Below are 57,671 nucleotides of genomic sequence, written 5' to 3' on the forward strand. Positions count from 1 at the left end.
ATCGCCAGCTTTGAACAGACTAGCATGTCGGTGATCTCTTTTTTTTCTAGTACCTTATTAGCTGTAGAGATAAAGCCATGCATTCCCATACCACCGCGACTAGCGATAATACTCTGTAAGGTGATGTAGGCTAGACTTGTGCCTAATAGCAATCCAAAGATGAAGAGAGTGATATAACTGAGTTTGCGCATGATATTACCGGGGTTTAGTGTCGGGCTAATAATATATTAACCCAGAGGCTTACAAAGCGGGGCGCTGATGTGTATTTTTGTGGTGTTTGTTGGCAAGACATTCAGGTATTAAGCGTAAATCGTTACTCTATTGCGGTCGTTTCTAGGGCAATTTGTTGTTTGCGATCATCTAACAGAATAATCGTGGTCGTGTTACTGGCAATGAGGTTGTCGAAGTGCGAATTCATCTCTTGAATTGATTCCATATATTCAGGATCGGTGGTTTTCTTTTTCTGCCAATAGCGATTACGTTCCAGTTTTTGCAGTTCACTGGCTCTTAATATTTCAAAATAGCTATTCTCTTGTTTTAAGCGGTACATCTCACTGTCTAACAACTGTAGTAGGCGCTCTTTTGAAATAGTCTTTTTTTGTAATAATGCCTGCAGAGGATCGAGAGTTGTGATGGGTTTATCTGAATCTGTCTCGGTGGTAATGCCGAGTTCATACTCGATTTTATGCTGGCGAAACTCTTTTGGGCAGGAGTGTTGGCTAAAGACGATCTTGTCACCTTTAATACATTTAAAAATACTGTTGGCTGCTACGTATCCGCTAAAGACTAAGCAAAGTATTGATAATATGACTTTCGCCATTGGGCTAAACATCCTTTTCAACTCAAGCGCTATTATTTATCGACAATTACAATAAGCGTGTGTATTCCGTACCTTGCTTTCCATATTGATACAGGGCGACTCATTTGTGACTAACATACTATGGCTGAACTTAGAGCATAACACCAGTTTTTTGACGCTCGATTACTATGAATAGATGTGTAGTAAAAAGGATAAACGTATTTTGCTGGAGCTAGAATACAAATGTTGACGGAGCCAAGCTGTGGGACTGTATGACTTGAATGGGTGGCTTACTAATTGCTGTAATGAAATATTGAATTGTAGGCTTATTTGGCTCAAAACAGAGGTTTTGAGCCAAATATAACTAGGGCAATTTTACGATGAGGTTATCAATTAAGCGTGTATCACCCATATAAGCGGCCACCAAAATGACTAATTCTCGATCACTACTTTGTGCCTTGCTGAAGGTCTTAGCATGACGAATATCAAGATAATCATTTTTAAACCCAGCTGCAGTAATTGCTGTCTCAGCAGCTTCAATAACCTCACCAAGCTGTTTGCCTCTGCTTAGCTCCGCAGCCATGTTATCTAAGGTTTGTTTCAACACCGCCGCTTGTTGCTTTTGCGCTGCAGTTAAGTATCCATTGCGTGAGCTCATCGCAAGGCCTGAGGTTTCACGGATGGTTTCAACACCGACAATCTCAATCGGCATCGACAGATCTTCAACCATGGTTTTTATCACCAGCAGTTGCTGGAAGTCTTTTTGGCCAAAAACCGCTATATCGGGTTGTACGATATTAAACAGCTTACACACAATTGTGGCAACACCGCGGAAATGTCCTGGGCGGCTTTCACCACACAATTGATCAGAGATCAGCGGTACTTCTACAAGCGTTTGTGCGTCCAAACCCTTAGGGTAGATGATGGCGGGGGTTGGCGTGAATAATAGCTCAGCACCAGCTTCGATTAAAGCGGTTTGATCGTCCGCTAAGGTTCTTGGATAGGCATCTAGATCTTCATTCTGACCAAACTGCATTGGATTGACGAAGATAGAAGCGATCACATGATCTGCACGCAATCTGGCTTCTTTAATTAAGGTTAGGTGCCCAAGATGTAAGTTGCCCATCGTGGGCACGAAGGCAACAGTTTCGCCTTTAATGCGCCATGCACGGACTTGCTCGCGAATAGCGCTAATTGATTTTGTGGTGATCATTATACGACTGCTCTAACACTGACAAAAATTAATACTGAAAGGCTGATAACAAAAATACTTAACTAAAAGTATGTTCTTCAGCCGGAAAAATACCTTGAGCCACTTCGTCAATATAGGCACGAACAGCGCTGCGGATCTCGCCCGTTTGCTTGAGGTAGTTTTTCGAAAAACGTGGAATATAGCCACTTGAAATGCCTAAAACGTCATGCATAACCAAGATTTGTCCGTCAGTGTCTGCACCAGCGCCGATACCGATAACCGGGATCGTTAATGCATCTGTAATGGTTTTGGCTAAAGGAGCGGGGATACACTCAACGACAAGCAGTTGTGCTCCAGCGGCTTCCAGGGCCTTTGCTTCATCGAGAATGCGCTGGGCATTATCGGCATCACGGCCTTGAATCTTAAAGCCACCAAATACATGTACCGACTGTGGTGTTAAGCCCAAGTGGGCGCAAACAGGAATACCGCGTTCGGTTAGCATCTTGACACTTTCGAGTAGCCAGTGGCCACCTTCAACTTTAACCATACTGGCACCCGCTTGCATCAGCGTGGTGGCATTGGTCATAGTCTGCTCAGGTGTTGCGTAACTCATAAAAGGCATATCGGCAATAAGCAGAGCACGTTCAACGCCACGACGAACACATCGAGTATGGTAGGCAATATCGTCAACCGTTACTGGTAGTGTGTCGTTATGTCCTTGAAGTACCATTCCCATTGAATCACCGACTAATAAAACGTCAACACCTTCGCTATCGAATGCGTTGGCAAAGCTGGCATCATAAGCCGTTAATGCAGTGAATTTTTTGCCTTCAGTTTTGAAGGTTCTCAGTGTGGAACTCGTAATTTTAGACATAGTGGTAATTTTAAAACCTAATTTGTGAAGTTGTTATATGCCAAGTTGGGCTGAACTTCAATGATCTCGGAATCAAACTTCTGTACTAACGCGGCTATTCTAGCAAAAATTTAGCTTGAAAATGACTTATCCTATTTCGCGAGCTGTAACTCGGCGACTAAAGGTTCGGTTATCAAGCTGCCTAAGGGGGTTTTATCTGGCAATATTAGTGCTGGTGTTAAATCAAATAACGGTACTAACACGAAGCTACGTTGCTTCATTCCGTAGTGGGGGACGGTCAATCTAGGTAGATTGATCTGTTCATTGCCGTAGAGCAGCAGATCTAAATCTAAGGTCCTAGGTCCCCAGCGTAACGTTCTGAGTCTACCCTGTTCATTTTCAATCTTTTGTAGTGCATCGAGTAAAGCGATGGGTGACAGATCGGTTTTAAAGCCTGCGACGGCATTAACATAATCGGGCTGCTCAACGTCACCCATGGGCACTGAGCGATAGTAAGGGGAGATGCAAAAAGAGGCGTCTTCGGCAATACTCAACAATGCTTGGCACGCATTGTTGAGTTGTTCGATAGGCTGACTTAGGTTAGCGCCCAATGCAACATAGACCTGAATCATTACTCTGTAGGTTTAGGTGCTGCTTGTTCTGAAGGTTTGCGACGACGGCGTTGCGAATTACGGTTTCGTCCGCCTTTATTGGTTGATTTAGCAATAACATTGCGCTGATCTTCATTGCCTTCGACAAAGCTCTTCCACCATGCAGAGTTCTTCGCCACGGCACCGCCTTCGGCTTCACCACGTAGTAAGAGTAGATCGTAAGCGGCTCTAAATTTAGGATGTTCAATAAATTTAAATGCCTTGGTGCCCCTGTTGCGCTCAAAACGCAGCTGTAGCTGCCATATATCTTTCGTTACCGAACTAAAGCGACGCGGAATACTGATTGTACGGCATTGCTGCTCCATGATATCACCCATAGCTGCGGTGTATGCATCATAGAGACTTAAACCACTTTCAACTGCAATATCGTCTGCTCGCTGGGTTAACGGATACCAAAGCAGCGCTGCATAAAAGAATGCTGGAGTGACTGGTTTCTCTTGCTGAATGCGCAAGTCAGTATTTTCCATCATCTCTTGTAGCAATTTTGCAATCGGTCCATGAGGCGCCTCATTCAGTAGTGCATCGACTAACGGAAATAGCGGTGCAAACAGGCCAAAATCTCGCATCATGTTGTAGTTTTGTGCTGCTTTGCCAGCGAAGAATAACTTGAGGACCTCTTCGTACATACGTGCAGCAGGGATATCTTTTAACAGAGCTGCTAACTCTTTTATTGGATCAGCGGCTGCTGATTCAATCGTCATATCGAGTTTAGTCGCAAAACGCACTGCGCGAAGCATGCGTACAGGATCTTCGCGGTAGCGAGTCTCTGGATCGCCAATGAGACGAATAGTACGCGATTCTAAATCTTGTAATCCGCCACCGTAGCTATGGATAGAGAAGTCGCTGATATCGTAATAGAGCGCATTGACCGTAAAGTCACGACGTTCAGCATCTTCGTCGATACTGCCGTAAACGTTGTCACGCAGCAGACGACCAGATTCATTAGTCTTAGATATTTTCTCTTCGCTATCGACGTGATGTCCACGCAATGTGGCGACTTCGATAACATCGCGGCCAAACACAATATGCGCGAGACGAAAACGTCTGCCCACAAGGCGGCAGTTACGGAATAATCGCTTAATCTCTTCTGGCGTAGCATTGGTCACCACATCAAAATCTTTAGGCTGCATACCAAGTAGAATGTCACGTACCCCGCCACCGACTAAGTAGGCTTTAAAGCCTGACTTATGGAGTCTGTATAGTACTTTGATCGCATTGTCGCTGATCTGTCTACGAGAAATTGAGTGCGCTTTACGAGGCACAACTTCTAAACTCAGACCGACCGGAGTATTTTCTTCAGCTTTTGAACTATCAAATAACTGTTTACAGAATTGGCTAATACGGCGAAAAATGGGACACCTCTGATTTGGATCTTAACTTAGGTAAAAACAAGTGGGCTATGATAACCCAATTAAAGCTCAATGAGTATACGATTCAGTTCACGGAACAAGGAGTATTTCAGATCGCCTTGGCACCTTACTTAAATCGAACTGATTGATAGCCTGTTCTAGCATCTTGCTGACCTGTGCTTCAGTAGACACTTCCGCTTGGCCCAAAAAGCGTAAAGCCGCATTAATACTGGCTTGTGGCTTTAGGACATCAATTGCAGCGGCATGGTTTTGTTTGGACAGTTTACGGCCCTTTTCGGCACAGGCTAAAGGCAGATGCAGCCAATCTGGACTTGGTTGTTTTAACACTTTAAACAGGCTTTCTTGACGGCAAGTGGGCTCAAGCAGGTCTGAGCCTCGAACCACCTCGGTGATCTGTTGATGGATATCGTCAAGCACTACGGCTAGCTGGTAGGCATAGAGGCCGTCACTGCGCTTAATAATAAAATCTTCAGCGGCGAACTGACTATCAACCTCAATGATCCCTTTTATCTGATCTCGAAATTTCGCCACGCCATAGCGGTTACGAATGCGGATGGCGCCCACTTTATGTGGCTGAGCAAGTCTGCCACAACGTCCATCATAACTGCCGCCCATGGCTTTAATCTCTTTGCGAGTGCATTGGCAATAGTAAGCATTGTCAGATGTCAGTAATTGGTTGATTTGCCGCTGATATATTTCAAGGCGCTGGCTTTGATAAAGCACAGAATTGTCCCAATGCAGACCATAAGCTTCTAGGGTGCTAAGGATTTGACTACTGGCACCTACAATCTCTCGTGGTGGGTCGATATCTTCGATACGCAGCAGCCATTGGCCCTTCATAGAACGGGCACGCAAAAAACTGCCGAGGGCAGCTATCAATGAACCGAAATGAAGTGGACCAGATGGGGACGGTGCAAAGCGACCGATATAGGGCGTTGAGTTAACCATTCAATATGTACAGAAACAAAAGAGCGGAGCAAGTGCCCCGCACCTTAAGATAGCGATTATCCCGCCATCTGCTTTTCTTTAATCTCAGCAAGTGTCTTACAGTCGATACACTGATCGGCCGTTGGACGCGCTTCTAATCGACGGATACCGATTTCGATACCGCAAGAGTTACAGAAACCAAAATCATCTTCTTCGATGATCTGTAGTGTCTTCTCAATCTTTTTGATTAGTTTACGTTCTCTATCGCGAGCACGTAATTCTAAACTAAACTCCTCTTCCTGAGCTGCGCGGTCGACAGGATCTGGGAAATTGGCCGCTTCGTCTTGCATGTGATTAAGAGTACGATCGACTTCTTCACGCAATTGGTTACGCCATGCTTCAAGAATTATTTTGAAGTGACCCAATTGGTCCTCGTTCATGTACTCCTCACCGGGTTTTTCCTGGTAAGGTTCTACACCTGCGATAGCGAGCACGCCGAGTTTTTTAGTGCCTTGTGGCATAACGCATCTCCTGTTAATCATTTGCGTTGTAGGGCGTCTGTATAATAACGGGCGCTATCTATACCAGAAACCCTCAGCATAGGCAAATAATTTGTGTTATCTGGACTCGATTCTTTGACTATGTCCGCTATTAAGAACAATTTCAACTGTATATTCTGAATTAGAGGTTAACCGGACAGGATTTAACCAAACGGGCTGCTGTGGGCGATAAATCAGCACTATAAGCTATTACTTCAACCCCAGCGCGAGATGCTTCGTCGAGTAATTTGGCATATGCAGGGTCAATATGAGCAGCGGCTTTGACCGAGTGTATTCCTGTATGCTGAACAGCAAACAGTAGCACGGCTCTGTGGCCTTGTTGCACCATCTGCATCAGCTCTCGTAAATGTTTCTGACCACGAGTGGTCACAGCATCTGGAAAGTATCCTTGTCCATCCTCAAGCAGGGTGCAACTTTTGACCTCTACATAGCAGTTAGGGCGATTGCTATCTGCTAATAAAATATCTATACGGCTGTTTTCACTGCCATATTTTACTTCACGGCGCAGTGACTCATAACCACAGAGCTCCTTTATAACGCCTGCATTTATAGCTTCCTCGGCTAAGGCGTTTGCGCGTCCGGTATTGATGCCTATCATGTCGCCAGCAGGTGTTTCAGCTAGCTCCCAAGTACGACTGTATTTACGCTTTGGATTATCAGAGACTGAAAACCAAACTTTATTTTCTGGAAACAAGCAATGACGCATCGAACCCGTATTAGGGCAGTGAATAGTGACTTCGCTACCATCTTCAAGGCTGATATCAGTTAGAAAACGTTTATATCGTTGGATAAGAATGCCGCATTCAAATGCTGGGTCAAATTCCATTTCTGTTACCAAAAGAGGGTCAATTTTCCGCTAGATTAACAGAGTTTATCTAGCGGCGATGAGAATTATTCATTCGCACAGCGATAGATTCAATAACTAAGTGACAGTTTGTATTCTAAAATGAACTTTGTTTTTTAGCCCCGACTTTAGATATCACTTGGGATCCAGTAAACTCAGCAGAAAATAATAAGCGAGTCGAGGCCACCCTTGCTGATCGATTCACATTTTAAGGACCGAAAATGACCAATGTAATGAAAGTTACCCTCACTCAAGACGCACCCGCTGCTCATTGGGGAAAAGCCAATGTTACTTTTCAAAACGATGTGGCATCAATCCATGTCAAAGCGGGGGATATTCAGCGTCAAGTTCAACAAGCTGCTCGTAAATTGCAAAGCCAAGGTGTTGCAGCTGTCGCACTGGAAGGCAATTTATGGACTGTTGATTCACAATGGGCCTTTGCTCAAGGTTTTGCGACCGCTAAAAAGCAGCCACAAATACAGTGGACTGGCGACGATTCAGCAAAAACATTATTGGCTAACCGTTTAGACAGCGCCAACTTTGCCCGTCAACTGATTAACGAAACGCCAGAAAACTTATCGCCGATGGTGCTAGCTACTCAAGCTGCAGAATGGTTGAGTGATATTGGTGGCGATAAGATTAGCTACCGCATTATTGAAGGTGAGGCGTTATTAGAACACCAGTGGATAGGTATTCACGCGGTAGGCCGTGGTAGTGAGCGTTCACCGGCGTTGCTCGAAGTTGATTTCAATCCATTGACTGCTGACGCAGATGTTTCTGTGGCACTGGTAGGTAAAGGTATTACTTTCGATTCTGGTGGCTACAGCATTAAAGGTTCAGAAGGCATGCTAGGCATGAAATGCGATATGGGCGGTGCAGCAACTGTCACCGCAGCACTCGGACTCGCGATTAAGTCAGGTCTTAATAAACGCGTTAAGCTGTTTTTATGCTGCGCAGAAAACTTAATTAGTGGTCATGCTTATAAGCTAGGCGACATTCTAACATATAAGAATGGCGTTACAGTTGAAGTGGTTAATACCGATGCGGAAGGTCGTTTGGTGCTAGCTGATGGGCTGCAAGCTGCATCAGAAACAGGTGCACCATTGATCATCGACGCTGCAACATTGACTGGTGCTGCATTGATGGCTGTAGGGACTAACTACAATGCTATTTTCTCTCCTAAAGCGGAAGTTTTAGCGTTAGCACAACAAAAAGCGATTGCGGCAGGTGAGCGTGTATGGCCATTGCCGCTAGATCCTTGGCATATGGACAGTTGCCCAAGCCCTTATGCTGATACAGCCAACAGCCGAGCTATGAAAGGTGGCGGTGCTGGCGGCGCTTCAAATGCAGCGGGGTTCTTATGGCGCTTTGTAGCACCAGAGGCTAATTGGCTGCACATTGACCTGTCATCAGCTTTTTCTGACTCTGGTGATGCTCTATGGTCAGCAGGTGCTACAACTCATGGGGTATTGACCGTTGCGGGTCTACTAGAAGATTAATACTGAGCCGCTCATTTAGCGCAATACGCTAGATGCTATAATGCGTCTTTAATCAAGCTGCCTTTTTAGGTGGCTTTTTTATTGGTATTTTTAGCACCATACCTTGTTTAATCCACGCTCTTTCAGCAAGTTATACATGTCTTAAGTATATCGATAATATGCTCCTTCGAATTTACATCAATTTTAAGGCCGTGACTCTGAAAACAGTCTTTGCTAAAACATCATTTGTGTTGCAGTATTGTTAACTATTGAACTTCTGCTTAGTATTGGTTTGCCGTCCATGAAACTTAGTTTTAGTGAATTCTCGATCGATTGTGAAACAGCAGAGCTGCTTGTTAATGGTGCAAAAATTGCTATTGATGAGCGCAATATTATGCTTATTCAGTTACTAGCTAAAAGCTACCCTGAATATTGCTTAAAACAAGATTGTTTAGATAAAATATGGGTAGGCACGGTGGTGTCAGATATGTCGCTATCTAAGCTGGTTTCTGACACTCGGAAAATTTTTGCTAAAGCAGGCTATAGCGGCCCTTTGATCCAGACAGTTCATGGTCGAGGTTATCGGCTCGGACACGAACTGGGACAACAGTTATCACAGCTGCAAAACAGTGACAATGTAGAAGCTGGGCACTCCTCTGAAATAGCAGGTAAAGCATCTTCCTCTGCCCCTTTTGTTGAGCGACGGAAAAAAACTGTAGCGATTTCGTGGTGGGAAATATTTGCCAAAGTATTGATCGCATTATTGCTTGTGTTAGCGATTATATTCCAGTTTTGGCAAGGCGGGGTTAATAGCGGTTCATCAACAACACAAACAAAGTCACTCAGTTATAGTGAGCCAGCAGGTGCGTTAGGGCGAGTACTTTGGGTTGACGACCATCCTGAGAATAACTTGGTTGAGAAAGCCTATTTAGAGAGCAAAAATATAGTTGTTTATAGCACGGTTACTTCAGAAGAAGCACTAATGCTATTATCCATGTATAACTATCAGGCTGTGATTTCGGATATGTGGCGCCATGGCGACTCACTCGCTGGACTTAAACTGCTACAAACTATTCGCGCCGCCGGCCATGATACTGACTTTTATCTGTACACTTATGTCGAATCGCCAGATGTTAGTGAGGCAATTTTTAAGAGTGGTGGTCAAGCGGTTGTTATAGATAGTGCTGCACTATATGAGTTGATATTGGCGCACTTTTAAATGTATAAGACAGTTCATCAAAGCTAAATTACGCTAATAATAGTAAGTTGGCTTAGTATTTTGCTTACATAAAGCCTTAACCCCATCAAAGTAAAGCCATAAATACAATCCAATCAAAAGTAAAAGTCAAATATATGATTTTGTAAGTTATTGATTCTTTTGCTTTTAAATTTAATTCATAAATTTTCAAACTAATTCACAGTATCTCAATGGGTAAATTGGGATGCCTATGGTATCTATATGTTTAGTAAGTAATTAACGACTTGGCGCTGATACATGCCGCTGCGCAAATAGCACCTCTTATAGTTGTTTATGTGTTTGTTATAAAAGTTTACTGGTTTTGGAGGTTATCCGACCATTAACTTAAACTGTATTTATAGTTCTTCGATTAGCCACCTAGCCTTAGGTGGCATTTTTTTGCGCAAAATCTCATCCTAAGTAGCAAATTTAGACGATTATTAAGCGCCTGTTTTAATGCTTATGGTTGACAGGCTAGTCAGCAAAACCATCTTTGATAAAGAGGTGCTTAGTTTGATTGAAGCTCGCTTCGCTACAATTAACAAAATCGATAGCGTATTGAGCATTGTCTAAGCGAAATTTGTCAGTTTTTGCGATTTCATATTCGTTCATCACGATATTCATAGCTTCCTGAGTCCACTCCGGCTCACCTTTACCGATAATCACTTCTGGTGGATCGTAGTGAGTCACCATCCAGTCTTGCAGCTCTTCAGCTGAAATTGTCCCTAACTTCCAAGATGATAAAAGATCGGTAAGTTGTACTTTATTAATTTGCGATATTGTCATTATTGAATCCTACTTGGCGCTGATGCGGCATAGATTAGCTTAATTTGCGAAAGCGAGAAAGATTAATGCTAATTCCATTAAATATGCCTCAGCAATTGAACAAAGGTCTAGCTCAATTGCCAAGAGTGCAGTATTGGGTATTCAACGCCATTTTCACCGGTAAACGACTGAAAAAGGTATAGCGCTTTTGGCTGTATTAATAGTGGCTGAAACTTAACACCGTTGACGGCTACTTTGGCTTTTCTAGACAGTGTTATATGTGGATTATAGTGATGTTCACTCTGATGTAGCTTGTGCTGCTGCGCAAGTAACTGCCCTGCATTGGCAAGCATCATCAGTTTGGGATCTGATGCTTTGCCTTTAAGGCAAAGTATTTTAGGTTTCTGCCAATGCTCGATAAGATCGAGTGTGACCTTAAAGCGAGGTTTAGTAATAGCATCAACACTTGATATCAGTGCATCAATTGTTTCACTGCTGGCTTGGCCTAAAAAAGCCAGCGTCATATGCAGGTTGTCACTAGGCACCAATCTAACGCTGAGCGGCAATTGTTGCTGTATCGCCTCGATCTGCAGTGTTTGCAGCGTCGTTAGTGAGAAGCCAAGAAACACTCTTTTATCCGTCATTATTTAGACCCGCCCTATTTGTGGAGATAAAATTGTCGCGATAAAAGACCTAGTGTAGTTTAGCTCGCAGAGGCTTTTAGAGTACACTGCTAGGCAATTATTACTTTCATATGGCAGGTTTTAAGCTGCCATATTGAGCCCCATAACGAAAAGAACCCTGTGACTTCACTACCTATCCAGACTTTGCTACAACCGATCCGAGCCGCTTTTAATCAGTGTAATCAAATTATACTGGAGGCGCCGACAGGTGCCGGTAAATCAACAGCATTGCCATTGGCGATGCTGGATTGGAATGAAATAGACGGCAAGATCTTGATGCTAGAACCAAGAAGAGTCGCGGCGCGTAACGTTGCCCAGTTTATCGCGCTCAAGCGTGGCTGCACGCTCGGCAGTGAAGTCGGTTATAGGGTACGAGGTGAGTCAATGGTCAGCCGTGATACTCGACTAGAGATCGTCACCGAGGGCGTACTGACGCGCATGATCCAGCGTGATCCTGAACTGACTGGAATTGCACTGGTCATTTTCGATGAGATCCACGAACGCCATCTCACTACCGATCTTGGTTTGGCGTTGGCGCTGGAGATCCAATCGAGTTTTCGCGAAGATTTAAAAATATTGGCAATGTCAGCGACCTTGTCGGGTTTGCCGCTGAATAAACTGATGCCAGAGGCCGCCACCTTGAGTAGTGAAGGCCGTAGTTTCCCTGTCGAGCAAAGCTACCGTGCTGCTCCCGTGCAATCTTTATGGTTAGATCATATGGCCAAGGTGATCCTAGAGGCGCTGGCATCGCAAACTGAAGGTTCGTTGTTAGCATTCTTACCTGGGCAAGGTGAGATTAGAAGACTGCAAAATATGCTGACATCACGATTGGACGCGGCTAAGTTTAGCATCTGCCCGCTCTATGGCAGTTTGCCGCCTAAGGCGCAAGATCTTGCGATAGCGCCGCCAGCCAAGGGGATACGTAAAGTGGTACTGGCCACAAACGTTGCCGAATCCAGTTTAACCATCGAAGGTATAACCCAAGTTGTCGACTCTGGTTATAAGCGACAAGCCAGTTTTAACCCAAGAACTGGCGGCACAAGATTGTCACTTAAACGGATAAGCCAGGCATCTGCCGCACAACGTAGTGGCCGAGCAGGGCGTTTAATGGCAGGTTTCAGCACTCGACTCTGGAGTCAAGAGGAGCATGGCCGACTCATTCAAGCCGACGAGCCGGAAATCGTCCATACCGATCTTATCTCTATGGTGCTTGATGGCGCCTATTGGGGGGTTAAGTCCCTGAGTGAACTGCCGATGCTGACACTGCCTTCAAAGGCAAATGAGAATATAAGTTGGCAGTTACTCACATCACTTGAAATGGTAGATAACAAACGCGCGATCACCGCCCATGGCAGGGCTGCTTACGAGCTAGGTTGTCAGCCGCGTTTAGCGCATATGCTGTTAAAGGCTAAAAGTTTATCTGCCAGTAATAGTGATGAGGATTTAGCGGTACTCGCCTGCATTATTGCCGGGACATTGGAATCTAGAGGTCGCAGTCGCAAAGGCTGTGACATTAGCCATTACTTTGCCGAAGCATTGGCTTCTGAGTCAGCAAAACAGATCCGGCAGTGGCTTAATACGCTGAAGCTAGATTCTAGATCTAGCCAAGCACTTACCACAATCGCGCGCCAGGCTGCGAGTGATAATATTGCACTGTTGTTGGCATTCGCTTATCCAGACAGAGTCGCTAAACGGCGCGGAGTGAGTGGTTACCAACTTGCAAGTGGTTCAGGTGTGGAACTGGCCGCTGATGATGCACTATCTGGTCAAGATTGGTTAGTGATTGCAGACTTTCAAGAAACCGAAGGGCGCAGCAACGGCAAAGTTTATCTCGCTTGCGCATTGAATGAACAATTATTCACTGGTCAATTATCAGGTTTAGTTGAAACCATAGAGTACTGTGGTTGGGATGACAGTAAAGGCCGATTTTTTGCTGAAAGGCGGCGTAAGGTTGGGCAGATTTTGCTGAGTAAAACACCGGTAAAAAATCTCGATAAGCGGCTTATTAAAAATGCCATCGTGGAGCAGATCAGTATTAACGGCCTTGGGTTGCTCAAGTTTGATGAGCGTGTCGAACAGTTGCGCCATCGAGTGGCTATTGCAGGCAACTTAGATCTCTCTAATGACTGGCCAAAACTTGATGACGATACCTTGTTAGCCCAGTTAGATGATTGGCTTAAGCCCTACTTAGACGATGTGCGCAATCTAGCGCAACTGCAGCAAGTGGATTGCTACACACTACTGCTTAACCAAATGCCATGGGCGACTCAGAAGCACCTCGAGAGTTTATTGCCGACCAAGTGGCTTATGGCGACAGGCACCCATGCCAAGATTGAATATGATGCAGATGGGCGAGGGCGACTAAGCGTTAGGCTGCAAGAGGCCTTAGGTATGCAAGAAAGCCCTAAACTGGCGCAGGGAAAGTTAGTGGTTACTATGGAGTTACTGTCACCCGCACGGCGACCCTTGGCGTTAACAGCCGATCTCGCCAGTTTTTGGCAAGGGCCTTATGAACATGTCAAAAAGGAGATGAAAGGCCGTTATCCAAGGCATCTATGGCCAGATGATCCGGCCAACACTCAGCCGACTAAATTTACCAAGAAGAAGACCTTCGCCCAAAAGTAATTTTGGCTGTTCGCTTTTATGACTTTTGAGTTAGTTATCGGTATTTCTAGTGCCAATTTCTAACTCTGTGTTATTTTATAATTATAAAGCTGCGGTCTTCGGTTTCAGGGTCAATTCTGTTCCTTACAGAATCTGGCATTCCCTCCGTCCTTGGAGATCAGACGGCGAAAAGCGTTCCTCAGTAGTATCTGAACATGCGCTTGCCGCAGGCAATTGGTCAGCAGCTAACGCATTTATGCCCCAATACGTGCTGGCTGCAATATCAGTTATTGCTTTTTCAAATCAGAATCAACGTCGTGGCGCTTCGCCCATTTTTGTAATCAAGAGTAGAGTCAAGGGGCAAAGCGCTTGCGCCCCTTGACAATCCCTCAGCGCCCCGGCGAAGTTAAATGCATTAGGTACGGGCCTCATACTCCAATAAAAATCGCCTAACGGCTCAGATGGGACATCCATGTCCCCCCGAGCCTGAACCATCATCCCTGATGGCTCTACGGCATTTTTATCTGCGCACTTCGGCAACTTCGATGGGGAATGGGTGTTATTCGTTAGCGAGGAAGCTCATGCTTAGAACTATGTTTTCAAATTTAAATCGCAGATGCCGAGAGTTTGCGCTTTTATAACCCAGTGCAGATGCGGCTGAGGCCGTAGAAAACAGGCCAATTATGTTCCAGACATAATTTGGCATTTCCTCCGTCCTTGGAGGTCAGATGACTTCGTTGAGGCTTCAAGGACCCTTTCTTTTATAAAGAGTTGCGGCGAGCCTCAGTAGCGTCTGCACATGCGCCGACAGCAGGTCATTGGAACCACTTTGGTCAGCAGCTAACGCATTTATGCCCCAAAGCGAGTTGGCTCGTGGTTTCGTCAACTCTGGATTCATGACCTTTTGGCATACAAAAAGTAATCAAATTATGGATGGAAGGCTTGAGCCAAAGGATGGATCATGCGTTGTTCCTATTTTTGAAAATGACACTGCTAAACTTTACTCTGACCCGATTAACACGATTAACACGATTAACTCACTGACCCGATTAACTCAAGTAACAGCCGCGTTCAACATGCATGATCAATTTGCTGCTCAGATTGTGAACACGCGTTAGCCCTGGCTACTTAAGTAGCAATGAAGAAATTGAGGCGCGAGATTTAACATGTTGTTTTTATAATGAAAAGCTACCAAGTGTTTTTAGGAAGGGTACCGGAAGGTTATTCCAAACTAGTTAAACTAACATAACGACTCGAAATGATTTAGTTCGCTAGATGGATAATATCAATGGTGGCCATTTTATTTCGTTGACAATTAAATACGAATGTAAACATGACTAATAAAAGGACGTATTAACATGGGAAACAACAAAAACTACTTCGAAATTAAATGTAATGCATTAAAATCAATAGGTATCTCAGATAGAGACATCAGTATCATGGAAGAAACCATCAATGCAGAATTTTCGAGAGGCAATAAAAAGGTAACGATCTCTGACTCTAACAAAGACGAAAGTAATGGTAATGTTGTTAATTACATTAAGATACCAATAAAAAATGCAAACGAGTATCTAACATTGTTTAGTCATCCAAACAAAGGCTCACTCCACCAGCAAGTAATAAAATCAATGCAAAGAACAAATAATTTTAATGAATTGGAATTCATTGAAAGCCATAGTGTTCACTCTAAATTACTACACTATATGTATGTTGATAATAACGATAAAACGACGGAAGATTTTTTAAATAGACACTACTTCCCAAGAACTATTAATGCTTTTGCTGCAAGAAATGTGAATGTTCCAGATGGGGCAACCTTGACTATATCCGGAACAGAAGATCAAGAGCCAGTTTTAGTTGTACTGGATGAGTTGACTATAGGAGATGATGCTTCTATTGAGTGGGAAACCGCAGGCACCCTTATCACTGAGAAAACGATATATCCAGAAGTTGAAGCTGGAGGGAATTTCAACAATGATGGCGGTCATGGAGGAGAAGGGGGAGCAGCGTCACCAGCTCAAAACGGTAAGGATGGCCAAGAAGGAAAAAATGGTGAATCAATACTTGGTATTTGCTCGAGAGACCCTGGAACAGGCAGTCATGGATCTGATGGAAGCAACGGGGGGAATGGAGGGAAAGGGGGGAATGGAGGTGATGCCTTACCAGTCACTTGGCACTCTAAAGAAATTACTGGAGTAATTAGGGTCTCTGCAAATGGCGGCAATGGAGGACTAGGATCAATGGGGGCAGATGGTGGTAACGGAGGTAATGGCGGACGTTCAGGTAATAATCCAGGAACCTGTGCTCCAGTATTTGGTGGTAATGGTGGTAATGGTGGTAATGGTGGCATTGGCGGAGATGGTGGTGCTGGTGGCGCAGGTGGTAATTTAAATATAACTTTTGACATAGGTATTCCACGAATTGACTCCAGTTCTAATGGTGGTAATGCAGGAAAAGCAGGCCAAGCAGGCGGCGGAGGCGTAGCGGGGCAAGGAGGAACTGGTAGACCAACGGGGGATAATGGCAAGCAAGGCTCTCCTGGCTCACCTGGAGCGGGTGGAGTTGGTGGACATGCAGGGGCTGTAAATATAAATGGAGAGGTAATTCAGAGTATATAGCTAATTAGGAAAAGAAAAAAAGAAAGGACAGGCACACCTTTTTGTCATTGGCACAATCCTCGACTAGGCTTTTAGTAACATGATTTGTACTGCTTAGTTAAGGATGGTGCTCATGACCTCTGCAAGAAGAACCCTAATTGGTGCAGGTGTAACGCTTTTCTATCACATTATAAATCGTTGTGTAAGAAGAGCTTATAACCATGGGGGCGGAGCGAATTAGGCCCTTCAGATAAAATAGGATAATTTATCTGATCAACGCCAGTTAAATTAGAACTAATACTCTAACGCGATTTTGCCCAAAACGTGTTTAGCTACGCTCCAAAACAGTGTGAACAATCACCAAACTCTGTATCGATAAGAAACTATTCGCTGCCAGAAAACCTTTAACCCTCTTGGTTAAAGACTTCATTAAATACTGTTTTCAGCAGCTCTATTTTACTGGTCTCTCTTGGGTTGTGCTTAGACACCATCGATAAACTGAATTGGTAACGGGCGCTGTTGCGGTGGACGATTTTTAGTTGGTTGGCTGCTAACTCTTGCTTGATGTAGCTCAGTGGCAGGTAGCCAATATAGCAGCCCGATAGGATTAAGGTTTTACGAGTATCAAACTGATAGGCTTTGGCTGATAGATTTAGCTGCTTTAATTGCGCTTTCCCCTCAGAATCGATATCGATTCCGGGATGGACAGCGGGTGTTAAAGCTAACATTTCAGCACTGATCTCGGAGTCACTAAGCTGGAAGAATGGATGAGAGTGGCTGCAACAAAGGTACATAGGTTCATTGTAAATAGTTTGGTAATCTAGCCCTTCGACCTGCTGATAACTGGGCAATAAACCGATATGGGCTTTTTCTTTAAGGAGGCATTTTTCAATATGTTTAAGCGCCTCATTGTCGAGTACAAGGTGCAGTTGCGGCTGGGTTGTATGGATTATTCTAACCACTTCGGCTAGCTTTATCTGCATTCTAGAATCAAGCTGGTCGGCACATAGAATAATGAGCTCGCCACTTAACTCTTCTCCTAAGCTATTAATTAGTCGTGAAAAATCATTCAGCGAATCAAATAGCTCGATACAGGCGTGATACACAGCCTGACCATCTTCAGTTAGTGCAAAGCCACCGCGTCCTCGGCTGCATAATTTTAACTTCATACGACTTTCTAGGTTCGACATGTGCACGCTAATGGTCGAGCGAGTCACACCTAGTTCAACTTCCGATGCCGAAAAACCACCGTTCTCAACCACTGTTCTGAAAATACGCAGTAAGCGTAAATCGTATTCAGTCACCGCTTTTGGAATGATAGAGCTTTTAGGCGTCGTCTTAAGCACATTAATACCTATTGAATTAGTAAATGTTTGATGGTGATAAAACATAAGGTTTATTGTTTTGTATTTAACCTGAATTCATTTTGCTATTCAATAGAGATATGAATTATTAGTATCTGGTTCATTTTAAATGAACATACGGATGCCATCATCAGATGAAACAGCCCGCTGGAGTGACCATGCAACAAGTTAACGATTCTGGATTAGTTAAGCTCAGCTCATATATTGACGGCCAATGGCTCGAAGCATCAACGCGTTTTGATGTCATCAACCCAGCCAATGCTCAAGTTGTGGCGCAGGTCAGCAATGCTGGCATTGAAGAAACGGAAGCCGCGATACTCGCCGCTAAAAAAGCCTTGCCAGCTTGGTCAAAAAAGTCGGCTAACGAACGCGCGGTGATCATGCTTCGGTGGTTTAATCTGATGATGGAGAGTCAAGATGATCTCGGTCGAATCTTGACGTTGGAACAAGGCAAGCCCTTAGCGGAAGCCAAAGGTGAAATCGCTTATGGCGCTGCCTTTATTGACTGGTTTGCGGAAGAGGGCAAACGTGTCTATGGCGATACCATTCCTGGGCCCGCATTAGATAAACGTATCATAGTGATCAAGCAGCCGGTTGGCGTTGTTGCCTCTATTACCCCGTGGAATTTCCCCAATGCAATGATTGCTCGTAAAGCCGCAGCGGCGCTGGCGGCGGGTTGTACTTTTGTGGTGCGACCATCGCCGATTACACCGTTATCGGCGCTGGCGATGGCAGAACTTGCAGAGCGCGCTGGGGTGCCTGCTGGTGTATTGAATGTGGTCGTGGGTGAAGATGCTGTCGGCATGGGTAAAGTGCTGACTCAGCACCCTGATGTCGCCAAGTTCACTTTTACAGGCTCGACTGCAGTGGGCAAAATATTAATGACCCAAGCTGCTAGCACAGTGAAAAAAGTGTCTATGGAGCTAGGCGGCAATGCACCTTTTATCGTGTTTGATGACGCCGATATTGATGCCGCAGTGCAAGGGGCGCTAATCTCTAAATATCGAAACGCTGGTCAAACTTGCGTTTGCACTAACCGTATTTTGCTGCAACAGGGCATAGCGCAAGAGTTTACCGACAAGTTTGCCAGTGCAGTGGCTGGACTTAAGATTGGCGATGGGTTCACTGATGGTGCCAATTTGGGGCCGATGATCACCTCACAAGCTGTGGATGGCGTGCACAAGCTAGTTGAAGAGACAATCGCCGCGGGCGCGAAGCTGATTGCCGGAGGCAAACGTAGCACTGTCGGGGCAAATTTCTATGAACCAACAATTTTAACCGGCGTGACCAATGATATGCCGTTGGCAAGCAATGAAATTTTTGGACCGGTAGCACCGATCATCACCTTTGAAACCGAAGAGGAGGCTATTGCACTGGCCAACAACACTGAGTACGGCTTGGCAGCGTATTTCTACTCTCGAGACATTGGCCGGGTATGGCGTGTTGGTGAAGGTTTAGAGTTTGGCATGGTGGGTGTCAACGAGGGGATTATCTCAAATGCCGCGGCGCCATTTGGTGGCGTTAAGCAATCGGGTAATGGTCGTGAGGGTTCTAAGTATGGCCTAGACGATTATATGGAGATCAAATATCTGTGCATGGGCGGCTTAGACCGCTAGTAGCAGAACTCTGTAAATTGAGCTTAAACCGCAAGTTCAGGCAGTTTCGATAATAGGATAGTAGTAATGACAAACAGCAGCTTACAAGATAGAAAAGTGAAAGTTATCGCTCGTGGTCAAGGCAATGTCTACCCGGTATATGTAGATAAGGCATTGAACGCTGAGCTTTGGGATGTCGACGGTAATCGCTATATTGATTTCGGCACCGGTATTGCGGTTTGCAATACTGGCCATAGCCACCCCAAAGTTGTGGCTGCTGTTAAAGAGCAACTTGATAAATTTAGCCACTCCTGTGTGATGATTAATCCCTATGAATCTGCCGTCGAACTGGCTGAAAAGCTAACTGAGTTAGCTCCGGGAGACAGTGATAAGAAAGCGATATTTGTCACCACTGGGGCTGAAGCGGTTGAAAACTGCGTTAAAATCGCCAGAGCCCATACTGGCCGCCGTGGCGTCATCGCCTTTAATGGTGGCTTTCATGGGCGTACTAATTTGACCATGGCGATGACGGGTAAGATTAGCCCTTATAAACACCTATTTGGCCCATTCCCTGCTGATATCTATCACGCGCCTTTTCCGATGGCTTTTCACAATGTGTCGGTGAGAGAGTCTCTTAAGGCGTTAGATAACCTATTTAAAGTCGATATTGCCCCAAGTGACGTGGCGGCGATTATTGTCGAGCCAGTCCAAGGCGAGGGCGGCTTTTATGCTGCCCCAGCGATATTTTTACAAGCACTGCGTGATTTATGCAATCAACATGGCATCGTGCTTATTGCTGATGAGATCCAAACAGGATTTGGTCGCACTGGTAAAATGTTCAGCTTTGAGCATGCCGGCGTTGAGCCTGATCTGATCACGATGGCCAAAGGTATCGCGGGTGGTTTTCCAATTGCAGCCGTTGTCGGTAAGAGCGAGATCATGGATGCGCCATTGCCTGGTGGCCTTGGTGGCACGTACGGTGGCTCACCCGTTGGCTGCGTGGCAGCATTGGCTGTGCTTGATATCATTACAGAGGAAAACTTAGTGCAGCGCTCAGGCCAAATCGGTCAGATTTTTAATGAACAGCTGACGCTACTGCAATCAAGCCATCCCGATTTGATTGGTGAAGTGCGCAATCAAGGTGCGATGATCGCTATCGAGCTCGTGAGTAATGGTGACAGTGAACAACCGAATGTAAAGCTAACGCAAGCGATAATCGCTAAGGCAGCTGCCCATGGCTTGATCCTACTTGCCTGTGGATTCTATGGCAATGTGATCCGTTTCTTGCCTGCATTGACGATATCAGATGAACTGATCTATGAAGGGTTAAACAAGTTTAATAAGCTGTTTAGCGAGTTAGCGGACTAAAGTTTGCGGACTAGTAAGTATTCTGAGCTTGAGGACTTGGTGGAGCAATTCTACCAAGTTCGACTTTTACCGTCTCACTATAGTTTTGATTAGCTTGTCATTAATTCTCGTCATTAAACCTTTTCATTAAACCTCTTTATTCTGACCATCTTCTTTCGTTCAATTTTGTCACTTGTCGACAGGGTAAACACAGCATTTTGAGGTAGCTTGGGTATATAGTAGAATCCAGTTTCATTTTTCATTCTCTTGGTTGCCTGCTTATTGTGATAGTTTGCATTTGAAAAGAATGCGAGTGTGGGGGGATTGCGTAATTCAATCATTTGTTGCCAACTCTTTTTGGCCAGATCCCCTCGCGACAATGCAACCGAGCATATTTACCCATAAAGACCTGCAGCTCTTCATCGTCAAGAGCTAGGCCGCGGAACAGTAATGACAGATAAAGCTACACCCAAAGCAAAAGCAAAACCGAAAAATGCGCCAAAACGTGCGCCGGTGAAAAGAGCTTCAGCCGCTAAAAAACCGTCAAAGGCAGCATCGAAAAAAGCCTCTGCGAATAATAGTAGTTGGGGGCGTAAGCTGTGGTCTATCAGTTGGAAGCTTGCAGTTATTGGCACTGTGGTTGTTGCAGCCTACGGCATCTATTTAGATCAAATCATAGCCCGTAAATTCGAAGGGCAGAAGTGGCACCTGCCAGCGCAAGTATTTAGTCGCTCGATGGCCTTGTATCCTGGGGCGGCAGTAAGCCATGACCAGTTGATGTCTGAGCTTAAACTACTCGGTTACCGTAAAGTGGCCAACCCGCGTCAAGTGGGTGAGTTCTCCGCCTCAAAAACCAAGATTGATCTTTGGCGTCGACCCTTTTTGCATCCTAAGGGCGATCAAACAGAACAAAGGGTGATGCTCACCTTTGACTCCAATGGGGTGAGTTCAGTCACTAGAAGTAGTGATAGACGTCAGTTAGCGGTGTTCCATCTAGAGCCGGTATTATTGGATCGCATGATCACCGGTGATGGTGAAGATAGACTCTTCGTAACAACAGCAAAAATGCCGCAAGCCATTATCGATGCATTGATCTTGGTTGAAGATCGTAGCTTTTACGAACATCACGGTGTTAATCCGTTTGCGATTGTACGTGCGGCGATGGTTAACATCAGTGCCGGTAGAACGGTGCAGGGTGGCTCCACGCTCACTCAGCAACTGGCGAAGAACTTCTTCCTATCGAGCGAGCGTTCGATTAGCCGTAAACTGCGCGAAGCATTGATGGCGATTATTATCGATTTTCGCTATGAAAAAGATGAGATTCTCGAAGCGTATCTTAATGAAGTGTACATGGGGCAGGACAAGGCTCGCGGTGTACATGGAATGGGGCTAGCTTCGCAGTTCTATTTCGGCCGCCCAATCGCTGAGCTGACAATGCCACAACAAGCCTTTTTGGTCGCGGCCATTAAAGGCCCGTCATATTATAATCCTTGGCGTTATCCTGAGCGGGCGCTGAAACGCCGTGATTTGGTATTGCGACTGTTAATGGAGGCGGGTGAGCTTAATGTGGCGCAGTATGAGGCGGCAGTTGAATCGCCATTAGGATTAAGAAAATCTGACAAGCCAGTGCACCAAAAACTGCCTGCATTCTTTGCGGTGGTTAGGCATGAGTTAGCGACGCGATATGGTGATTCGTTGTTACAACAATCAGGCATTAAAGTGTATACCACGCTTGACCCTATGGCGCAGGATGCCGCTGAAAAAGCGGTTGAACAAACCCTTAAACAGCTAGGGAAAAATAATAAATCCTTACAGGTCGGCATGGTGCTGACTGATAAGTATTCTGCCGGTATTGCGGCAATGGTTGGCGATAAAGTGCCGAGTTACCAGGGCTTTAACCGCGCCGTTGAGATCCGTCGTCCTATTGGCTCGTTAATCAAGCCGTTTGTTTATGCAACCGCACTTAACCAGCCTGATAAGTACACCTTAGCGACGCCACTAAAGGATGAAGCTATCACCCTTAAAAATGGCCAAGGCAAAACCTGGTCACCACAAAATGTCGATAAAAAATTCCGCGGCCAAGTGCCTTTGCTGACAGCATTTAAAAAATCGATGAATGTACCGACGGTTAATCTAGGTATGGCGATAGGTGTGGCTGGAGTTGCGACAACGCTGGACCGCGCTGGCTGGAGAGATAAGATCCCTGAGTATCCATCAATGCTGCTCGGTGCGGTCAACGGCTCACCATTAATGGTGGCGCAGGTATTTCAAACCATTGCCGATAATGGTCGTTATCGTCATCTAAATTCAGTGACCACAGTATTGGATGCTAATAACCAACCGCTTACAGCATCACGACCTAGAACGACTCAAGCAATCCCTGCAGCGAGTAACTATTTGGTTAAATATGCGATGACCCAAGTGGTTGAAAATGGTACCGCCAAACGTTTAGGTAATGCTTTTCCGCGGGCGACACTGGCGGGTAAAACAGGAACCAGTAATGATTCTCGCGACTCATGGTTTGCTGGCTTTGATGAGCGAAACGTGGCGGCTATTTGGGTGGGGCGAGATGATAACGGTAAGACCAATCTGTACGGCAGCAGTGGCGCAATGGCGGTGTATCAAGCGTTCTTGAAAAACCGTCCACCTTTGAGTCTACGGATGGCACCTGTCGATGGCATAGTACAGGGATACTTTGAGCGTGATACTGGCGTGGCTAAAGAAGCTGATTGCGGCAATGTAATGAAGGTTCCAGCCTTAAGGGAAAGCTATCAACCTGCTGCTAATTGCGGTGAGCCACTGCCGTGGTGGAAAAAGTTGATAGGCGGTTAAGTAATGCTAATTGCATTATGTGTTTGAGCTTTATTCATATAAAGGTGCAACGGCTATAGGCTTTTGGGCTGACTGCTAGTTTGCCATAATTTGAGTTAATGATAATCAGCTATCGTTCATCAAAGTTCGATAGCTGATTGGTTAACACTAGAACCAACTTTGCTCAATAGCAGTTGAAATAGCGGAAGAATAATTCGATAAAATAGCAGTATACCCTGCTGTATATGCCGCAAATGACACATCCGTAGGTTCCGTTATTCCATTGCCAGTGACATTGACTATCAATACTGGAAACATAATCGTTCCGGCCGCATTAATTAAATCTTGTGCTTCAGTTAATGAATAATCCCTGTTTCTTATTGATGCTGTTGATTTTCTTGATAATTCAGAGTCTGATACGTAAACGATAACCGATGAGCTAGCTAGTTTAGCAATTGATTCCTCAGCACTATTGGCTAAATTAGCAGTGGTAGAGTCAGTGGCAAAGTCCATGGGATCTACATGATTGTATTCATAACCCTCATTGAACAGGTAAGTTCGGCCGTTTTCAAATTCAATGCTGGCTGTAGCACCATCTACTGGCAAATGAAAAATAATACGACTTCCATTTGTACTTTTAGCGTAATCATTTTTTAGCGTGATATCATTGAAAGTATATTCAACTCTCACTTCTTTTTGATTTGTTTCACTATTTAATACGCTAATGCAGTTAACGCTTATTTTATCGGTGGCGGTACACAAACGGGTCACGGTTGTTTCTGATAAACCCAATTGCAGCGCATCACTTTTAAAATCTTTGTCAATTTTAGCCTCATCATCACCATTATCAGGATGTAATATTCCTTCTACATATTCACAACCACTGACGTTCAGGCATAACACGAAAATCGCTATTACTTTGAGTTTCATATTCATTCATTGGCCATTATCTAGTTAAAAAACTTGCATGGTAATAGCAAGTTAGCACGATTTCTATTAGTCGTAATAGTGATATTAATTTTCCGCACCTTAAGTCGCTCGTCCTTCATAGCTGATTGACTGAAGCGCCGGTTTAGCGTCTTTCAACTTTGTAAACCTTAGTGGTGAGTGTGATGAACACTCAGGCCCCACTGGGGCGATATGAATATGGCTTATACTCATTTTATGGGGCTTAGTTATTGTTTGTTACCCGTTAATGCTGCAGTGTGATTAACCAACTTAAATAGATTGCGTTTAGCTGCAAAGAGAGAGGTGAAGATGGATCTTAATTTGTTGAAAACTTTTGATGCTGTGATGAAATCACAAAGCGTAAATATCGCCGCAGAATCTCTAGGGATTACAGCTCCAGCAGTAAGCCAGGCATTGAATCGATTGCGGGAACAGTATAACGAGCCACTTTTTATCCGTGAAGGGAGAGGGATCTGTCCTACTAACTTTGCTATTGAGCTGCATGCTGAGATCCAAGAGCCATTGGGATTGCTGGTTAATGGTGCGAAATCACGATATCACTTTGATGCCTTGGTGAGTAACCGAACCTTTAGGATCTCTAGCCATAAAGATCTCGATATTATGATATTACCTGCATTAACTAAGTTCCGTGCTGAAAGAGCACCGAATGTAACTATTATTGCTGATATCGAACATAACGACGAAGCCTCGAGGCAGAATGACTTGAGACGGCGTAAAGTCGATATTATGTTGTCTACAGTGCCGTTGGAGGAGCATGGGTACCAAAACAAAAAGTTGTTTGAACAAGAGTTAGTCGTTGCTGTGAGTGCTAAGCACCCACGTATTCAAGGTGAGATTAGTGAACAAGCATTTTTGAGTGAAAGCCATGTCCTGTGGCAGACGCAAAGAATGAGCCATCACACGCTTAATTCCGTCTCCAATAAAGTAATCCCCGAGCGCAAAGCAGCTTATACAACAGGCTCAGCATTAACTGGCTTGCTGTTGGCAGCTGAAACAGATTGGCTATGTGTTAGCTCTCGCTGGCATGCAAAACAGGCGTCAGGGGTACAAATACTGGAGATACCTTTTGCCACTCAACCCGTCCCCATCTATATGACATGGCACCTTTCTCAAGCAAAAGATAAGGGGCACCAATGGTTAAGAGAAGCACTCATTAGCAGCACGGAACACTTCAATTAAGTAAATATATTTAATAGTTGGCCGCGAAAACAGTTAAGCAAATCTTAATCCATATTTAAGTTTAGCTCTATCGATTCATGTTCGTTGGCAAATTATCATCTCTCTCATCAACGGACAAAATAGTTGAGTCCGTCACTTTGAGAGTATTACTATGAATAACCCTAACTTAATCGCGACATCAATTTGTGCAGTACTGTTAACATCTTCTGTGACAACGGCCTTTGCTACTGAGGCCAATCTGGTTCGTAGCAGTGACCCCTCCTTTTTCACCAATGCAACAGTGCAAAGTCACTTGGCTAAAGTGGTTTGGCAAGACGAAGCGAATAATAAAGCGTACACAGAAAGCTCAGAAATGATCCCGTTAGCAATGACTGAATTTGCTAAGCAAATGGCACCTAAAATACAAGAGATAGCGGCGGGAAAACTCTACTCAATTTCCGGTTTTCAGTTGGCCTCTACACTCGTCGCCATTGGTGATGATGGTTTGATCATTGTTGATCCAGGTGAAAATGATACGGCGGCCAAAGCTTCTATGGAAGCGTTCAGTCAGTTCTCCACACTACCTGTTAAAGCTGTGGTTTATACTCATCGTCATCCTGATCATGCATTTGGTTCTGCAGGATGGGGAGTGACAGAGGAGCAGGTGAAATCGGGTGAGGTGAAAATTATTGCTTCAGATAACTTTATCCCTAATTTGGTCAGCGATGTCGGCGTGACAGGATCCATTCTGACTCAGCGTACTGCTTATGCCAGTGTCTATTTACCAAAAGCGCCAGCGGGACGCCCTGCACAGTTCGGTTTAGGTCCAACTTTTACGGCGGGTCCAGTGTCATTCTTTATGCCCAATGTACTTGTGAGTAATGATCAACCGCTGAAAATTACTGTCTCGGGTATTGAAATGGAGGTGTTCGGTGCATACGGTGATGCGGGTGATGATGAAATTGACATCTATTTCCCACAATTTAAACATGTTCATGGCAGTGAAACGATCCAAGGCGAGACATTTCCGAACCTATATACGCTTCGCGGTACTAAGTATAGGGATGTACAGAAATGGTACGAAGGTATCGACCATCTCTTGAAGTACTCAGAGAAAGCAAATACATATAGTGGTTCTCACATGCGAGCTTGGGTTGGCCATGACTTCATTAATCAGCGAATTACTAACTACCGCGATGCGATTCAATATGTGCATGACCAGTCTGTTTACTACATAAATCGTGGCATTAAGCGTGATGAATTGGCCGAAAAAGTGATCTTGCCGGATAACTTAGCTAACGACCCTTGGTTGGGTGAGTATTACGGTACCGTTGCTCACTCTGTGCGTAATATTTATAACGGTTACTTGGGCTGGTGGGAAGGGGATGCAACTAAGCTTGCAAGGCCTGCGGTAAAAGAGATGGCTCAAGACTATGTCGACGCCATGGGTGGTGAAGAGAATGTTATTAAGATGGCACAAAAAGCTGTCGATACTAAAAACTATGGTTGGGCGGCAGAGATTTTAACTCATGTGAATAATATCGATCCTGCCAATATGGATGCCCGAGACTTAAAAGCTGAAGCACTACGTGAATGGGGTTATCAGCAGACCAATATTTATTGGAGGGCGTTTGCTGTATCTAATGCCGGAGAGCTTGATGGCACTTTAGATCGCTCTGTTGCTTGGGACTTTGCTAATCCTGCCATTGTAAAGGTACTGCCAACAGTTAAGATTTTGGAAACTCAGCGTGTAAACCTTAATGCTGAGCGAGCTAAAGGCCAACAATTATCGATTAATATTAAGGTGTCAGACACTGGTGAGGTGGCAAACTATACCGTTCGAAATGAAATTGCCGTCTTCTCTTTAGAGCAGGATCCAAATGCGGATGCAACCTTGACTGCAAAGAAACTCGATATGTTGGGTTACTTTAGTACCGGTGATGCTAGCAAGGCTGTGGTGGTGGGTGATCATCAGTCAGTTGAAACTTTCTTCAGCTTATTTGACCATAACAAGGCAAATGATATAAACCTTGTTTTACCTAACTAGTTAGCATTTGTTTAAGCTGCTAAGCAGCTGTTAATTCAGCTGCTTTTTTATTGTCAGTCAAATGGCTTATCAATTTATCTATTCATTTGCCGACTCAATTTCGTCTTTTTTAATAGTATTTCGTCTTATGAGTGTAATTGAAAAACAATTAACTTATTCGGAGTCAAAATGATCAAACTGATTAGCTTTAAAAACTGCCCATTCGTTCAACGTGTTATGGGAGCGCTTGTAACCAAGAATATCCCGTTTGAAATTGAATATATTGAACTTAGTAATAAACCGCAGTGGTTTTTAGATATTTCGCCTAACGGTCAAGTGCCAGTATTGGTTACTGAAGATAAGACGGTGTTATTTGAGTCTGATGCGATAGTTGAATACTTGGACGACAAATACCTACCTATTGAACAGCTTGCAGCAGAGCAGAAAGCACTTGATCGCGCTTGGTCTTATCAAGCGAGTAAGCATTACATGGCTCAGTGCGGCACTATGGGGAGTAAAGACAAAGAGACGTTTGAGACTCGCTTAGCAAACCTTGCTAAATCGTTTGCGAAGGCCGAAGCTAAATTAGGCGACACTCGTTTCTTTAAAGGCGACAGTATCTCTAATGTTGATATTGCTTGGTTACCCTTGTTGCATCGTGCAGCAGTGATCAAAAACTGCACTGGCTTTGATATGCTCGATGGTTTTCCTAAAGTGCAAAAGTGGCAGACTACATTGATTGAGTCGGGATTAACGGAGAAAACAGTACCTAATGATTTTGTTAACACATTCAGTCACTTTTACTTAAAGAATACGTATCTTGCTAGTTTGGTTGATAGTGCTGCCGTTAATGGTGAAACAAGCTGCTGTGAAACTGCTTGCTGTGGCTAGTCGGCGATGGCGCAATAGTGCTTAGCTATCCTTAAATTTAGTGACTAGAGTGAGGCTTAGTGCATAAGCCTATTCAAAATTCTGTACATATAGCCCTGTATATACCTATTTACAGGGCTTTCTTATGCTGCATCGCCATTCCGCTGAATGGTCGCAGGAGCTTGTGTTGCTTGGATAATTGCTTCAGCATGTATTTATAACCTGAAAGAATTAGGCAGCTGAGATTGGATCTGTTAGAGGAGTACGAAAGACAGCAAACCTGGCGAGAATGGCCACAATATTTGCAGTATATTCCTGTTTCAAAGGGGGATACCGTTGTCGATCTAGGCTGCTCTGTCGGAGATGTTTCTGCTCTGTTTTCTACGCGGGTTAAGCGGGTTATTGGCATCGATCAGGATCAGGATTTTATTAACTACTGCCGGAAGAACAAAACCTCTAACCAAGTCTTTGTTCATAGCCGTTTTGAAACGATTAACTATGACTCGTTAGGTGAGGTGAACGGTGTATGGGCAAGCTTTTCGATATCCTACTTGGCAGATCCACTCAGTTTTTTACGTCAACTGCATAGGGTAATACAGCCCGGTGGTTGGATAGCCCTATTGGACGTTGCCTGTTTTATCTCTGCTAATCTCAGCGTAAACAGCGCCTATTTTGATAAGGTGAGTTTGTTTGAGCTGGAGTCAGCGAAAAATGGCGGTTATGACTTCAATTTTGGCAGTAAAATAGAACAAATACTGCAGCAAGCTGGATTTGAAATTGTCTATGTTGATAATGATATTACTGATCTCGAACTTAATTTTTCAGGTACTGCGCGTAAGGATGTTGTTCAAGGTTGGTCTGCAAGGCTTGCTCGCATGCAAAAGTTAAGTGAGTTGCTTGGCGACAGTTACTCGAGTTTTTGCGCTGAATTGCTCGATAATCTGCAATCGTCACATCATCAACAGCGTGGCTGCGTGAAGTTTGTTGTTGCTAAGAAAAGCAGTCTGCTTCAGCGATAATTTATACGATGGAGCAGATAGAAGCACAGTAAATGGTATTCACTGTGCTTTTAAAATGCAGATAATTAACTTAGTTTAAGCGTCGACGAAAATCACTTCACCAGTAATGAAGCCATCGACTGAACGCTCAAAGGCCTTACCTACCAATGCACTTGGAACAGGCTCAAATCCTGGCATCATTTCGCCATATACGTCCCACGCTTCGGCCAGTACGGTTGGATTGATGACATTTATACGTTGCCCCCTTGGCATTTCATAGGCAACACATTTGGCAAAGGTATCGATAGCGCCGCTGGTGGTTGCATCTGCAATGGCATAGGGAATAGGTTTTACATTCAAGATGCCACTGATAAGGGTAAATGAGCCAGCATCGGCAATATACTCTTGACCAATACGCACCAAGTTGATTTGGCCCATCATCTTACTCATTACAGTACTCATCCACTGCGCTTCAGTCATCTCAGTGAAGTTGGCATATTCACAGACACCAACCGTGTTTACTACAGCGTCGAAGTGGCCGACGTTTTCGTACAGAGCCCTAATGGATTGTTCGTTGGTGATATCAACAATATGGTCCACATCGCCAGAACGCCCCGCGGTAATGACCTTGTGATTGCCTAATCCTGTTAATGCCGCCTGTCCCATTTTACCTAATGCACCAATTAAAATTACTGTCTTCATTTTGTACTCCAATCATTCACTTTGTTTCGATGCCGAGATAATAGAGGACTCACTTAACAAATAGAAACAAAGCTTATTTGTTAGTGATACAAGTTTTTATTGTTTAATTCGGGTCTAGAGTCGGCAGTTGTGTTAGCTTGATAGTGGCAAATAGATAAATGAGGGCAGTGAGTTTTGAGTAAACTAGATCGATTAGATATTAAACAGCTACGGGTGTTTCAGGCACTGATCCGCGAACAGAATGCATCTAAAGCGGCTAGCGAACTTGGAATGACCCAGCAGGCGGTGAGTGAACACCTGAAAAAATTACGTGATGTATTTGATGATCGCTTGTTTCTTCGCAAAACCAATGGATTTGTGCCGACGCCATTTGCAGAGCAGCTATCCATCGGCGTCGATAAGCTGTTAAATGATTTTAAAGCGCTGTTAGCGCCTAGCAGTTTTGACCCTAAAACCATTAGCGGCACCTTTGTTATCGCAGCCACCGATTATGCTCAACAGGTGGTATTACCTGAATTGATTGCAAAGTTGAGACAGCAGGCACCACACTTGAAGCTGATTGTCAGAGACTTCGAAATCGATAAGCTGCACGATCTCATGCAAAGCGGCAAAGTGAACTTAGCGATCGCTTTTCCTGATTACATTCCTGACAGCTACCCGATAGTCAAACTGTTTGAAGAGCACCATGTTTGCGTGGCTTCTCCAAACGCCTCGATAGCGCAATCTAACCCTTCACTGGCGGACGTGGCTAACTACCCGAGTATTATTGCTTCGCCATCTAGACCCAATTTTAAAGGTTCGATTGATGATTGGTTTAAGCAGTTTGGCTTAAGTCGGAATATCGTGGTCTCAGCGCCCTGCTTTTCAATCGTCCCCATGTATCTGGAGACCACTGATTCAATCGCATTTTTGCCATCGAGAGCGATTAAAGACTTGAATTTGATAGAGATAGCGCTAGAGCAGGCACCTGATAAATTTGATGTTATTGCGGCTTGGCACCCTCGTTATAACGAAGATGCGCTGCAAAAATGGGTGGTCTCTTTATTAGAAGAGAGTGATTGAAGCAGGTTAGTGATTAAAGTCGACTTAGCGAAAGCTAATTATTTTTTACGACGTTTCACTTTAACGGGTTTCTGCTGCAGCCAAATATAGCAACCCGTTAATGACATAATGATCAGTGCGAGTGCAACAAGATCCATTAGCCATGGCCCTAAACTGCCAAAGAAGCGACCGCTATGCATATCAAGTAATACTCGTTCCCAGTGCAGGCGACTGGCACGGATCTGTAGCGTGACTTCACTGCTATCACTATTTTCTAATGCCTTAACCCAAGGGATTATTGCCAAAGGTTGAGCTTGAGACCATTCAATAAGATCGCTATCTGCGACAAATAATCCAGATTGCGTTTTTAGCCATAGATTATCTTGTAATCCAAGTGCCTGAATATGAGAGGGCAGGCCTGTAGCACTGCCTTGAGTTTCCAGTAGCTCACCTTGCTGCGACAGCAGATAGAGGTGGCTGTTATCGACTGCAACAATCATCTCATTGTAGCGAATAACCGCTAACACAGGGGCATTTGCTTCTAATATTAACTTATCATCAAGCCAGACTTGGTTGCTGGCACTAATGAGTTGCTGTGGACTTTGCTGATAAAGGTGAACGTCTTTTGGCGCTTTTATACCGTAGTAATCGAGCAGCCAGCTTTGTTTTACTGGGGCAGTATCGAGTGAAAGCTGATTGCTGTGGTTAATCAGTACGCCCGAAACGGCCATGAAAATGACCAATAGGGTTGAGAAAATACCTATTCTGCGGTGCCAAGGGCGTAATTGTCGTAACAGTTTTACTCTGAGGCTAGGATGTTTGCGGGTCATTGTTCATCTTTTCTAATCACATAGTCGTCTAGGTACAGGGCTATTCGAGATAACTTGGTTAACGCTCGAACCGATAATGTCGCACCTGTTATGCCATCGATATGTGTATCGAGTTGTAAGTCTTGCTTGAGTTTGGCTGATTTAAACTGATCAGTAAAGAAGTCATGCCTTACTTCATCGCCGCGACTTTCTCGATATACCAGCACTTTAGTCTGGGCTATTGCGCTGTCTCTTACATGAACGGCAACGGTAATAGGCGACTCTTTGCCTATTTCATCCATAATCCATACGCTTTCATTGGCCTGTTGCCAATAGCGTAGACGCATCTTTTTATAGCTGTGGGAGAGGATAGATTCAATGGTTTGTTGTGCGGTATCGTCAATCCAGAATACTTTCGCTTTAGGCACTTCGGCATTAAAGGCTTGGCTTATAAACTCTTCTGGTGATTGGTAGGTCCCTCTAGCGTTTACTGCAGCGCTCATCAGTGAGCAACTTAATAAGACAGATAATACAACGAGAGGTAGTTTCATATTGAACGAGCTCGTGTAATGGAAAATGAATGAGTGCTCAATATTGAGCACTCATTGGTGTAACAACTGAGCTGCTGAGTTTAGTTCAAATTAGAACTGGTACCCAACACCTAGGTTGAAACCGTCAGAATCTTTAGCACCGCCAACTTTTTCATAGTCAGCTTTAAATACTACGTTTTCGTGCAACCAGTAGTTAATACCTACGTTAGTTTGCTCTATTTTAGTGTCATCGCTGTTACCTGCATTGTTGTCGTACTCGTTGTAACGAGCAAACACACCAAAGCTGTCGTTGAACTTATATGATGGCTCAATGTACCAACCATTTTGCTCATCACGACCTAATGCTTCAGCTTCTTTACCATCGATATCCCACTGTGCATAAAGTGCTTTAACAGTGAAACCTTGGATAGAATAGATAGCGTGCGCAGAAAGCAATGTTGCAGATGCTGTGTCAACGCCGCCCGCACTTTGGGTCAAATCTGCTTGATATTGTGCAGTAGCCGCAAGTTCAAGGCCAGGTACGGCAGTGTATTTTACACGTGCTGTGTAGGCTAAATCTGAAGCGTCAGCTTTAGCTACTTTTTGACGCCCGCCGCGAATGCTATAAGTTTCATCAACTTTAAGACCTGAAGTGATTGCACCGTCAAATGCTAGACCTGGAGCAGCTTTAAGGTTAAGTGCTGCACCCGCTTCCCACCAAGTGGCTGGTAAGATGTTTTTCTCAACAGGGTTACGCTCAACACCGTAAAATGCTGGTGGCTCATGAGTTTCGTTAATGATACCAACTGGCATTAAGAATAGACCCGCCTTACCAGTGAACATGTCGTTAAAGTCGTGCTCAATGTAAGCCTGCTCTAACTCTACTTCACCTGGCTTATCATCACCTGATAGCGCATGTTCAATTTCTAGCTCTGAGAAGAAACGCGTGTTTTCAGTGAACTCATGACCTACAAACAAGACGAAGCGATGAAAGTCGATGGCTTTCTTGTCTTTGCCAGACTTGTTGTCAGTAATGTTGTTGTAGTGAAGCTCACCGTAGCCACCTATAGTGGTCGCACTTTTGCTTTCGCTAACAGATTCTTCAACGACATCGGCTGTTTTTTCAACACGCTTTTCGGTTTCATCAAGACGCTGTTCAAGATCTTGTAAGACCTTTTGCTGCTGCTCAATAATCTTACGTAGCTCAGCTGTTTCATCTGAAGCATAAGCCCCTTGAGCCGCAAACATGCTAACTAGCGCAGTAGCAAGTAAGGTTTTTTTCATCATCATTCTGTCCCTTTGTTAGATCGGGTTATAAAATTTGTGAGGATTCTACCAATTGAGTAACATAATGCAAATTATTCTCATTTAAATTATGATTTAGATCAAGGTTTGTAAAGTTTTTGTATCAAGGGATTTAACCTTTTATTTTGCATGGTTACCATTACGCTTGTTAAATCAGTAGTTTAGATGGTAACTTCTCTTGGGGTTAAATTGATACATTTCTCTTTACAATGACGATTACTTCGTACGTTTTGGTCACATTGGCATGAAAATAGGTACGGTTAACGCGCTGGAGATGTAAATTGACTTAGAACGAGTCATTCCAAATGAGTTTTTTTAGTTATATAAAACCATTTCATGTTGGCTATAAAGCATTAAACAAGCTGTGAGGAAGTCATCGGGTGAGTCAAAAATCAATCATGGTATACAATGCAGCGCTACTTTGAACGCTAATAAGATTGTTGAGTGATTATGTTTCTAAGTTCTTTCTTTAAAAAAGCAAACCAGTCTATTTTAATCGCGCCTGAACAGGCGAGTGAGTTTGCTAAAAGCGTTGCACAAGATTTCAACCCAATCCATGACGTTGCCGCCAAGCGCTTTTGTGTGCCTGGCGATCTGCTTTTCTCTCTGGTTTTGAATGAATACGGTCTCAGCCAGAAAATGACCTTTAATTTTGCGGGCATGGTTGGTGAAGGCGTCCAGTTACAGTTTCCTGTTGCTGTAGATGAAGATTTCGATATTAGAGATGACAAAGACAAATGCTATTTAAACGTCCACCGCAGCGGAGATGTAAGGCACTGTGACGTGCAAATTGAATCGTTTATTCGTAAATATGTCGCATTTTCTGGTCTTAATTTTATGCATATTTTGGTGCCGATGATGAAACAGCACCAGATGATGATCAACCCTGCACGGCCATTGGTTATTTACGAAAGCATGTCTTTTGATCTGACCACACTCGACTTTACTGAAGTTGAGCTCACGTTAGTGAAGGAAGATATACAGATCCAAGGTAAGCGTGGCGATGTAACATTAACATTTGAACTGCATAGCGGTGAGACATTAGTGGGTACTGGCATTAAAACATTAGTGATGAGTGGTCTACGTCCATACGTAGATGACCAAGCACAGCAGATGTTTGATCGGTACGAAGAGCGTCGCATTAGCTACAGTGCTTAAGCATTACTTCTATCACGTTTAGAAGGGATCTCATGTTTTAGGGCACTGTATTAAGATAGCCTTGGTATTAAAACCGATTAATCGCACTGGTGATTAGTCGGTTTTTTATTTTAGAGTGCTGATTAAATCAGCAGCCAATCTATTGCGAGCTTTTTAGTGATTAAAGTGTGAGTTAGTTCACTTGAGGCTGGCGGTTAGATAACGCATTCTGTCTAACCCTAGTGATCGTGTGTAGATACGATTACTAGTGGATCCGTTCGGATGAAGGTAGCAGGAGAGTAGGGAGTAACCCTACACCGACGAGGCAACTTTTTTCGAGCCCTATTTCACTATATTAACTTATAGCGTAGTGCTCAGATTAAGGACTCTTTCAGGTGCCACATTGTGGTGAGGACTGTTACTGGACGAGCCTCTGGAGAGACTGTGAGCAGATAAGCGTTCGAAGCTTTATTTGCCACACAGCGCCGAAGGCGAAAGTGTTAACCGCTTTTTAGTTAACGCGAAACGCTCAGGCAAAAGGACAGAGGAGAGGATGACTGTGTTAGCTATCTATAGCCAAATATTAGTCTCTGTCGTTTGCTGCTGCGCCTTTTCTGCCTTTCATTGGGTTGGATAAACTGCTCACTGCGATCAACAGTGACTAACCCCAGCCATCTCTTTTCCTCCTCCGATTATTAATAACTCCTATTTTTAAGCCGTTTGGCAATAGCGAGTTTTGTTGTTTAATATTCGAGGATTACCATGAATTACCACGCACTTTTAGCCGATATCAACGCCATTGTTTGGGGTCCCGTGACCCTTTGCTTATTGGTCGGAACCGGCCTTTACCTGACTATCAGGCTTAAACTTATTCAAGTCTTTAAACTTCCGCTCGCCCTCAGTCTGCTGTTTAAACCAGCGACAGGCAAAGGCGATTTAAGCTCTTTTGCCGCGCTTTGTACTGCGCTATCGGCAACCATAGGTACCGGTAACATTGTTGGAGTTGCCACCGCGATTAAGATTGGTGGCCCAGGGGCGCTTTTCTGGATGTGGTTGGCGGCCTTTTTTGGTATGGCAACTAAATATGCCGAGTGCATGTTGGCAGTGAAGTATCGCACCACCGATGCTCGTGGCAATATTGCGGGCGGCCCCATGTACTACATTGAGCGCGGACTTGGCCTTAAATGGCTGGCAAAGATTTTTGCCATATTTGGTGTTGGAGTGGCATTTTTTGGCATCGGCACCTTTGCACAGGTGAATGCAATTAGCGATGCAATGACCATCGCCTTTGATATTCCGCCATGGGTGACGGCTATTGTACTGACGTTGATGGTGGCGGCTGTAACATTAGGTGGAGTAAAGCGCATTGCCAATGTGGCACAAAAGCTGGTGCCTACCATGGCGTTAGGTTATGTGCTTGCCTGTATCTGGATTTTAGTCATGTTTGCCGAGCAAATTATGCCTGCGCTGCAATTAGTGGTTCATTCAGCCTTCACCCCTATATCAGCCGCTGGCGGTTTTTTAGGGGCTACAGTAGCGCAAGCATTGCAAATTGGTATTGCCCGGGGGGTATTCTCCAATGAATCCGGCTTGGGGAGTGCGCCAATAGCGGCTGCCGCCGCCAAAACTAATGAGCCTGTTGAACAGGGCATGGTTAGCATGACGGGTACATTCTTCGATACCATCTTAATCTGTACTATGACCGGATTGGTGTTGATCATCACCGGGGTGTGGAGTGGTGATACCGCAGGTGCTGCCATGACCAGCGCCGCATTCGCCGCCGGTGGTTCGGCGATTATTGGTCAATACGTGGTAACCATAGCGCTAGTTTGTTTTGCATTTACCACTATTTTGGGCTGGCATTATTACGGCGAGCGTTGCTGGTACTACTTAACTGGCCAGCGTCTGGGTGAAAAAGGTATTAGGCTATATCAACTGATCTTTTTAAGTTTGATTGCCGTTGGAGCCTTTATTCAGCTGGACCTGATCTGGATGTTGGCCGATACCGTTAACGGTTTAATGGCGATTCCAAACTTGATCGCGCTAATCGGTTTAAGGCATGTGATTATCGCTGAGACCAATAAGTACTTTGCTAAGCGCCGCGCCGCAGTGCTTGATGAGCTGCGTACGCAATAGCCCAAAGTTCAACTTTTCTACATTTTTGCAAGTTGTAAAGCCAACTAAGTCCCGTTCTGCGGGACTTTTGTTAAGGTGCCTCAATCGCTGATTGATTGAGCACCTTAACGATTAAAAATCGCGTATGATCCCGCTTATCATATTCAGTCACTAAACTCAGCAAAATAGCCGCCTAAGCATGATTGCCAAAAGCGCTGCTTTCCTTTAATTTAGTGGCATAAATTTAAATTTTTCACCTCTTTTATATGCGGGCTTGACCACTGTAGTCGCCTGTATTTGCTTGGTACTTTATCTTGTACTGGGTAGCGTTTGGATTAAGGAATGTAATGCCAAGCTTAAATCGCATCGTACTTATTGATACCCATCTGCCAGGCGTCGTCGAGCTTGCGCTTAATGGTCACACCAACATCTGCGGCACTAACGCATCAGGAAAAACCACGCTGCAGCGTTTAGTGCCGGTGTTCTATGGTGAGTATCCAAGTCGGGTCGTCCCGTCTACGCGTGATAGCTTTGAGCGTTGGTATTTGCCACACGAATCGAGCTTTATCATCTATGAATATATCAAGTCAGACGGGCTCGCATGTCAGGCTGTATTGGCATCGGCAGGTGATGGCAAAGGGGTTAATTATCGTTTTATTGCTAAATCTTTTGAGCTAGATGATTACGTCAAGACCCAGCATGGCGATAATATTCAGTGCTTTACCATGGCCGAACTCGGCCGCGAGATGAAGCGCGCAGGCGTTGCTGTCACCAACTTGCTCAACACTCGTGAGTTTAGGGCTATTATTCAGAACGACAGAGCGTTATTGAGCACCGGTAGTAACCGTACTGAACTGCGTCATTACGCACGTCAGTTCTCCTTGTGTGAGGCGGAGCATTCGTTACGCCATATTGAAAAGCTTGCTAAAGCGGTGCACTCGAAAGAGGGTAAGATGGAGACGATCAAATCGATGATTGCTGCCATCTTAGAGGAAGACGGTGTTAACCCACCTAGCTCACGCATTAATCCGCAGCATGTTGAATCCTGGATAAAGGAGAGCCAATTAATTCAGGGGTTTGAGATTATTCGACCTGAATTTGAAAAACTGGAACAGGAGTTTGACCAGCTGCTCAGTACTGAGCAGCGACTCGCCAGCCTGCGTCGCGGTTATAGTAAAGATGAAACAGACGAAGTTGAAAGGCAAGAGCATCACCAGGACCTGTCTAAAGCACTCAATGCTAAGTTACGAGAGTTGGATGAACAGTGGAAAGAGCAGCGTGATGAGCTTAACCTCGATCTGTCTGCCGCCAAAGGTGATGTGGCTAAGTGCGAACAAGAGCTCGATTCAATTGAAGATCAACACGCCTCTTTTCAAAATGCTGAAATCGAACAGGCTAAGCTCGATCTTGAGCAGCTACCAAGCTGGCGTGGCACGCTGGAAAACTTATCGGAACGGCATAAACTACAAACAGAAAAACACCAAGATATTGAAGCGGCTTATAACGCTCGCCGCAGTAAAATTGGCGAGGGGCTAAACCGTGAGCTAGAAAACTTGCATCAAGAGCAAGACAGCTTAAGAGAATCTCGTGATAAACAGCGAGAACAGGGCCGAACTGAGTTAGCTGCATTAGAGGGCCAATGGCGCGATGCAACCGATAAAGGGCAAGCCAAATTTAGCGAGCAAGCTTATCAATTGAAATTGTCAGCGGCAGAGCTAAAAGTTCGGGTTGATAATGTAACTTACTCGGCAGAGGAAAAGCTGGCTTTAACTGTGTTTGATGAGCGAATTACTCGTGCCGATGAAGATCAAGAAGCCTGCAATGCCAAGGTTGATCGTTTTTCCACTGAAGAGCGTAAGCTGCGCGCTAAACGTGATCAAGCCAATGAAAGCTTACGTGTAGCCGGTATTCGAGTCACTGAGCGTCAAAGCGAGCTTGAAGAACTGCAGCATATACTCTACCCGCAGTCACACACCTTGTTGGAATTTTTACGCAAAGAAGCTAACGGTTGGGAGAATACCCTCGGTAAGGTGATCAATTCCGATCTATTGCACCGTAGCGATCTGCACCCAGCCATTAGCGGTGAAAACTTAGAGGCTCTTTATGGCATCGCGTTAGATCTTAAAGCGATCGATGCACCCGAGTACGCAGCATCAGAGCAAGAGCTGCGGATAAAACTTGCTAACGCCGAAGAAGTGTTGGTAAGTGCTCAAGAGTTACAAACCGCAGCAGAAGGGCATCTTGTTGCCGTCAATGCTGAGCTCGATGCGATGACTCGCGAACTTACTTTTGCGCGCACTGCCTATAAGAATAGCCGCGATGACCTGCGTCGTTTGTTTGATGATAAACGTGCCGAACAAGAGAAAATTAATCTTGCGTTGAATGAACGTAAATCAGCTTCTCAAAAGCAGTTGGCGCGACTGGATACTGAGTTAAAGCAGTTAAAACAGCAGCAACAAGAGTGGTTAGAGCAGCAAAAAGAGCAAGCGCTAGAAGCACGTATGGAGAAAAATGCGTACTGGCAAGAGGTCGTTGGCGCGCTTGATAATCAATTAGGTCAGGTAAAAGCCAATATTCAAAATCGCCGTGAGCATGCTAAGAGTGAACAGAAAGCCTGTGAGCAGTGGTATAAAGATGAGCTTAAATCTCGCGGTATTGATGAAGCGAAAATTGTAGCGCTTAAAACCGAGATCCGCACCTTAGAATCTAATATCAGTAAAGCAGACCAACGCCGCAGTGAAGTGCTGCGCTATGACGATTGGTATCAGCATACCTGGCTGAAACGCAAACCTAAACTGCAAACTGAGCTCAGTACTGTTAAGCAAGCGACGTTAGGGTTAGAGCAGCAGCTTAAGTCAAAATCAAATGAGGTTAAGACCCAGCGTGGCGAGCTCGACACTGAGCGTAAGCGTTCTGATTCGGTCCAGGTTGAAGCCTCGGAGAATTTAACCAAGCTGCGCAGTGTGATGCGTAAGTTAGCTGAATTAAAACTGCCGGCCAATAACGAAGATGCCATGGGTGGCCTCAGTGAGCGCTTACGTCAAGGTGAAGAACAGCTATTAAAGCGTGACTCATTACTGGGCTCAGTGAAGCAATACGTAGAGCACTTTGACTCTGTTATCGCCAGTAAGTCTGGTTCTAGCTTGTCGGAAACATGGGAGCGAGCACGGGAAGAGTCGAGCTTTGTAAACGACAAAGGCATTCGGATTCTGGATTACCGTAAATTGGTACCGCAACTGGAGCAACTGCTCAATGTGATGGTGCCGCAATCTATGATGGCACTGCGAGAGCAAGGGCGTATTTTCGGTGTCGACCTAAGCGCATTCTACGATGTACTTGCCGACATTGACCGCCGTATTGCCACACAAAGCGCGCGCATCACTCGCGAAGTTGGCGAGGAACTGTTCCTCGATGGCGTCTCTGAGTCTGCGGTTAAGATCCGCTCGCGTATTAGCGAGCTTGAGTTTTGGCCTGAACTGGAAGCATTTGTTAAAGCGTTCCGTCAGTGGAAGGCCGATGGCTTTAGCGAGCTCCCTGGTGAGGATTACACCAACAGTATGCGTCGTGCTATCGACATTATTGGCCGCGCGGCATTATCGGGTGGGATCTCCAAGCTGCTTGAAATTGAACTGCGCCTTAAAGAGGGCAATAGCGACCTTATTATCCGTACCGATAGGCAGCTGAATGAATCATCGAGCCACGGTATGGCTTACCTCATTTTATGTAAGTTCTTGTTGGCGTTTACACGTCTTTTACGTGGCCGTGCCGAGGTGACGATTCATTGGCCTATTGATGAACTGGGTACCCTGCATCACGCTAACGTGAAGAAGATATTTGATGCCTGCGAAAACAACAATATTTCAGTGTTAGGCGCGTTCCCCAACCCCGAATCTGAAGTGCTTAGCTTGTTTGCTAATCGTTACATCATCAATAAACAGACTAAAAAATTGCAGGTTGTTAAACCACAAATTAACCCTATCGCCGAAAAGCTTAACAAGCGACGTACTCAGGAGGCCGTGTAATGAGCCAAGATACCGAGACCACCTTAGTGGGTACCAGTGCGCTAATTGAGCGTTTATTGAAAGGTCAGTTTATTTGCCGCACGACCGATGAAGATGGCTGGCGAGCGCTGAAAAATCCAGATACCTGCGAGCGAGTCGAGGCCTATTTAAATCAGATTAATCGCACCGTTGGATCGGCGGGTGAAGGTGAAGTTTTCTTTTGCGGTTATCAGCAGCTCGGTGATAACGAACGTAAAGTGATTTCGTCGCAGTTTAAAGATATCTGTAACTCGCTAATCCCACTGGTTGAATGGCTGGTGTTAGTACAAGAGGGCAGTAGCCAAGACGCTCCCTTGTCTGAAGGCGCTGCGGTGCGACTCACTGAATTACAAACTCGTATTGAAGACACCCCCGCGTTTCGGGAACAGCTAGCTAAAATTAGCCACTACCGTCTTTTTGGCTCAACCAGTAGCAATGTTGATGCCCAGATAAAATTGGTCTTTAAACGTTTAGTGGAGTTGGGGTACTTAACCAAGCCTAATGCGGAAAAGCAGATCTTTATCGCCACTGGTAAGCTGGATTATCTTTATGAGGTGATACGCTTTATCGATGAGACCGAAGGGTTGAGTTTAGAAGCTCAAGCCGAAACTGCGACCCAGAGAGATTTGGTTTGATGATGAATAGCATCCTATATCCAGTGGATAGAACATCAGCTCATTATCGTGATTTAGTTGTCATCGATGGGGTGTATGAGGTCGAAGGGCTGAGTTTAGAAGCACAAGCCGAAATCGCCACACAAAAGGGGTTTGGTTTACTATGAGCAGCAACATACACCAAGCAGGGGTAAAGCTGCTTAAACAGCTTGGCCGACATGCAGAACTGGTGATGGATGTTTATCTGTCAGGCTCAGTATCTGAAGATGAAACCAATGCCGCCGCCATAGAGAAACTGCGTAAAAGTGATATTTTGTGGCGCCCAGAAGCAGAGCAAGAGCTAAGGCTAAAGCGTTCAGTTCGTGCCTTGCTTGAAGAGGCGTTGAGCGATGAGCGTAATCGCCAGATTGATTCTAATGTGGGTAGTTCTCTTGCCAGCATTAAAACCTTAGCGGCTCACTATAAGGAAGCACGTCATAACATTGATTATGCCGCCTCTGAGGCGTATCTAGCTGACTTAAGTGAACATGTTTATAGCTTCGCCGATGGACTACGTTATTCGATTCGTGTGCTCTGGAGCCGCATCAATAACGAGTTTGGATATGTCGGTACTATTAATGCCAAAATTCGCGAGAATGAACTGGCACAGCAGCAGGTCACTGAGTTACTCAATGGCTTGGAGATGTTCCAGTTTAGCGAGTTGGGTGAGTTAGCTGGCGATATTCGCGAACTGAGAAAATTGCTGGTCACGACCCTGCAAGACACGTTGAGCGACTGCACTCAAGAACTCAGTGTGGTGCAGGGACGCTTGCTTGAGCTGTTAGGTCGCTTCCGTCAAATTCGTGGCCGTACGCGTCTGCTTAAAGGTTGGCTGTTGTATACTGACCTTCACCCTGACTATAGCCCGAGCGACCATGTTAGTCATAAACATGTACCGACGCTATTTAACTGTGCTGAAGCGCTACTGGCTCCAGCATCTGTCGATGTACATAGCACTTTATATGAGCCAGAGCTGTTTGAAATCGTCTCCAATATTAAGCGGATCGATAGGCTTAACGGCGGGCAAATCACCGCAGAGCAAGATATATCGGTATCCCTAAGCCAAGTTGAGGATTTCGATATTCCTGATAATCCACTCAAGTTAGCGGTTGATGCCTACTTTTGCGCGGTGATCGATTCGGGCAAGAGTCAGTCGGCATTAGAGTACCTTGATGAGCAAGCGCTGGGTTGGGATCGAGAAAGCTGGCTGTATCAAGTCATATGCGGTTATGAAGGGCTACCGGAAGAGCATCGGCAATATTTCGAACTTGAAGCAATAGGGGAGCCCGATCCTGTGTATAGCGGGAACTTCGTCATTCGCGATGTTGAGCTGTGGCTCGCTTAACTAAGATCCATGCAAATTTAATTCGCACTGTGCTGGAAAAGCGCAGTGCCAAGGTGCGCTTTAGCGGCAATTGGCAGAAAATCTATGCCGAGCTAGAGGTCGGCAGCCCTGATGAGTCAGAAAAGATTTTGTTGTTTAGCGTAGCGCAACGACATCAGCTTAATCAGATGTCTACAGCTTACTTTGGATGTGAATTATTAAAGACCTCTTTTGAGGGCACCCGCAGCGAGATTGCAAAGCACAATCGCTTTGAAAAGCTAGCGACTATCAGACCTGATGAGCAATACGTGCTTATTAAGCCTCAGCCTTTTTACCCTGAGATTGCTGTTGAGTGCGCTCTTAGAGTGCCGTTAGACAACATCATCAAGTTACTGCAGTCAGACGTTCAAACGATTACTCACATTGTTATTGTGGAAAACCTTGATGCATTCGATTCTTGGCATCAGTTCGTGGTTGGAGTAGCACTAAAGTACGCTTTAGTGGTGTACAGAGGTCACAATGGAGTGGCAAAAGGGTTAAATAGCTTGCTTGAACGTATACCTAGTGAAATTAACGTGGTTGCTTTTGTTGATATCGACCCCGCAGGCATTCAAATTGCGCTAACTATGCCGAAAGTCACTCTAATTTTGGCTCCTGAAATTCAAGCATTATCATCGATATTAACTACATCTAACTCAAGTGAAGACTATGATGTACAGCATAAGCAAGCCAAATATATGCAAAAGCATAAGGATGATTGGCAAGCACTGCAGCAGTTTATCATCGACGAACGAGTTAGTATTAAACAGCAACATCTGCTCGCTTTTAACCTTCCTCTGAGAGTTCATCCCAGAGATTGTTAAGGGTAAAGATTCGCCAGTTTCGGTTTAGATAACACTAGCTCTCGATATTATACGGTTTATTATTTTTACGTCGACTTCCTTTGTGGTTGAATCATCTAGCGATGATTGCTTTGCTAGGTGAATGCGCTACCTTTTTTTTGCGTGATTGTTTTTTTGATGTTACCCCTATGTTGGTCGTGTAAAAGTTGACCATTTGGAACTTGCTTTGTATTTTACCTTTTATTATATTTAACAGTTGCTTAGGCTGGCGTTGGGTGTTGGTTGTAAATTTGTTAGGTAAATTTATTCGCTGTTTTTGATTGAAATTATTGCCAGCATGTTTCACTATCCCTGCCATAAATAGGCGCTTAGTCGTAAGACGTCATCATTGAAGGCAATAGAAGACATGCGATAAGACATGTCGAATATAAGGCAAGTTAATGACTAAATCACTTTCAACTCGGATCTTTATTGGTCTGTTTACCGGTCTGATCCTCGGATCGATTATTCAATACTTCCTCGCTGATATTAGCTTTTTTACTGGCACAGTTGTCGATATAGCTTCTGGCGCTGGCACCATGTTCGTCAATATGATCATGATGTTAGTAGTACCATTGGTTTTCGTTTCTATTGTATGTGGTGTGTGCGAGCTTAAAGATCTCAACAGCTTTGGTCGCTTAGGCGGAAAAACTTTCGGCTTTTATATCATCAACACCTTAGTGGCTATTTTTGCCGCGCTGTCCGTAGCCTTGCTATTGGCGCCAGGTAAAGGCGTTGATATGTCGAGCAATGGCGGTGTAGATATTGTCGCGACTGAGCTGCCAAATTTAGTGCAACTCATTGTAGGCATCGTGCCTAATAACCCTGTTGCAGCCTTTACCTCTGGCAACATGTTGCAAGTTATCTTTATGGCACTACTGCTCGGTGGTGTTATTAAATCGCTTGGCGAAACGGCTAAAAGTGCAGTGAGCGGTTTTCAGGTCGCTAACAAAATCATGATGAGGCTAATAAGCGTGGTCATGCAGTTGGCACCCATTGGTGTATTCGCACTGATGCTAAAACTTGGTGCAACGCTCGAGGCTGCAATATTTGGTAGTGTACTTGAATACCTAGTAGTGATTTTAAGCTTACTCTTGCTATGGATTTTCGTTGTTTATCCATTTGCAGTTAGTATGTTTACCCCTGTATCTGCTAAAGAGTTCCGCGAAAAGACACGTGAGCAGATCTTGTTCTCACTCTCTACAGCGAGTTCGAACGCGACGATTCCAGTGACCATGCGTACCTTAACCGAGAAGCTAGGCGTTAATCGCGCTGTCGCGGGTTTTGGTGTACCGCTCGGTGCAACGATGAACATGGGCGGCGTATCTATTTACATCACTATTGCCATTTTCTTTGTTGCTAACGCATTCGGCGCGCCAATCGGTATGGATCAAATCCCTGCATTACTGTTTAGCATCTTCTTACTGTCAGTGGGTGCTGGTGGTGTACCAGGCGGCGGAATGGTGATGATTGGCGTGCTTATCCATCAGATGGGTCTGCCTGTTGAAGCATTTGCTATCGTTGCAGCGCTAGACCGCTTAATCGATATGGTTCTGACATCATGCAATGTGGTTGGCGATGCAGCAGTGCTAACCATTGTTGATGAAACAGAAAAGCGTGCGGAGGCTAAGCTAGTCACCGCATAACCTAAAATGTAGAAATTATGCTAGATTTTTTAATTAAAGCCCGCCTTTTAAGGCGGGCTTTTTTTGTGTTTCACTTGTTAGCAGCGGAGTCTTTTATAGTGATTATAGGGGGAAATTAGGATAAAGCGCTTTATTAGACTGCTCTCTACCAATCCTGTTGCTGGGTTGTTGATTTTCTGTTGTTAGCGTGTATCTTGACTCGGTAGGGTTGGTCGAAAAAAACAAATTTTTCGCTTGATAATAAAGGGAATTTAATGAAGTTACTCTTAAGTCTAGGGCTAATATTTATGGGTACGCTGTTTTCTGGTTGTGCCCAGAAAATTGAAGGTATATCAAAAGATGTAGACAAAAAGCTTGCTGAGAATAATGGTTATCTATTGATCGGTATTGATACTAATCGTGGATTACATCAATTATTAATTGGTGGCAATAAAAGCTTGATGTTGACCGATAAAGATCTACAACCGGGCTCCAACTATATTTTGGTTGATGTGCCTGCAGGAAAATATCAAATTGATGATATTAGATTCGGCCGCCGCATATATATGGAACTTGAAGAGGGTTACTGGGATTTTGAAGTAAAAGCGGATCAAGTGAGCTATATAGGTGATCTATATATAGAAACCTCTGGTTTCTGGTATGTATCGTCAGCACAGGTCTTATTAGAGAACCGCTCTACATCGGCATTGATGTTTCTAGAGAAAGAGTTTCCCAATATCCTTAGCTCAAGAAAAGTTCGCTATTCAGGGCCTGGAGAAGATAACTTTCTTGAGTATGCTGAAACGCTGTCTAAGGCTGAGGGAGGCGTATTATGAGAGCCGTCTTAGCTTTGATTATTTTGTCATTGAGCCCTTTTAGCCAAGCAAAACCGATCCCCGGAGCTGAATTATTTCGTGCTCCGGCCATGTCTCAAGTCACTTTCTCTCCTGATAGCCGCTTTATTTCAGCATTGACTGCAGAAGACGGGGAGACACGGTTATCATTGTTTAGCCTAGATAAGAGATCATACCGTGATGTTTTAACCCTTTCCCCAAGCGAGCGATTATTAAATTACACTTGGATAGATAATGAAAATATCTATATTCACTTCACTTCAAAAGGACAGGGTCACAAGGTGTTGCTGACCATGTTGCAGAAGGATGGAAAACCACAATCTCGACTATTTCCTCTGCCTGAGCGTGGTGATATCGTCGATGTGTTGCCTAGTGACCCGTTACACATTTTATATGCGAAACATAAATATGACGATAAACCGAGTCTTCGACTCTATAAAATGACGCTGGAACAGTTGAGAAATTTAGAGTTTAGACAAACGTTTTCTGTTGAAAAGAAACTAAAAGATGTTGTTAGTTATACCTTTGATTCGATTAATAACAGTTTGTTTGCTTATATTGTTGATCTAGAAAAGAACACTGCAAAAGTACGCTATCGAGCGTTAAGTGAGCGGCGTTGGAAATTGTTAATTGAATGGAATGACCTCGATACCAGTTTAGTGCCGATAGGTTTTATGGATGATGAGACACTTGCAGTGCTCAGCAATCAAAATAGCGACAAGGTCGCGCTCTATGAGTTTAATATCAAAACACAAAAAATAGGTCAGTTGTTATACGAACACCCCAAATACGACTTAATAAATGCAGACTTATCGGATGATGGTGGGGCGATTAAATTTGTTAGCTATGTTGAAGATGGGCATAGCAGGAGCCAATTTTTTGATCTAGAACTAAGTAATAAAGCAAAGTCACTAAACATTTCTTTTAATGGGAATAAAGCAATAACAACCGCTTATGCTAGCGATGGAGAGCATAGCATAGTGTTTTCTTTTTCCTCAAATGATCCAGGGTCGTACTACCTTTATGACAAGATAGCTAATAATGCTGAATTGCTGACAGAGCTTTATCCTGAATTGTTGAACTTCGAGCTAAGAGGCACAGAGGTAATGAAAGTAAAGGGGCCTTCCGGTGTTGAGATTGAGGCATATTTAACCCAACCCTCTACAGAGATCAATAATGGTGTGTTGCTTGTTATGCCCCATGGTGGCCCTATTGGCGTCAGGGATTTTAGTTACTTTAACCCTGACGTTCAGTATTTCACAAGTCGAGGCTTTACTGTTTTAAGAGTGAATTTTCGAGGATCTAAAGGTTATGGAAAAGAATTCCTTAACAGTGGAAAGGGCGAGTTTGGTAAGGCGATCGAGCAAGATATCACGGCGGTAGTTAACTCGGTGAAGCAACAATACGAGTTTGAGAAAACTTGCGCTATTGGAGCTAGTTATGGTGGCTATTCATCACTAATGCTAGCCATCAAGCACCCGTCTGAATATCACTGTGTTGTAGGCAGCTATGGTGTCTACGACCTACCATTATTGTTTAACGGCAATAATGTCAAAGTATTAGCAGAGTATAGGCGGTTAGTTTCGGAGGTTGTTGGGGAGTTTAATCAGAGGTTAGTCGATTACTCGCCCGTGTATTTGGCTGATGGCATTAAGGTTCCTGTGTTATTGATTGCTGGGCGAGGGGATCGTATTGCTGACTTTGAGCATTCTAAACGCATGGAGTACGTATTGAAGCAAAAAGGCAAACAGGTCGAAACTCTTTACTACAAAAATACTCAACACGGGCATTCTTCTTGGTATTGGCAGCGTCATGAGATTGCTTATATAGCTGATTATCTGCGCCGTACACTCAGGTTGGCGGACTATCATCAAGTTAAGGGAGTTGATGAGAAATTAACTAGGAAGCTGGCAAAGGATATGGCTTTACTCGCAGATGGCTATGAATTTGATAATAAAGTGGACAACAACTCTGTATTGGCTAATAGACTTTATCGCGAAGCTGCTAGTATGGGGGATGGGCGATCTGCATATAATTTGGCAAAGCAGCTTATGATTGATGGTAAAAAATTACTTATGGAATCAGAAGTATATGCTGGGGTTGAATTAGATTCTAGCACTGTTGAAGGAAATGATAATGATTTGTCACTTCAGAACTTTGAAGAAGGTAATGAGCTTATACAAGAGGCTATAAGTTGGGCCGACAAATCAAGCAAGGCCGGATTTAGCAAGGCTGCATACTGGCTGGGGGCGGAGTATGAACAGGGAACCGTAGTGGATAAGAGTTGGCAAAAGTCCCTTAATTACTTCACCGCTGCTGCAGAAGCTGGTCATGATTACCAGTCTTTAGTGAGAATGGGGCGGGTCTATTGCTTAGCCGCTGAACCATTAAAAGATATAAAGCGTTGCAGTAAATTATTAACCTTATCAGATCTCACGCCGCAGCAGAAAAAAACTAATGAGGTGACTGATGAGTCTCGTAAAACGCTACGAAGAACATTAGGTGATGTATATGCAAATGGGCATTTTACTCCACAAGAACTTGCACTGTTACAAGGCGTAATAGAATCAGAATATAAGGCATCTCCAGTCCAGATCGAACTAGATGAGGTGAAATTTGGGGAGATCGAGTATGATTCCCGCAGTGGTCAATATAGTATTTTGGATGATGACGTGAATGTTTTTAATGGCATGGGGAGTTTGGAGTTAGGATCAACGTTTGACGTTGATTTTGAATATGAAGATCAGAATGTTGCCCTGATAGGTCGTTGGCTCAAACAAGATGTAGATGGAAATGTTGAAGTGTTAGACAGTGTATTTATTTGGGGAAACCATAACTCAGAAAATTGGAATATTCGCCATACAATAGATAGTACTGTGCAGTTCGATAGCAAACTAATATTAGAGATCAGAGACCTAAACAATACAGTCTTGGCCACGAGAGCGGTTAATCTACATTAGTCTAAAAGGAGATCTTTGTATTCTTTATTATTCAAAGATCTCTGCCTAGTTATTTTTCGTTTCTAAGCCGTCGACTTAACGCACTTTGGCTAATGCCGAGCATTCTAGCTGCCGCGGTTTGGCTATTGGCAGTGCGGCTCATCGCTTCATTAATCAGTGCATCGCCCATCTGCGCCAGTGTGGGTAGCTCCTTTGGGAAGGCCAGCTGCCCCTTATCATCTGGAGCGGCCTTGCTTAAGTTTATCGCCTCTACAAAAGGGGTGATGTTGAGCTGAATACCATCGCTTCTGCTGACAGCATCAAACACCATCCCTTTTAGTTCGTGTAAGTTTCCAGGAAATTCATATTCGGCTAACTGCGAGGCAAGAGTGCTAGGTTGTTGTGGCCTAGACAGGTTCATCTCTTCAGCGGCTAAGGTGATGAAGTGATTAATCAACATGAACAGGTCGAGTCTGCGCTGCCTTAGTGGCGGCAGCTTGATGGTGTGCGAGCGCAGGCGATATAAAAGATCGTTTCGAAACTTACCCGCTTTGCTTAATGCGAGTAGATCATGCTGGGTTGAGGTGATGATTTTACACAATACCGGGTAAGCCTTATCACTGCCAATGGGATAATATTGTTTATGCTCAATCACATCCACCAGCTTTGCTTGCGCTTCGATAGGCAGATCACCAATCTCATTTAAATAAAGCAAGCCTGATTGCACCTGGTGTAACACGCCCGCTTGCGCGCTGACTTGGCCATTGTCTAATGTGTTAATTTGTCCAAATAGCTGCAGTTCAAAGGCCGAAGTACTGATCCCTGCCAAATTTACGTTGATAAATGGTGCGTCTGGGCAGCACAGTAGATGACCTGATTTGGCGAACTCATCTTTACCAGTACCGCTCTCGCCTTGAATGAGGATCGGTTCTGGACTTGGTGCGACGGCTTCAAAATATCGGAACTGATCTAGCAAAGCCGGCTCGCAGGTCAGAATATTATTGAATACTTCAGGCTGACTTAGGGTTTTGCTGAGAAAGCTCTCTTTGATCCTTAGGTAGTTACGCTCAAGACCGACCACCTCGAGTGCGCGGCGCACGGTTCTGGCCAGATCATCAACGTTATCGGTTTTAATAAAGTAATCGTAAGCACCATGTTTGATGCAGCGCACTGCGGTATCGACTTCATTAACCCCGGTGACAATAATCACCCGTGTTTTAGGGAACGCGTTGCGGATCATATCTAACAGCTCTTCACCGGAGTGAAATGGCATGGTCAGATCGAGTAACACCAAGGCGTAGTCGCTCACCTCAAGACGGTTCATCACTTGTCTGCTATCGACACAGGTATCAATTTTTGCTTCGGGTACTAACCGATTGAGTGTAATGGCTAAGGTACGTAACCAAGATGCTTCGTCGTCGACAAGTAGGATATTTCTGGCAAGTTTCACGTTTAAGACTCCAATGGAAAGCGCAGGGTGATGACCGTACCTTGACCAATGCGCGATTCAATCTGCATATCGGCTTTATGTTCTTTGATAATGCGGCTGCACACGGATAGGCCTAGACCACTACCGCCGCTGGAACGTCTGGTAGTGAAGAATGGCTCTGTAATTCTTTGCAGTGTCGCTCTGTCCATCCCCTGGCCTTTATCAATCACTGTAAGGCAAGCAAACTGCTGCTCTACGCTGGTTTTGATCAAGATATGCTGATCTTGATCATAGGTTTCAGCGTCTAATTCAATGGCATGGCAGGCATTTTGAATCAAGTTAATCAGTACTTGGTTTAGCTGCTGAGCGTCACCTTTGATCATTGGACTTGGTTGGTGTAGCTCGGTTGCCACATTGAGCACTTTTATTTGGTTGGCAGTTAAACGCAGAGAAACCAACACCACTTCATTAAGGGCGATGGCTTGATATCCATCAGTGAGTGTTGGCAGTGCGTAACGCTTTAAATCATTCACAATTCGGCTTATTCGCTCGGCACCTTCAAGAATAGACTGACTGCTCAAATTGAGCTCTGTCATGGCTGATGTCGGCTCAAGTCCAGCCACATTCCAAAATGGATTCTGTTGTTGATAGTTAGCAGCGGCAATGGAAAGATCGGCAAGCGAATCATTAATAAAGGCAATCGAGTGGATGATAATACCAGTGGGATTATTAATTTCATGAGCGATACCAGCAGACAATTCGCCTAATGAGGCAAGTCGGCTGGCTTCGTCATTGGCTTGACGCAACCGTTGTTGCTCGGTGGTTTCCTCTAGCAAAATAACCGCTTGATCATCGCCGATTGGGTGCAGTTGCAATTGCCAATACTGTTTCTCAATCATCATATCTGCGATGGTCGATTTATCAGTATCGAGCGCTTCTATCAAAATGGGGTAAAGTGCAAAAGGTTGACCGCCTGCATAGTGAAAGTCTGGATTACTTAGTAACTGATTATTATCGTTACTCCACAAGCACTCACCCTCTCGGTTAAACAGAGTGACCCCATGGGGAATACCATCCAGTACCGATTGGAACTGCTTAGATAGGTTGGATATAGCTGCTTCGGCTTTCTTGCGCTGAGCCAGTTCGAGGTTTAGTGATTTAGTGCGTTTGCGCAGGCTAAGGCTGACGTAACCCGTAAGCAGCATACCTAGCGCCGAAATAAGGCTGACTAAAATCGCCAGTGATAGCATTCTTTTCTGAGCGGAGTTGAGATCCACTTTTTCGCGGCCAGTACCAAACCACTTGTTGACCAGACGGTCGTACTCCCCTGACAGCTTTAGCTGCCTTAATGCATCGTTTACCTGATCCATAAGCGCAGCATTGTGGTGGTTGCTGACAAAATTAAACGCGCCATATATCAGTGGATCACTTGAACTACGGACCGGAGGATATAAAGGCATTAATCGCCTAGCGACAAAGTTTTCGGCAATCACCACATCGACTTGACCTTTGATCAATAGCTGAAAACCTGTTTCATAAAGATCAACATCGACTCTTTTAAAATTTTGTAGCTTTCCTGAGATGTAAACATCGACAAAGGCACCTTTTTTAATAGCTACGCGTTTATCTTTTAGATCGTGCCAGCCATTAATGAATGATTTTCCTTGCAAGGTATAGGCTTTTGCATGGGTGGCATAGATGGGATCGGACTGGCTGAGGTCGCGATCAATCGTTACTGGGCTAACCACGGCAATCACATCGATTAGTGACTCGGGATTATGTACATCGACCAGTAGCTGTTGAAATGTCTTACGCCGAACAACAATGCGTTTAGCCGTAAGTTGGCCAATCCTATCCATCAGCTCGAGGTTGAAACCTTGGTCGACGCCATTATTGCGCCACTCAAGGGGCGCTGTTTTTGAGTGAACGCCAAAGACAATACTTTGCTTTTCTTGGGCGGCAGCAGACTGCGCAATGAGAGGGAAAGTAACCAGGCTGAAGGCGCAAAATAAGTTTACAAATATTTTCATAGGCCAATCTTAGCATGCGCTTATACAGCTTAACTGTGCTGAGATTCTCGATTTTACATAGCTGTACCAGGTTAGGGTTTAAGGGCTAACTCCGCTTGCTATAAAAGTTAGGTGACTATTTAGACACATATTTATGTTTGCACGCTTAAGTAGAAACATAGATGTCGTGGCAGCGTTTAAGTGTGAGCGGGATAACACAGGCCTATGCATTTTTGCATAACACCCCATGCAATTATGCATCTTTGCATGGCGCATTTTACACGCTGTGATCGAGTGTTCAGTTTATTCACCTGTAAACGTTATTCGATTGAGCAGCGCTAATTTCAGCCTCAAAATGGCGATGAATTAAAAATTAACGACAACACCTTTGATTGTCGAAATTACTGTGATGACTTTTGTTCACTGTGAATCAGTCGGGTAAAAGTGAGGATTTGAGATGAAAAACTTTAAGAAAGCAGTGTGTATTGCAACACTTCTAGGCTCTGCGGGCTTTATGACAAGCGCGATGGCAGCAGACGATTTAGCTGAGTTCCACGGTGAAAACCAAGAGTGCGATAGCTGTCATATGCCCGATGGTGAGTTATCTAACGACAACTTGAGCTATGAAAACGAGCAGTGTGTTTCTTGTCACGGAACCTTGGAAGAGGTCGCTAAAGAAACTGAGCATGAGCACTACAATGCACACGCATCTCACTTCCCTGGCGAAATCGCTTGTACCTCTTGTCACAGTGCACATGAAAAATCGATGGTTTACTGTGATTCTTGCCATAGCTTCGATTTTGATATGCCGTACACTAAAAAATGGCAGCGTGACGAGCCGAGCATTAAAGAGTTGTTGAAAGACAAGTCAGATCGTCAAGCAGCCCTTGCTGCCGCTCCACAAGACACAGTTAACGTTGTAGTGATTGGTTCAGGTGGTGCAGGTTTCTCTGCAGCTGTCTCTGCACATGATAACGGCGCTAAAGTGATTCTGGTTGAGAAAGAACCTTTAATTGGTGGTAATGCTAAGTTAGCAGCGGGCGGCATGAATGCGGCTTGGACTGATCAGCAAAAAGCCAAAGGTATTGAAGACAGCGTTGAGTCTATGGTGAAAGACACCATGAAGGGCGGACGTAACTTAAACAATCCAGCACTTGTTGATGTACTCGCATCTAACTCTAAAGGGTCAGTTGATTGGTTAACCACTATGGGCGCTGATCTTACCGATATCGGCCGTATGGGTGGCGCATCAGTTAACCGTAGCCATCGTCCAACTGGCGGCGCGGGTGTTGGTGCTCACGTGATTCAGGTGCTTTATGATAACGCAGTTAAGCGTGATATCGATATGCGTATGAACACCCGTGGTATTGAAATCCTAAAAGATGATCAAGGCAATGTTAAAGGCCTTCTCGTTAAAGGCATGTATAAAGGTTACTACTGGATTAAAGCCGATGCCGTTGTACTTGCAACAGGTGGTTTTGGTAAGAACAATGAACGTGTTGCTAAGCTTGATCCTAAGTTAAAAGGCTTCGTATCAACTAACCAACCAGGTGCGACTGGTGACGGTCTAGATGTTGCTGCTAACGCAGGTGCTGCCATGCAAGATCTACAATACATCCAAGCTCACCCAACGTTATCTGTTAAAGGTGGGGTAATGGTGACTGAAGCGGTACGTGGTAATGGTGCTATTTTAGTCAACCGTGAAGGTAAGCGTTTCGTCAACGAAATCACTACACGTGATAAAGCGGCAGCCGCTATTCTTGAACAAACAGGTAAAACTGCTTACTTAATCTTTGATGATTCAGTACGTAAGTCACTAAGCAAAATTGATAAGTATATTGGTTTAGGTGTTGCACCGACTGCTGATTCACTGGTTAAGTTGGGCAAACTAGAGAATATCGATGGTAAAGCACTGACTGAAACCGTGGCTCGTTACAACACGCTTGTGACAGCTGGAAAGGATGCTGACTTTGCGCGTCCAAACCTACCTCGTGCATTGAATGAAGGTAACTACTACGCAATCGAAGTAACTCCTGGTGTTCACCACACTATGGGCGGCGTGATGATTGATTCTAAGTCAGAGATTTTAAATGCTAAGAAGCAAGTTATCCCTGGTCTATATGGTGCAGGTGAAGTGACTGGTGGTGTTCATGGTGCTAACCGTTTAGGTGGTAACGCTATCTCTGATATCGTCACCTTCGGTAGAATGGCAGGTGAAAACGCAGCTAAGTACTCTACGAAGAAATAGCCTGCTAAAAATAACGCTTAGCTTGTTGTAAACTAAACGCGTTAATCTGAAAGCCCTCGTCTTATGGATGGGGGCTTTTTTGTATCTGCATTCTGCAGATACGATGGGGAATGGGTATTTTCTGTTGGTTTGTGTAACGGTGACTTTTATATTCTTAAATTGAAAACTAATAAGCCGAATGATTGTGCTTTTCCAACCCAGTGTAAATGCGGCTGAGGCCTTCGAAAAAGGGATGTTTTCGTTGAGCCCACAAGGACGTGCTCGCGGCGAGTCTCAGCTGTGTCTGCACATACGCCTGCCGCAGGCAATTGGAACCACTTTTGCTTAAAGCAACTCACCTTTGTCCCAAAGTTTGTTGGTCGGCTATTCGGTTTATCAAGCTGCGTCTGGCCTTTAAGAGAGGTCAAAGTCGTGGTGCTTCGCCCACAGCCGAGCCAAGGGGCAAAGCGCTTGCGCCCCTTGACAATCCCTCAGCGCCCCGGCGAAATTTAAACAGCAAAATTTCCAACGGGGAAGATGGGTGTTACTTGTCAGCTATAGATTAACTATTTAACTAACTTCTTAGTCTTAAATTGAAAACTCAAGTGCCGAGAGTTTGCGCTTTTCGAAACCAGTGTGGATGCGGCAGATGACTTCGAAGACAGGCCAATTATGTTCCAGACATAATTTGGCATTCCCTCCGTCTATGGCGCTCAGACGTTTTCGTTGAGCCCACAAGGCCAATTCTGTTCCATACAGAAGTTGGCATTTCCTCCGTCCTTGGAAGGTCAGAGGTGCCAGTGGTGAGTCTCAGCAGTGTCTGCACATACTGTTGTTCATTCACATCTGACCCATAGGGATATGGGAAATGTCATGATGATGTTGGAAACATCATCGACCATGTGATCACGACATTTAGACTCCTGTTCAGCACCATCGCAGGTTACTGAAACCACTTTTTTATGAAGGGTGTTTTTAGATACAGAAATCGAGATTATTTATCTCGCACGTAAGTGGTTTGAACCAAGGTTTCTAGTACCACTTCATTCTTGGTGACTTTGAAGTTCAATGGCTGTTTTAGTTCACCAAACAAAGGTGCGCCGCCGCCAAGTAAAATAGGGAATCGAGTGATCACCATTTCATCGATCAGATCTTCTTTGAGGAAGTTTTGAATCGTCACACCACCGTCGATGTAAAGATCATTGTACCCCTTGGAATTGAGCTCGGTGATTATGTCTTTCAATTCCCCTTTGACTAAGAATACTTTGTCTTCATAGCCTTGCGGCACTTTTGTCATAGTGCTGCTTAACACGAACACTGGCTTTGTGTAAGGCCAATCACAGTCAAAACTAAGTACCACATCTAGGGTATTACGTCCCATTATTAAACAGTCAATTCGATTCATTAAAGCGAAGAAGCCAGTATCGACATTGTCTGGATTTGGTACCAAATGTAGCCAGTCGAGTTTACCTTGTTTATCTGCAATGTAACCGTCCAGACTGGTCGCAATAAATACGATATTTGCCATGAGTACCTCATAAAATTGGTCGTGGTTGAGTCAAGCTAAAATATGGTTTAAACTTTATCCTACAGTGTAGAATAAAGTTAAGTTTATCGGGAAGAGCAAATGGCTGTCAATGAAAAGAAACGTGGACGACCAGCAGGGAAGCTGTCGCAGTTAAGTGCTGAGAGCATCCTAGAAACGGCTAAGTGTTTGATGATGAACAGCGGAAAAGTCCCAAGTGTTCGTTCATTAGCTACACAATTAAACGTGGATCCTATGTCGATCTATCACTATTTCAAAAATAAGAATGCGTTGCTAGAAGCGCTAACAACATCGCTTGTGGAGGAGATCTATCAGCCTCAAGAAAGTTTGAACTGGCAAGGCGAGTTAAAGTGTTTATGTGTCAGCTATATTGAATTGTTACGCGATTACAACGGGCTATTACAAACCATGCTGAGCATGACATCACACGGCCCAGCCCAAGTCTTTACTGAGCGCTATAAAACCATTATTGCTCTTTTAGGTCTACACGAAAAAGTGGAAAAAGACGGTCTAGATTTGCTGGCTGATTACTTACACGGTTTCGTGTTCTCCATCAGTTGTTGCCATGATGCGAGTTTGATCAAAACCGAAATGATGGATGGGCCATTGTCGCTGATTTGTAGTTCATTGGAATCATCTCGAACCTAACTTACATTAACGGATTTTCTCAATGCCACTGAGAGCGAGATAATGATTTATCGATCCACTGTTCAAATTAGCTGGCCAATGTATATAAGTTCAGATATTACCTTTTTTGAGATTGAGTTACCCCATACGCGATCTAATC

Annotated in this window: 44 protein-coding genes, 1 pseudogene and 1 riboswitch (1 of these 46 only partly in view); of the genes and pseudogenes, 25 read left to right on the forward strand and 20 right to left on the reverse strand. The window is 44.5% G+C overall.

The genetic code is table 11. The annotated features are described in order from the left end of the window. The 9 genes from JK628_RS03535 to sfsA form a co-directional block, all read right to left on the reverse strand. Positions 1-191 carry the start of a hypothetical protein gene (locus tag JK628_RS03535; protein ID WP_202287898.1) on the reverse strand. The gene continues 211 nt to the left of window position 1, outside the view, so only the first 191 of its 402 coding nucleotides appear in the window; its start codon is at positions 189-191; the stop codon falls past the left edge of the window. Positions 192-313: 122 nt separating this feature from the next. Beyond that, positions 314-820, reverse strand: coding sequence for a DUF4124 domain-containing protein (locus tag JK628_RS03540; RefSeq protein WP_202287899.1), 507 nt, complete (start codon positions 818-820; stop codon positions 314-316). 343 nt (positions 821-1,163) lie between these two features. Continuing rightward, positions 1,164-2,012, reverse strand: coding sequence for a pantoate--beta-alanine ligase (gene panC / locus JK628_RS03545; protein WP_202287900.1), 849 nt, complete (start codon positions 2,010-2,012; stop codon positions 1,164-1,166). Between the two features lie 58 nt (positions 2,013-2,070). Further along, on the reverse strand, positions 2,071-2,865 hold the full coding sequence (gene panB, locus JK628_RS03550; RefSeq protein WP_202287901.1) for a 3-methyl-2-oxobutanoate hydroxymethyltransferase: 795 nt from the start codon (positions 2,863-2,865) through the stop codon (positions 2,071-2,073). Positions 2,866-2,996: 131 nt separating this feature from the next. Continuing rightward, positions 2,997-3,476, reverse strand: coding sequence for a 2-amino-4-hydroxy-6-hydroxymethyldihydropteridine diphosphokinase (gene folK / locus JK628_RS03555; protein ID WP_202287902.1), 480 nt, complete (start codon positions 3,474-3,476; stop codon positions 2,997-2,999). Then, positions 3,476-4,777 carry a polynucleotide adenylyltransferase PcnB gene (pcnB, locus tag JK628_RS03560; protein WP_237524130.1) on the reverse strand — a complete coding sequence of 434 codons (1,302 nt, stop codon included), beginning with the start codon at positions 4,775-4,777 and terminating at the stop codon, positions 3,476-3,478. The genes folK and pcnB overlap by 1 nt, the downstream gene beginning before the upstream one ends. Before the next feature lie 177 nt (positions 4,778-4,954). Then, positions 4,955-5,833 (reverse strand): tRNA glutamyl-Q(34) synthetase GluQRS, encoded by an 879-nt coding sequence (gluQRS, locus tag JK628_RS03565; protein ID WP_202287903.1) that lies wholly within the window; start codon positions 5,831-5,833, stop codon positions 4,955-4,957. 56 nt (positions 5,834-5,889) lie between these two features. Beyond that, entirely contained in the window at positions 5,890-6,333 is a 444-nt protein-coding gene (gene dksA, locus JK628_RS03570) for an RNA polymerase-binding protein DksA (RefSeq protein WP_202287904.1), read from the reverse strand. A 160-nt stretch (positions 6,334-6,493) separates the two neighbouring features. Then, positions 6,494-7,198, reverse strand: a complete 705-nt coding sequence (gene sfsA, locus JK628_RS03575; protein ID WP_202287905.1) for a DNA/RNA nuclease SfsA — start codon at positions 7,196-7,198, stop codon at positions 6,494-6,496. A gap of 239 nt (positions 7,199-7,437) precedes the next feature. Between sfsA and pepB the strand changes: the two genes are divergently transcribed. Next, entirely contained in the window at positions 7,438-8,715 is a 1,278-nt protein-coding gene (gene pepB / locus JK628_RS03580) for an aminopeptidase PepB (protein WP_202287906.1), read from the forward strand. 280 nt (positions 8,716-8,995) lie between these two features. Further along, complete coding sequence (locus JK628_RS03585; protein ID WP_202287907.1) at positions 8,996-9,913, forward strand: response regulator; 918 nt, start codon at positions 8,996-8,998, stop codon at positions 9,911-9,913. 492 nt (positions 9,914-10,405) lie between these two features. On the opposite strand, the gene JK628_RS03590 is transcribed toward JK628_RS03585, so the two are convergent. Together JK628_RS03590 and thpR are read right to left on the reverse strand one after the other, a co-directional pair. Next, positions 10,406-10,717 carry a hypothetical protein gene (locus tag JK628_RS03590; RefSeq protein WP_202287908.1) on the reverse strand — a complete coding sequence of 104 codons (312 nt, stop codon included), beginning with the start codon at positions 10,715-10,717 and terminating at the stop codon, positions 10,406-10,408. Between the two features lie 107 nt (positions 10,718-10,824). Continuing rightward, the gene (gene thpR, locus JK628_RS03595) at positions 10,825-11,340 is read right to left on the reverse strand and encodes an RNA 2',3'-cyclic phosphodiesterase (RefSeq protein ID WP_202287909.1); all 516 of its coding nucleotides are present in this window, start codon (positions 11,338-11,340) and stop codon (positions 10,825-10,827) included. 159 nt (positions 11,341-11,499) lie between these two features. Between thpR and hrpB the strand changes: the two genes are divergently transcribed. The 3 genes and pseudogenes from hrpB to JK628_RS23245 form a co-directional block, all read left to right on the forward strand. After that, on the forward strand, positions 11,500-14,004 hold the full coding sequence (gene hrpB / locus JK628_RS03600; RefSeq protein ID WP_202287910.1) for an ATP-dependent helicase HrpB: 2,505 nt from the start codon (positions 11,500-11,502) through the stop codon (positions 14,002-14,004). Between the two features lie 1,337 nt (positions 14,005-15,341). After that, positions 15,342-16,601 carry a hypothetical protein gene (locus JK628_RS23425; protein WP_202287911.1) on the forward strand — a complete coding sequence of 420 codons (1,260 nt, stop codon included), beginning with the start codon at positions 15,342-15,344 and terminating at the stop codon, positions 16,599-16,601. 112 nt (positions 16,602-16,713) lie between these two features. Beyond that, positions 16,714-16,797: pseudogene (locus tag JK628_RS23245) on the forward strand (transposase); the annotation flags it as partial. A 187-nt stretch (positions 16,798-16,984) separates the two neighbouring features. On the opposite strand, the gene JK628_RS03610 reads toward JK628_RS23245, so the two are convergent. Further along, the gene (locus JK628_RS03610) at positions 16,985-17,926 is read right to left on the reverse strand and encodes a LysR family transcriptional regulator (RefSeq protein WP_237524131.1); all 942 of its coding nucleotides are present in this window, start codon (positions 17,924-17,926) and stop codon (positions 16,985-16,987) included. 176 nt (positions 17,927-18,102) lie between these two features. Here JK628_RS03610 and JK628_RS03615 point away from each other — a divergent pair, with 176 nt between their 5' ends. The 3 genes from JK628_RS03615 (at position 18,103) to mrcB (ending at position 23,718) form a co-directional block, all read left to right on the forward strand. Further along, complete coding sequence (locus tag JK628_RS03615; RefSeq protein WP_202289701.1) at positions 18,103-19,560, forward strand: NAD-dependent succinate-semialdehyde dehydrogenase; 1,458 nt, start codon at positions 18,103-18,105, stop codon at positions 19,558-19,560. Positions 19,561-19,626: 66 nt separating this feature from the next. Beyond that, positions 19,627-20,907: a 4-aminobutyrate--2-oxoglutarate transaminase gene (gene gabT, locus JK628_RS03620; protein ID WP_202287913.1), complete on the forward strand. Its 1,281-nt coding sequence runs from the start codon at positions 19,627-19,629 to the stop codon at positions 20,905-20,907. A 429-nt stretch (positions 20,908-21,336) separates the two neighbouring features. Next, on the forward strand, positions 21,337-23,718 hold the full coding sequence (mrcB, locus tag JK628_RS03625) for a penicillin-binding protein 1B (RefSeq protein ID WP_202287914.1): 2,382 nt from the start codon (positions 21,337-21,339) through the stop codon (positions 23,716-23,718). 147 nt (positions 23,719-23,865) lie between these two features. Here mrcB and JK628_RS03630 read toward each other — a convergent pair whose 3' ends face one another. Beyond that, on the reverse strand, positions 23,866-24,627 hold the full coding sequence (locus JK628_RS03630) for a hypothetical protein (RefSeq protein WP_237524132.1): 762 nt from the start codon (positions 24,625-24,627) through the stop codon (positions 23,866-23,868). Between the two features lie 327 nt (positions 24,628-24,954). Between JK628_RS03630 and JK628_RS03635 the strand changes: the two genes are divergently transcribed. The 4 genes from JK628_RS03635 (at position 24,955) to JK628_RS03650 (ending at position 29,739) form a co-directional block, all read left to right on the forward strand. Beyond that, positions 24,955-25,845 (forward strand): LysR family transcriptional regulator, encoded by an 891-nt coding sequence (locus JK628_RS03635; RefSeq protein ID WP_202287916.1) that lies wholly within the window; start codon positions 24,955-24,957, stop codon positions 25,843-25,845. Between the two features lie 151 nt (positions 25,846-25,996). Beyond that, positions 25,997-27,871, forward strand: coding sequence for an alkyl sulfatase dimerization domain-containing protein (locus JK628_RS03640; RefSeq protein ID WP_202287917.1), 1,875 nt, complete (start codon positions 25,997-25,999; stop codon positions 27,869-27,871). Positions 27,872-28,039: 168 nt separating this feature from the next. After that, on the forward strand, positions 28,040-28,741 hold the full coding sequence (locus tag JK628_RS03645) for a glutathione S-transferase family protein (protein WP_202287918.1): 702 nt from the start codon (positions 28,040-28,042) through the stop codon (positions 28,739-28,741). Between the two features lie 224 nt (positions 28,742-28,965). Then, positions 28,966-29,739, forward strand: a complete 774-nt coding sequence (locus JK628_RS03650; RefSeq protein WP_202287919.1) for a class I SAM-dependent methyltransferase — start codon at positions 28,966-28,968, stop codon at positions 29,737-29,739. Positions 29,740-29,814: 75 nt separating this feature from the next. Here JK628_RS03650 and JK628_RS03655 read toward each other — a convergent pair whose 3' ends face one another. Continuing rightward, complete coding sequence (locus JK628_RS03655; RefSeq protein WP_202287920.1) at positions 29,815-30,420, reverse strand: short chain dehydrogenase; 606 nt, start codon at positions 30,418-30,420, stop codon at positions 29,815-29,817. Positions 30,421-30,594: 174 nt separating this feature from the next. Here JK628_RS03655 and JK628_RS03660 point away from each other — a divergent pair, with 174 nt between their 5' ends. After that, positions 30,595-31,482 carry a LysR family transcriptional regulator gene (locus JK628_RS03660; protein WP_202287921.1) on the forward strand — a complete coding sequence of 296 codons (888 nt, stop codon included), beginning with the start codon at positions 30,595-30,597 and terminating at the stop codon, positions 31,480-31,482. A gap of 38 nt (positions 31,483-31,520) precedes the next feature. Here the strand turns inward: JK628_RS03660 and JK628_RS03665 are convergent, their stop codons facing one another. The 3 genes from JK628_RS03665 to JK628_RS03675 all read right to left on the reverse strand — a co-directional run bounded on the left by JK628_RS03665 (position 31,521) and on the right by JK628_RS03675 (position 34,090). After that, positions 31,521-32,291 carry a PepSY-associated TM helix domain-containing protein gene (locus JK628_RS03665; protein ID WP_202287922.1) on the reverse strand — a complete coding sequence of 257 codons (771 nt, stop codon included), beginning with the start codon at positions 32,289-32,291 and terminating at the stop codon, positions 31,521-31,523. Beyond that, positions 32,288-32,821 carry an FMN-binding protein gene (locus tag JK628_RS03670; protein ID WP_202287923.1) on the reverse strand — a complete coding sequence of 178 codons (534 nt, stop codon included), beginning with the start codon at positions 32,819-32,821 and terminating at the stop codon, positions 32,288-32,290. Before JK628_RS03670 ends, JK628_RS03665 begins: the two co-directional genes overlap by 4 nt. Positions 32,822-32,911: 90 nt before the next feature. Then, a complete protein-coding gene (locus JK628_RS03675) occupies positions 32,912-34,090 on the reverse strand; it encodes a porin (protein WP_202287924.1) in 1,179 nt (392 codons plus the stop codon). 465 nt (positions 34,091-34,555) lie between these two features. Between JK628_RS03675 and JK628_RS03680 the strand changes: the two genes are divergently transcribed. From JK628_RS03680 to JK628_RS03725, 10 genes are all read left to right on the forward strand, one after another. After that, positions 34,556-35,263 carry a DUF3581 domain-containing protein gene (locus JK628_RS03680; protein WP_202287925.1) on the forward strand — a complete coding sequence of 236 codons (708 nt, stop codon included), beginning with the start codon at positions 34,556-34,558 and terminating at the stop codon, positions 35,261-35,263. 402 nt (positions 35,264-35,665) lie between these two features. Next, a riboswitch (glycine riboswitch) is annotated at positions 35,666-35,797 on the forward strand. A gap of 207 nt (positions 35,798-36,004) precedes the next feature. Next, positions 36,005-37,378, forward strand: coding sequence for an alanine/glycine:cation symporter family protein (locus JK628_RS03685; RefSeq protein ID WP_202287926.1), 1,374 nt, complete (start codon positions 36,005-36,007; stop codon positions 37,376-37,378). Positions 37,379-37,704: 326 nt separating this feature from the next. Then, positions 37,705-41,379, forward strand: coding sequence for an ATP-binding protein (locus JK628_RS03690; RefSeq protein ID WP_202287927.1), 3,675 nt, complete (start codon positions 37,705-37,707; stop codon positions 41,377-41,379). Next, entirely contained in the window at positions 41,379-42,032 is a 654-nt protein-coding gene (locus JK628_RS03695) for a condensin complex protein MksE (RefSeq protein WP_202287928.1), read from the forward strand. The genes JK628_RS03690 and JK628_RS03695 overlap by 1 nt, the downstream gene beginning before the upstream one ends. Continuing rightward, positions 42,032-42,178 (forward strand): hypothetical protein, encoded by a 147-nt coding sequence (locus JK628_RS03700; RefSeq protein WP_202287929.1) that lies wholly within the window; start codon positions 42,032-42,034, stop codon positions 42,176-42,178. The genes JK628_RS03695 and JK628_RS03700 overlap by 1 nt, the downstream gene beginning before the upstream one ends. Then, positions 42,175-43,395 carry a phosphoenolpyruvate carboxylase gene (locus JK628_RS03705; protein ID WP_202287930.1) on the forward strand — a complete coding sequence of 407 codons (1,221 nt, stop codon included), beginning with the start codon at positions 42,175-42,177 and terminating at the stop codon, positions 43,393-43,395. Before JK628_RS03700 ends, JK628_RS03705 begins: the two co-directional genes overlap by 4 nt. After that, positions 43,383-44,237 (forward strand): DUF7281 domain-containing protein, encoded by an 855-nt coding sequence (locus tag JK628_RS03710; RefSeq protein ID WP_202287931.1) that lies wholly within the window; start codon positions 43,383-43,385, stop codon positions 44,235-44,237. Before JK628_RS03705 ends, JK628_RS03710 begins: the two co-directional genes overlap by 13 nt. Before the next feature lie 419 nt (positions 44,238-44,656). Further along, complete coding sequence (locus JK628_RS03715; protein ID WP_202287932.1) at positions 44,657-45,901, forward strand: dicarboxylate/amino acid:cation symporter; 1,245 nt, start codon at positions 44,657-44,659, stop codon at positions 45,899-45,901. Positions 45,902-46,155: 254 nt separating this feature from the next. Continuing rightward, entirely contained in the window at positions 46,156-46,716 is a 561-nt protein-coding gene (locus JK628_RS03720) for a hypothetical protein (RefSeq protein ID WP_202287933.1), read from the forward strand. A gap of 167 nt (positions 46,717-46,883) precedes the next feature. After that, a complete protein-coding gene (locus tag JK628_RS03725) occupies positions 46,884-49,694 on the forward strand; it encodes a prolyl oligopeptidase family serine peptidase (RefSeq protein ID WP_202287934.1) in 2,811 nt (936 codons plus the stop codon). Positions 49,695-49,743: 49 nt separating this feature from the next. Here JK628_RS03725 and JK628_RS03730 read toward each other — a convergent pair whose 3' ends face one another. Both JK628_RS03730 and JK628_RS03735 read right to left on the reverse strand, forming a co-directional pair. Continuing rightward, positions 49,744-51,123, reverse strand: a complete 1,380-nt coding sequence (locus tag JK628_RS03730) for a sigma-54-dependent transcriptional regulator (RefSeq protein ID WP_202287935.1) — start codon at positions 51,121-51,123, stop codon at positions 49,744-49,746. A gap of 2 nt (positions 51,124-51,125) precedes the next feature. Continuing rightward, on the reverse strand, positions 51,126-53,132 hold the full coding sequence (locus tag JK628_RS03735; protein ID WP_202287936.1) for an ATP-binding protein: 2,007 nt from the start codon (positions 53,130-53,132) through the stop codon (positions 51,126-51,128). Positions 53,133-53,568: 436 nt separating this feature from the next. Here JK628_RS03735 and JK628_RS03740 point away from each other — a divergent pair, with 436 nt between their 5' ends. Next, complete coding sequence (locus JK628_RS03740; protein ID WP_202287937.1) at positions 53,569-55,359, forward strand: flavocytochrome c; 1,791 nt, start codon at positions 53,569-53,571, stop codon at positions 55,357-55,359. 973 nt (positions 55,360-56,332) lie between these two features. Here the strand turns inward: JK628_RS03740 and JK628_RS03745 are convergent. Then, positions 56,333-56,866: a dihydrofolate reductase family protein gene (locus JK628_RS03745; protein WP_202287938.1), complete on the reverse strand. Its 534-nt coding sequence runs from the start codon at positions 56,864-56,866 to the stop codon at positions 56,333-56,335. Positions 56,867-56,965: 99 nt separating this feature from the next. Here JK628_RS03745 and JK628_RS03750 point away from each other — a divergent pair, with 99 nt between their 5' ends. Next, positions 56,966-57,532, forward strand: a complete 567-nt coding sequence (locus JK628_RS03750) for a TetR/AcrR family transcriptional regulator (RefSeq protein ID WP_202287939.1) — start codon at positions 56,966-56,968, stop codon at positions 57,530-57,532. Positions 57,533-57,671 lie beyond the last annotated feature (139 nt).

This window comes from Shewanella sp. KX20019, assembly GCF_016757755.1.
Lineage (GTDB): Bacteria > Pseudomonadota > Gammaproteobacteria > Enterobacterales > Shewanellaceae > Shewanella.

What these genes read in the sequence shown, in the direction of transcription:
- JK628_RS03540 (WP_202287899.1), bottom strand. Translation starts at nt 820, where the DNA reads ATGGCGAAAGTCATATTATCAATACTTTGCTTAGTCTTTAGCGGATAC.
- panC (WP_202287900.1), bottom strand. Translation starts at nt 2,012, where the DNA reads ATGATCACCACAAAATCAATTAGCGCTATTCGCGAGCAAGTCCGTGCA.
- panB (WP_202287901.1), bottom strand. Translation starts at nt 2,865, where the DNA reads ATGTCTAAAATTACGAGTTCCACACTGAGAACCTTCAAAACTGAAGGC.
- folK (WP_202287902.1), bottom strand. Translation starts at nt 3,476, where the DNA reads ATGATTCAGGTCTATGTTGCATTGGGCGCTAACCTAAGTCAGCCTATC.
- gluQRS (WP_202287903.1), bottom strand. Translation starts at nt 5,833, where the DNA reads ATGGTTAACTCAACGCCCTATATCGGTCGCTTTGCACCGTCCCCATCT.
- dksA (WP_202287904.1), bottom strand. Translation starts at nt 6,333, where the DNA reads ATGCCACAAGGCACTAAAAAACTCGGCGTGCTCGCTATCGCAGGTGTA.
- sfsA (WP_202287905.1), bottom strand. Translation starts at nt 7,198, where the DNA reads ATGGAATTTGACCCAGCATTTGAATGCGGCATTCTTATCCAACGATAT.
- pepB (WP_202287906.1), top strand. Translation starts at nt 7,438, where the DNA reads ATGACCAATGTAATGAAAGTTACCCTCACTCAAGACGCACCCGCTGCT.
- JK628_RS03585 (WP_202287907.1), top strand. Translation starts at nt 8,996, where the DNA reads ATGAAACTTAGTTTTAGTGAATTCTCGATCGATTGTGAAACAGCAGAG.
- JK628_RS03590 (WP_202287908.1), bottom strand. Translation starts at nt 10,717, where the DNA reads ATGACAATATCGCAAATTAATAAAGTACAACTTACCGATCTTTTATCA.
- thpR (WP_202287909.1), bottom strand. Translation starts at nt 11,340, where the DNA reads ATGACGGATAAAAGAGTGTTTCTTGGCTTCTCACTAACGACGCTGCAA.
- JK628_RS23425 (WP_202287911.1), top strand. Translation starts at nt 15,342, where the DNA reads ATGGGAAACAACAAAAACTACTTCGAAATTAAATGTAATGCATTAAAA.
- JK628_RS03615 (WP_202289701.1), top strand. Translation starts at nt 18,103, where the DNA reads ATGCAACAAGTTAACGATTCTGGATTAGTTAAGCTCAGCTCATATATT.
- gabT (WP_202287913.1), top strand. Translation starts at nt 19,627, where the DNA reads ATGACAAACAGCAGCTTACAAGATAGAAAAGTGAAAGTTATCGCTCGT.
- mrcB (WP_202287914.1), top strand. Translation starts at nt 21,337, where the DNA reads ATGACAGATAAAGCTACACCCAAAGCAAAAGCAAAACCGAAAAATGCG.
- JK628_RS03630 (WP_237524132.1), bottom strand. Translation starts at nt 24,627, where the DNA reads ATGAAACTCAAAGTAATAGCGATTTTCGTGTTATGCCTGAACGTCAGT.
- JK628_RS03635 (WP_202287916.1), top strand. Translation starts at nt 24,955, where the DNA reads ATGGATCTTAATTTGTTGAAAACTTTTGATGCTGTGATGAAATCACAA.
- JK628_RS03640 (WP_202287917.1), top strand. Translation starts at nt 25,997, where the DNA reads ATGAATAACCCTAACTTAATCGCGACATCAATTTGTGCAGTACTGTTA.
- JK628_RS03645 (WP_202287918.1), top strand. Translation starts at nt 28,040, where the DNA reads ATGATCAAACTGATTAGCTTTAAAAACTGCCCATTCGTTCAACGTGTT.
- JK628_RS03655 (WP_202287920.1), bottom strand. Translation starts at nt 30,420, where the DNA reads ATGAAGACAGTAATTTTAATTGGTGCATTAGGTAAAATGGGACAGGCG.
- JK628_RS03665 (WP_202287922.1), bottom strand. Translation starts at nt 32,291, where the DNA reads ATGACCCGCAAACATCCTAGCCTCAGAGTAAAACTGTTACGACAATTA.
- JK628_RS03670 (WP_202287923.1), bottom strand. Translation starts at nt 32,821, where the DNA reads ATGAAACTACCTCTCGTTGTATTATCTGTCTTATTAAGTTGCTCACTG.
- JK628_RS03675 (WP_202287924.1), bottom strand. Translation starts at nt 34,090, where the DNA reads ATGATGATGAAAAAAACCTTACTTGCTACTGCGCTAGTTAGCATGTTT.
- JK628_RS03680 (WP_202287925.1), top strand. Translation starts at nt 34,556, where the DNA reads ATGTTTCTAAGTTCTTTCTTTAAAAAAGCAAACCAGTCTATTTTAATC.
- JK628_RS03685 (WP_202287926.1), top strand. Translation starts at nt 36,005, where the DNA reads ATGAATTACCACGCACTTTTAGCCGATATCAACGCCATTGTTTGGGGT.
- JK628_RS03690 (WP_202287927.1), top strand. Translation starts at nt 37,705, where the DNA reads ATGCCAAGCTTAAATCGCATCGTACTTATTGATACCCATCTGCCAGGC.
- JK628_RS03695 (WP_202287928.1), top strand. Translation starts at nt 41,379, where the DNA reads ATGAGCCAAGATACCGAGACCACCTTAGTGGGTACCAGTGCGCTAATT.
- JK628_RS03700 (WP_202287929.1), top strand. Translation starts at nt 42,032, where the DNA reads ATGATGAATAGCATCCTATATCCAGTGGATAGAACATCAGCTCATTAT.
- JK628_RS03705 (WP_202287930.1), top strand. Translation starts at nt 42,175, where the DNA reads ATGAGCAGCAACATACACCAAGCAGGGGTAAAGCTGCTTAAACAGCTT.
- JK628_RS03715 (WP_202287932.1), top strand. Translation starts at nt 44,657, where the DNA reads ATGACTAAATCACTTTCAACTCGGATCTTTATTGGTCTGTTTACCGGT.
- JK628_RS03720 (WP_202287933.1), top strand. Translation starts at nt 46,156, where the DNA reads ATGAAGTTACTCTTAAGTCTAGGGCTAATATTTATGGGTACGCTGTTT.
- JK628_RS03735 (WP_202287936.1), bottom strand. Translation starts at nt 53,132, where the DNA reads ATGAAAATATTTGTAAACTTATTTTGCGCCTTCAGCCTGGTTACTTTC.
- JK628_RS03740 (WP_202287937.1), top strand. Translation starts at nt 53,569, where the DNA reads ATGAAAAACTTTAAGAAAGCAGTGTGTATTGCAACACTTCTAGGCTCT.
- JK628_RS03745 (WP_202287938.1), bottom strand. Translation starts at nt 56,866, where the DNA reads ATGGCAAATATCGTATTTATTGCGACCAGTCTGGACGGTTACATTGCA.
- JK628_RS03750 (WP_202287939.1), top strand. Translation starts at nt 56,966, where the DNA reads ATGGCTGTCAATGAAAAGAAACGTGGACGACCAGCAGGGAAGCTGTCG.